General features: G+C 36.1%; 40 protein-coding genes and 2 tRNA genes (1 of these 42 cut by a window edge). 27 read left to right on the top strand and 15 right to left on the bottom strand.

Going from position 1 to position 50,057, the window contains the following annotated elements:
- The 12 genes from M2372_RS20005 to M2372_RS19950 all read left to right on the top strand — a co-directional run.
- Positions 1-12,501 (top strand): non-ribosomal peptide synthetase (locus M2372_RS20005; RefSeq protein ID WP_259081178.1); only part of this gene is annotated, 12,501 nt, incomplete at its 5' end.
- Positions 12,502-12,561: 60 nt separating this feature from the next.
- A complete protein-coding gene (locus M2372_RS20000; RefSeq protein ID WP_123320272.1) occupies positions 12,562-13,284 on the top strand; it encodes a thioesterase II family protein in 723 nt (240 codons plus the stop codon).
- A gap of 32 nt (positions 13,285-13,316) precedes the next feature.
- Positions 13,317-14,540 carry a TCR/Tet family MFS transporter gene (locus M2372_RS19995; RefSeq protein ID WP_123320273.1) on the top strand — a complete coding sequence of 408 codons (1,224 nt, stop codon included), beginning with the start codon at positions 13,317-13,319 and terminating at the stop codon, positions 14,538-14,540.
- A 238-nt stretch (positions 14,541-14,778) separates the two neighbouring features.
- Positions 14,779-15,681 carry a GyrI-like domain-containing protein gene (locus M2372_RS19990; RefSeq protein WP_148060789.1) on the top strand — a complete coding sequence of 301 codons (903 nt, stop codon included), beginning with the start codon at positions 14,779-14,781 and terminating at the stop codon, positions 15,679-15,681.
- A gap of 194 nt (positions 15,682-15,875) precedes the next feature.
- The gene (locus M2372_RS19985) at positions 15,876-18,122 is read left to right on the top strand and encodes a TonB-dependent receptor (protein WP_123320275.1); all 2,247 of its coding nucleotides are present in this window, start codon (positions 15,876-15,878) and stop codon (positions 18,120-18,122) included.
- 47 nt (positions 18,123-18,169) lie between these two features.
- Positions 18,170-18,829: a hypothetical protein gene (locus M2372_RS19980; RefSeq protein WP_123320276.1), complete on the top strand. Its 660-nt coding sequence runs from the start codon at positions 18,170-18,172 to the stop codon at positions 18,827-18,829.
- Positions 18,830-19,129: 300 nt separating this feature from the next.
- The gene (locus tag M2372_RS19975; protein ID WP_115968599.1) at positions 19,130-20,461 is read left to right on the top strand and encodes a 2TM domain-containing protein; all 1,332 of its coding nucleotides are present in this window, start codon (positions 19,130-19,132) and stop codon (positions 20,459-20,461) included.
- A complete protein-coding gene (locus tag M2372_RS19970) occupies positions 20,448-20,756 on the top strand; it encodes a 2TM domain-containing protein (RefSeq protein WP_123320277.1) in 309 nt (102 codons plus the stop codon). Before M2372_RS19975 ends, M2372_RS19970 begins: the two co-directional genes overlap by 14 nt.
- 96 nt (positions 20,757-20,852) lie before the next feature.
- Positions 20,853-21,422 carry an isoprenylcysteine carboxylmethyltransferase family protein gene (locus M2372_RS19965; RefSeq protein ID WP_123320278.1) on the top strand — a complete coding sequence of 190 codons (570 nt, stop codon included), beginning with the start codon at positions 20,853-20,855 and terminating at the stop codon, positions 21,420-21,422.
- A 132-nt stretch (positions 21,423-21,554) separates the two neighbouring features.
- Positions 21,555-21,845: a 2TM domain-containing protein gene (locus tag M2372_RS19960; protein ID WP_115968593.1), complete on the top strand. Its 291-nt coding sequence runs from the start codon at positions 21,555-21,557 to the stop codon at positions 21,843-21,845.
- A 23-nt stretch (positions 21,846-21,868) separates the two neighbouring features.
- Positions 21,869-22,141 (top strand): 2TM domain-containing protein, encoded by a 273-nt coding sequence (locus M2372_RS19955; protein ID WP_123320279.1) that lies wholly within the window; start codon positions 21,869-21,871, stop codon positions 22,139-22,141.
- A gap of 60 nt (positions 22,142-22,201) precedes the next feature.
- On the top strand, positions 22,202-22,945 hold the full coding sequence (locus M2372_RS19950; protein WP_123320280.1) for a LytTR family DNA-binding domain-containing protein: 744 nt from the start codon (positions 22,202-22,204) through the stop codon (positions 22,943-22,945).
- 70 nt (positions 22,946-23,015) lie between these two features.
- Here the strand turns inward: M2372_RS19950 and M2372_RS19945 are convergent, their stop codons facing one another.
- The 3 genes from M2372_RS19945 to M2372_RS19935 form a co-directional block, all read right to left on the bottom strand.
- Positions 23,016-24,242, bottom strand: coding sequence for a DUF6051 family protein (locus tag M2372_RS19945; RefSeq protein WP_123320281.1), 1,227 nt, complete (start codon positions 24,240-24,242; stop codon positions 23,016-23,018).
- A gap of 159 nt (positions 24,243-24,401) precedes the next feature.
- Complete coding sequence (locus M2372_RS19940) at positions 24,402-24,605, bottom strand: hypothetical protein (protein ID WP_123320609.1); 204 nt, start codon at positions 24,603-24,605, stop codon at positions 24,402-24,404.
- Positions 24,606-24,716: 111 nt separating this feature from the next.
- Entirely contained in the window at positions 24,717-25,613 is an 897-nt protein-coding gene (locus M2372_RS19935) for a hypothetical protein (protein WP_123320282.1), read from the bottom strand.
- A 114-nt stretch (positions 25,614-25,727) separates the two neighbouring features.
- On the opposite strand from M2372_RS19935, the gene M2372_RS19930 reads away from it, so the two are divergent.
- Both M2372_RS19930 and M2372_RS19925 read left to right on the top strand, forming a co-directional pair.
- Entirely contained in the window at positions 25,728-26,456 is a 729-nt protein-coding gene (locus M2372_RS19930; RefSeq protein ID WP_123320283.1) for a hypothetical protein, read from the top strand.
- A 30-nt stretch (positions 26,457-26,486) separates the two neighbouring features.
- A complete protein-coding gene (locus M2372_RS19925; protein ID WP_123320284.1) occupies positions 26,487-26,840 on the top strand; it encodes a hypothetical protein in 354 nt (117 codons plus the stop codon).
- A gap of 79 nt (positions 26,841-26,919) precedes the next feature.
- Here M2372_RS19925 and mnmA read toward each other — a convergent pair whose 3' ends face one another.
- Positions 26,920-28,107: a tRNA 2-thiouridine(34) synthase MnmA gene (gene mnmA, locus M2372_RS19920; protein WP_123320285.1), complete on the bottom strand. Its 1,188-nt coding sequence runs from the start codon at positions 28,105-28,107 to the stop codon at positions 26,920-26,922.
- Positions 28,108-28,318: 211 nt separating this feature from the next.
- Between mnmA and M2372_RS19915 the strand changes: the two genes are divergently transcribed.
- Together M2372_RS19915 and M2372_RS19910 are read left to right on the top strand one after the other, a co-directional pair.
- Positions 28,319-28,846: a hypothetical protein gene (locus M2372_RS19915; RefSeq protein ID WP_115968578.1), complete on the top strand. Its 528-nt coding sequence runs from the start codon at positions 28,319-28,321 to the stop codon at positions 28,844-28,846.
- 333 nt (positions 28,847-29,179) lie between these two features.
- Positions 29,180-30,364 (top strand): hypothetical protein, encoded by a 1,185-nt coding sequence (locus M2372_RS19910; RefSeq protein WP_185018868.1) that lies wholly within the window; start codon positions 29,180-29,182, stop codon positions 30,362-30,364.
- 597 nt (positions 30,365-30,961) lie between these two features.
- On the opposite strand, the gene M2372_RS19905 is transcribed toward M2372_RS19910, so the two are convergent.
- Complete coding sequence (locus tag M2372_RS19905; protein ID WP_123320610.1) at positions 30,962-33,502, bottom strand: ATP-dependent Clp protease ATP-binding subunit; 2,541 nt, start codon at positions 33,500-33,502, stop codon at positions 30,962-30,964.
- 152 nt (positions 33,503-33,654) lie between these two features.
- On the opposite strand from M2372_RS19905, the gene M2372_RS19900 reads away from it, so the two are divergent.
- From M2372_RS19900 to M2372_RS19880, 5 genes are all read left to right on the top strand, one after another.
- The gene (locus M2372_RS19900; protein WP_115968571.1) at positions 33,655-33,879 is read left to right on the top strand and encodes a uroporphyrinogen decarboxylase; all 225 of its coding nucleotides are present in this window, start codon (positions 33,655-33,657) and stop codon (positions 33,877-33,879) included.
- A complete protein-coding gene (locus M2372_RS19895) occupies positions 33,879-34,988 on the top strand; it encodes a glycosyltransferase (RefSeq protein WP_115968570.1) in 1,110 nt (369 codons plus the stop codon). The genes M2372_RS19900 and M2372_RS19895 overlap by 1 nt, the downstream gene beginning before the upstream one ends.
- 104 nt (positions 34,989-35,092) lie before the next feature.
- Positions 35,093-35,512: a SufE family protein gene (locus M2372_RS19890; RefSeq protein WP_115968567.1), complete on the top strand. Its 420-nt coding sequence runs from the start codon at positions 35,093-35,095 to the stop codon at positions 35,510-35,512.
- A 2-nt stretch (positions 35,513-35,514) separates the two neighbouring features.
- A complete protein-coding gene (locus tag M2372_RS19885; protein ID WP_228455750.1) occupies positions 35,515-36,480 on the top strand; it encodes a glycosyltransferase family 9 protein in 966 nt (321 codons plus the stop codon).
- A 1-nt stretch (position 36,481) separates the two neighbouring features.
- Complete coding sequence (locus M2372_RS19880; RefSeq protein WP_228455751.1) at positions 36,482-37,384, top strand: glycosyltransferase; 903 nt, start codon at positions 36,482-36,484, stop codon at positions 37,382-37,384.
- A 170-nt stretch (positions 37,385-37,554) separates the two neighbouring features.
- On the opposite strand, the gene M2372_RS19875 is transcribed toward M2372_RS19880, so the two are convergent.
- The 7 genes from M2372_RS19875 to M2372_RS19845 all read right to left on the bottom strand — a co-directional run bounded on the left by M2372_RS19875 (position 37,555) and on the right by M2372_RS19845 (position 43,218).
- A complete protein-coding gene (locus tag M2372_RS19875; protein ID WP_148060790.1) occupies positions 37,555-39,486 on the bottom strand; it encodes a hypothetical protein in 1,932 nt (643 codons plus the stop codon).
- Positions 39,476-40,123: a hypothetical protein gene (locus M2372_RS19870; protein WP_123320288.1), complete on the bottom strand. Its 648-nt coding sequence runs from the start codon at positions 40,121-40,123 to the stop codon at positions 39,476-39,478. Before M2372_RS19870 ends, M2372_RS19875 begins: the two co-directional genes overlap by 11 nt.
- 157 nt (positions 40,124-40,280) lie before the next feature.
- Positions 40,281-40,778: a DUF3871 family protein gene (locus tag M2372_RS19865; RefSeq protein ID WP_123320289.1), complete on the bottom strand. Its 498-nt coding sequence runs from the start codon at positions 40,776-40,778 to the stop codon at positions 40,281-40,283.
- 28 nt (positions 40,779-40,806) lie between these two features.
- The gene (locus M2372_RS19860) at positions 40,807-41,445 is read right to left on the bottom strand and encodes a phage integrase SAM-like domain-containing protein (protein WP_123320290.1); all 639 of its coding nucleotides are present in this window, start codon (positions 41,443-41,445) and stop codon (positions 40,807-40,809) included.
- A 295-nt stretch (positions 41,446-41,740) separates the two neighbouring features.
- Positions 41,741-41,815 (bottom strand) — tRNA-Val (locus M2372_RS19855).
- A 34-nt stretch (positions 41,816-41,849) separates the two neighbouring features.
- Positions 41,850-41,924 (bottom strand) — tRNA-Val (locus M2372_RS19850).
- Positions 41,925-41,973: 49 nt separating this feature from the next.
- Positions 41,974-43,218 carry a folylpolyglutamate synthase/dihydrofolate synthase family protein gene (locus tag M2372_RS19845; RefSeq protein WP_123320291.1) on the bottom strand — a complete coding sequence of 415 codons (1,245 nt, stop codon included), beginning with the start codon at positions 43,216-43,218 and terminating at the stop codon, positions 41,974-41,976.
- Between the two features lie 182 nt (positions 43,219-43,400).
- Between M2372_RS19845 and M2372_RS19840 the strand changes: the two genes are divergently transcribed.
- From M2372_RS19840 to M2372_RS19820, 5 genes are read left to right on the top strand one after another with little or no spacing between them, the layout of a single operon-like run.
- On the top strand, positions 43,401-44,741 hold the full coding sequence (locus M2372_RS19840; RefSeq protein WP_115968562.1) for a TolC family protein: 1,341 nt from the start codon (positions 43,401-43,403) through the stop codon (positions 44,739-44,741).
- 1 nt (position 44,742) lies between these two features.
- Complete coding sequence (locus M2372_RS19835; RefSeq protein ID WP_115968560.1) at positions 44,743-45,333, top strand: SprT-like domain-containing protein; 591 nt, start codon at positions 44,743-44,745, stop codon at positions 45,331-45,333.
- Between the two features lie 2 nt (positions 45,334-45,335).
- Entirely contained in the window at positions 45,336-46,418 is a 1,083-nt protein-coding gene (locus tag M2372_RS19830) for a mannose-1-phosphate guanylyltransferase (RefSeq protein WP_228438461.1), read from the top strand.
- 32 nt (positions 46,419-46,450) lie between these two features.
- The gene (locus tag M2372_RS19825; RefSeq protein ID WP_123320292.1) at positions 46,451-47,116 is read left to right on the top strand and encodes a hypothetical protein; all 666 of its coding nucleotides are present in this window, start codon (positions 46,451-46,453) and stop codon (positions 47,114-47,116) included.
- Entirely contained in the window at positions 47,085-47,618 is a 534-nt protein-coding gene (locus M2372_RS19820) for a GNAT family N-acetyltransferase (protein ID WP_115968553.1), read from the top strand. The genes M2372_RS19825 and M2372_RS19820 overlap by 32 nt, the downstream gene beginning before the upstream one ends.
- Before the next feature lie 71 nt (positions 47,619-47,689).
- Here M2372_RS19820 and bcp read toward each other — a convergent pair whose 3' ends face one another.
- Positions 47,690-48,139: a thioredoxin-dependent thiol peroxidase gene (gene bcp, locus M2372_RS19815; protein WP_123320293.1), complete on the bottom strand. Its 450-nt coding sequence runs from the start codon at positions 48,137-48,139 to the stop codon at positions 47,690-47,692.
- Positions 48,140-48,172: 33 nt separating this feature from the next.
- Between bcp and nth the strand changes: the two genes are divergently transcribed.
- Positions 48,173-48,793 carry an endonuclease III gene (nth, locus tag M2372_RS19810; protein ID WP_115968549.1) on the top strand — a complete coding sequence of 207 codons (621 nt, stop codon included), beginning with the start codon at positions 48,173-48,175 and terminating at the stop codon, positions 48,791-48,793.
- Positions 48,794-48,882: 89 nt separating this feature from the next.
- On the opposite strand, the gene M2372_RS19805 is transcribed toward nth, so the two are convergent.
- The gene (locus M2372_RS19805; protein WP_185018870.1) at positions 48,883-49,329 is read right to left on the bottom strand and encodes a DinB family protein; all 447 of its coding nucleotides are present in this window, start codon (positions 49,327-49,329) and stop codon (positions 48,883-48,885) included.
- 61 nt (positions 49,330-49,390) lie between these two features.
- Positions 49,391-50,057, bottom strand: partial view of a DUF885 family protein gene (locus M2372_RS19800; RefSeq protein ID WP_115968548.1) — the 3' end only. Its footprint extends 1,130 nt past the window's final position; only the last 667 of its 1,797 coding nucleotides appear in the window; the start codon falls outside the window, past its right edge; the stop codon is at positions 49,391-49,393.

The raw sequence follows: 50,057 nt of genomic DNA, 5'->3' as shown, positions 1-50,057 counted from the left end.
ACAGAAACTACGGTATGTGCTACATTACATCATTATAACGAAGATGAAAATCCGGTGAATATCGGAGGTCCAATTGGAAATATGACGGCTTATGTCTTGGATAATCACCACCGAATAGTTCCTGTAGGCGCTATAGGAGAGCTTTATGTAGGCGGAGCCGGAATTGCCAGAGGCTATCTGAACAGATTGGATCTTACCGAAGAACGTTTCATTACGAATCCTTTCCAGACAGAAGATCAGAAATCAAAAAGAGAGAACGGACGTTTATACAAAACCGGAGACTTAGTACGCTGGTTATCCAATGGAGAACTTGAATACATCGGAAGAAATGACTTCCAGGTTAAAATCCGTGGGTATAGGATCGAATTGGGAGAGATTGAGAATCAGCTATTGGGTTATCCTGGAATCAGTCAGGTTGCAGTTTTAGCCAAAGAAAATACTTCAGGCTTAAAATACCTTGCAGGCTATTATGTTTCTGAAAATGAGATAGATTCATCTTTACTGTCAGAATATCTGTCAGAATCATTACCAGAATATATGGTTCCATCAGTATTTGTTCACTTACTCTCTTTACCCCTTACAATCAATGGTAAATTGGATAAGAAAGCATTACCTGAGCCAGAATTTACAGGCAGTAAAAACTATATTGCACCGGAGACAGATCTTGAAAAACAGCTTGTTGCAGTATATGGTGAAGTATTAGGAATTAATGCTGAAACGATCAGTATTCATGATGATTTCTTCCGATTAGGAGGAAACAGTATCATGGCCGTTAAACTAATCAGCAAAATCAGACAGGAGCTGGATCTGCAGGTCAATGTAGGCATGGTGTTTAATCATAAAACTGTGGCCTCTCTTTCCTATGCTTTAGCTCATGAAAATCATAACGAAAATGGAATAAACATAGTTCCTGTTAAGGTAAATTCCCCTGAAGAGCAACGATTGTCCTTTGCCCAGGAAAGACTTTGGTTTATAGAATCCTATGAAGGCGGAAGCAGTGCCTATAACATTCCTATTATTACAAGATTAGATGACAGTATTCAGCTGAATCTTTTTGAGGAATCTTTGAAAACGGTAATAATGCGTCATGATATACTTCGGTCAATGATTCATACTACTGAGAACGGAATAGGATATCAATTAGTTACAGACCTTGTTCCTGAGATTAAAATTTCAGAAGTAAATAACGAATCAGAATTGGAGCATGCTGTCAACAGATGTGTGAATAAAGTTTTCAGCCTGGATGAAGAAACTCCTGTAGAGATTAATATTTTCAAACTTGCAGGGCATGCCTATCTGTCTATTGTTGTTCATCACATTGCTTTTGATGGCTGGTCTATAGATGTTTTCTTAAAAGAAGTAGCTTCCATTTACTATAGTCTTTCTGATGGAAAAGAACCGGAACTTCCTCCGGTAAAAGTTCAGTATAAAGACTTTGCATTATGGCAGCGTGAGTATCTTTCAGGAGATCGTCTTGAAAATCAGATTGGATATTGGAAAAATAAACTGGATGATTTCCAGAACCTGGAATTGCCTTCAGATTTCAAAAGACCATCTCAAATATCCTACGAAGGAGAAAATCTTTATTTCAACCTGAATACAGAGCAGGGAGAAAAACTTAGAGCCCTTTCCCAAAAGTTAGGCGTAAGTCTGTACAGTGTAATGCTGGGAGGTTATTATCTGATGCTGTCTGCTTATTCCGGACAGGACGATATTGTGGTGGGAAGCGCGATAGCGAACCGTCACCATGCGGGCCTTGAGGAGATCATCGGTTTCTTTGTCAATACCTTGGCTTTAAGAGAAAAAGTAGATCCGGCACAGAATATCAGTGATTTCATTCTTCAGGTATCAAAATCAGTCAATGAAGCTCAGTCTCATCAGGATCTTCCATTTGAAAAACTGGTGGATGAGCTTGGCGTGGAGCAGGATACTTCAAGACACCCTGTTTTCCAGGTAATGTTTGGACTTCAAAGTATTGATGGAGACGTTAAAGCCAATAAGGAAGAAGCATTATTCCATCCTTTTACCGGAGAAGTAGATTATAAGGCTGCTAAATTTGATCTTACCACAATGATTGACGATGACGGAGAAAATATCCGGATCATGTTCAATTATGCGAAAGCTTTATTTAAAGAAGAAACCATTATCCGAATGGCAGGTTCTTATCAGCTTCTTTTAGATCAGATGATAGACACCAATCCGGATCAGACACCAATCCGTAATCTTTCACTCATATCAGAAGAAGAAACACAGCAGATCATCACAGAATGGAATGCCACGCAGGAAGACTATTCATCAGAAATGACCATTCATCAGTTATTTGAATATCAGGCAGAAAAAAATCCTGATACAATAGCTTTGGTATACAATGATGTTAAACTTTCATATCGTGAACTGAATGAAAGATCCAACCGTTTGGCTAATCATCTGATCCATCAATACCAGATTCAGCCTGATGATCTGGTACCATTATGCCTTGAAAGATCCGAAAATATGCTGATTGCAATTCTTGCCGTATTAAAGGCAGGAGCAGCTTATGTACCAATGGACCCATCCTATCCTGCAGACAGAATAGGTCACATCCTGGAAGATACCCAGGCAAAATTGGTCATTGCACAGGAAAGTACCATCGATAAATTACAGAATATAAACCTCATTTCACTTGATGAAGTTACCCTTAAAGCAACACTTGAAACAGAAGTAACTAATAACCCTGTTACAGAAGTTTATTCAGGGAATCTGGCTTACGTGATCTATACCAGTGGAACCACGGGACTTCCTAAAGGAGTAATGATCGAGCATAAAGGAGTAATAAACCTCATCAGATCAATGATAAAGGCTCACCAGCTTGACGAATATCAGGAAGTAGGATGCTATTCCAATTATGTATTTGATGCCTTTGTGTATGAAGCATTCCCAGTATTATGCAACGGAAATTCCCTATGGCTATACAACAATGAGCTTAGAACTTCAGTGAATGAGCTTAATGATTATATTAAAACCAATGCCATAGAAGTTTCCTTTATTCCACCAGTTTTGTTGAGAGAAATTGTGGAAAATGGAACAGGTTTAAAACTGATCTTCGCAGGAGGAGAAAGTTTCCCGGCATTGGATAAAAATATTGAAAATATTACCCTTGTCAACGAATACGGGCCAACAGAAGGAACGGTATGTGTTACACTGCACGATTACAAAGAAGATAAAAACCCGTTGAATATTGGGGGAGCGATTGCCAATACAACTTTATATGTTCTTGATGCTCAATATCGCCCTGTTCCTGTAGGAGCTGTAGGTGAATTGTTTATCGGAGGGGCAGGTATTGCCAGAGGTTATCTGAACAGGCCTGAGCTTACTGAAGAGCGTTTTATGGTAAATCCGTTCCAGACCTCGGAGCAGAAAGAAAAAGATGAAAACAGTCGTTTATACAGAACCGGAGATTTAGTTCGCTGGTTACCAAACGGAGAACTGGAATACAGAGGAAGAAACGACTTCCAGGTGAAGATTCGTGGTCATAGAATTGAGTTGGGAGAGATAGAAAATACCCTGCTTCAATTGGAAGGCATTCGTCAGACGGCTGTTTTGGCAAGAGAAAATAAATCAGGAGTAAAGTATCTGGCAGCTTACTATGTTTCAGATTCAGCTATGGATGCTGATCAGCTTTCAGAATATGCATCAGAATCTCTTCCGGAATATATGGTTCCAGGTGCTTTTGTTCACTTAGCTGAACTTCCGCTTACCATTAATGGAAAGCTGGACAGAAGAGCATTACCTGAACCTGAATTTACAGGTGGTAAAGACTATGTAGCCGCTGAAACAGAACTTCAGTCACAGCTTTGCCAAATCTATGGAGATGTTCTGGGACTTGATCCTGATACCATCAGTATTCATGATGATTTCTTCAGATTAGGAGGAGACAGTATTATCAGTATTCAGCTGGTAGGAAAGATCCGCCAGCAGCTAGAAGTAAGAATAAGTGTAAAAGAAGTCTTTACTGCCCGAACGGTAGCCTCACTGTCTCAGCTTATAGAAGATAAAAAACATGGAAGTGAAGCCAATATTCTTACCGAGCAGGGAATTCTTACAGGAGAAGTTCCGCTTCTGCCGGTACAGGAATGGTTCTTTGAGCAAAAAGAATCCGGTTACCTTACAGCATTCAATCACTGGAACCAGGCATTCATCATTAATGTTCCGAAGCTTGACAAAAACCTATTTGAACAGGCTATAGACTTATTACTGACGAAACATGATGCCTTCAGATTGGGATATACAGGTCATACTCAGGAATATAAATCAGGAGAAAATGCTCCTGAAATCAATTATCTTGACGCGTCTGATCTGAAACCGGAAGAACTGGCTGATATATTCACAGACTGGCAGTCCCATTTTGATATTGAAAACGGTTCACTATATCAGATTGGATATGTTGATGGTTATCAGGATGGAAGTGCAAGAATATTTTTTGCATTCCACCACCTTATTATCGATGCCGTAAGCTGGAGAATCCTTACCGAAGACCTGAAGAATATCTATCAAACCCTTGAAAAAGGAGAAAATTATCAGGTTCAGAAAGGAAGCAGCTACCGTCAGTGGGTAGAAGCCATCAGAAGCTATAAAAAAGAAACTCCGGAATCCAGAGATCAAGAAACCACGTATTGGAATCATATTGCTGATATTGTTGAAGAAAGTAATTCAACATTATCTAAACTCATTACAGGAGAATACCAGCATGGTCACCTTCAATTGGATAAAGAATCCACAGGAACTCTGATTCGTGGAATACATCATGTATACCATACTCAGATCAATGATTTGTTGCTTTCAGCTTTAGCACAGGCTCTTACAAAGGTTACGGGGGATAAGTGTCATGCTATTCTGTTGGAAGGTCATGGACGTGAAGAAGTATTCAGCCAGTTAGATATCACTGAAACGATGGGATGGTTCACCACCATGTATCCGGTACAGCTGGAATCAGGAAAATCATCAAAAGACACCGTTATCCTGACCAAAGAATCTTTGAGAAGCATCCCGAATAATGGAATCGGTTATGGTAGCCTGGTAGGCTATACAAACCGTGGATTACCGAAGATCAGTTTCAATTACTTAGGCCAGCTTGACAAAGAAGATGTATCAGGTGAGAAAACATGGTTCATTGCAGCCGAAGATACCGGAGCAGGAGTTGGAGCTTCCAACCGTGACAGTCATTTCGTAAGTATCAATGGTGCAGTTGTCGACGGTCAGCTTCGCTTCGGAATTTCAGGATACCTTTCAGCTGAAAACATTACCCTTTTATCCGAAAGCTTCAAACAGAATCTGGAATCCATTATTAAGAACCTTTCAGAAGAGAACAGAAGCTACCTTACGGGATCAGATGTAGATCATGTGGTGGAAAAGACTCAGCTTTCAGCGATTCAGGAAAAAGGAGAAATAGAAGGAGTATATCTTGCCAACAGCTTACAGGAAGGATTTGTCTATCATGCCCTGAACCAGGGAGAAACAGATGACGCCTACAGAGTACAGCTGATGTGGGAGTATCGTGCTAAAATAAATACAGAGAAATTAAAAAATTCATGGAAATTAACCCAGGCACAATATCCAACCCTTCGTGTCAGATTTGACTGGAATGGAGAAATCGTACAGGTAATAGACAAAAAAGGAGAATTAGACTGGAGATATCAGGATATCAGTGCTCTGTCTGAAGAAGAGCAGGAAAAATTGATCAAAGAAATCACTCATAACGATCGTTTTGAAGGATATGACCTGACCAAAGGAAATCTGTTCAGAGTCTATCTTTTCAAACGAAATGAAGAATATTACAGTTGCCTGTTCAGTAACCATCATGCTATACTGGATGGATGGAGTATGCCTGTGATGATGAATAGCGTTCATGAGGCATATCTGAGCCAAGTGAATAATGAAGAATATGTGCTGTCAATAGACCAGGCATATGCCGCGAGTCAAAAATATTTACAGGTCAACAAAAAAGCTGGCCGTAGCTTCTGGGATCAGTATATGACTCTTCTTGAAGATCAGGAAGATCTGAAAAGCCTTGTAAAAGAAGATCAAAGACAGATAGATTTAGGAACTTATCGTCATATCAGAGATCATCAGAAAGTAACAATGTTGATAAACGGAGACAGATATCACCATTTGAAAGACTTTACGAAAGCTCATGGGCTAACAGTAAATGCTGTATTGCAATATTTATGGCACAGCCAGTTAAAACTGTATAGCGGATTGCAGACAACAGTAGTAGGAACTACTGTTTCCGGAAGAAGCTTACCTGTGGATGGTATAGAATCCTCAGCCGGATTGTATATCAATACCTTACCGTTAATTGTTAATCATGAAGACAGTCGTGTCATAGATCGTATCATGGAAATTCAAAACAGGATCAGTGATCTGAATACCCATAGTGACATCAACCTTGCAGAGCTTCACCATGACGGACGTCGTATCTTCAGCAGCTTATTTGTGTATGAAAATTATCCTGTTCCAAAAGGAGAAGGAAGCAATGAACTTGGTTTTATATTCAAAGATTCGGTGGAAAAACTGGATTACCCTCTAGGAATAATGGCTTCAGAACAGGGAGAAAGTGTATTGCTTAAACTGAACTATGAAGGCGCTCTTTTTGAAAACAAAACCATGAAGCAGCTGATGGATGGGATGGAAATTATTCTGAATCAGATTCTTGATAATCCTGAAATGACATCCGATGCCCTTTCTTATATTTCAGAGAGCCAATGGGAGCAGATGCTTACCTGGAATGATACCCAATTGAGCTATCCGTCAGATAAAACAATTCACAGCCTATTTGAAGATCAGGTGTTGAAAACTCCCGATAATATAGCTCTGGTCTATGAAGACGTAAAACTTTCATATCATGAATTGAATGAACGCTCAAACCGCCTGGCCAATTACCTGATCAAAGTTTATGACATTCAGCCGGATGATTTAATCCCTTTATGCCTGGAACGCTCAGAGAATATGCTGATTGGAGTTCTTGCCGTATTGAAGGCCGGAGCAGCGTATGTTCCAATGGATACTTCTTATCCGGCAGAAAGAATAGAATATATCCTGTCAGATACCAAGGCCAAAATTATGCTGGCTCAGGAAAGTACAGCAGAGAAATTACAGGGTATGAATGTAGATGTTATTTCCTTAGATAATACCTCATTCAAGCAAATCATTGAAAAAGAAAATGCATCCAATCCGGTTACAGCTATTAAGCCGGACAATCTTGCCTATGTCATCTACACCAGTGGAACCACGGGACATCCAAAAGGTGTAATGGTAGAACATACAAGTGTAGTGAACCGTATTGTCTGGATGAATGATACCTATCCTTTGGTACCAACAGATAATATCCTGCAGAAAACGCCTTATACATTTGATGTTTCCGTTTGGGAATTATTCTGGGCTCATTTTTATGGGGCATGTATCGTATTTGCACGTCCGGAAGGACATAAAGATCCAGAATACTTAGCTGAAGTTATTCAAAAGACCGATGTGACCATTTTACACTTTGTACCTTCTATGTTAAGTGCCTTTGAGGAAACATTAGACACTAAAGAAGAGTTGCAGGCTATGGTAAAAAGCTTAAGATACATTTTCTGTAGTGGAGAAGCTCTACCATTAAAACAGGTACAGGATGCACGAAGATTAATGAGCCATGCTGAGATTCATAACCTTTACGGGCCAACGGAAGCTACCGTGGATGTTCTGTATTATGACTGTAATGATCCCGCTATTCAGAACGTATTGATTGGGCAGCCGATTGCCAATACAGCAGTATATGTGCTGGACAAATTCTTACATCCGGTTCCTATCGGAGGCGTGGGAGAACTGTACATTGGCGGTGTAGGAGTTGCCAGAGGATATCTGAACAGACCGGAGCTGACGGAAGAACGCTTCATTGCAAATCCATTCCATACAGATAAAGAAAAAGACGAAGAATATAACGGGACCTTATATAAAACAGGAGATTTAGTAAGATGGGTGTCCGGTGGAAACATAGAATATCTGGGTAGAAATGACTTCCAGGTGAAAGTGCGTGGTTTCCGTATCGAACTTGGGGAAATTGAAAATGCTCTGGTAAAATATTCCGATATCCGCCAGGTAGCAGTATTGGCCAAAGAAAATAATGCAGGTGTAAAATATCTCGTAGCCTACTATGTTTCTGATAACGAGTTAAATGATGAACAATTGACTGAATTCCTGTCTGCAACATTACCGGAATATATGGTACCAAACATTTTTGTTCATCTGAAAGCATTACCTGTTACCCTTAATGGAAAACTGGACAGAAAACAGTTACCGGAACCGGAATTAAAAGGAAGTCATGAATATACAGCGCCAGAGAATGAATTGCAGGAAAAACTATGTAAGGTTTATGGTGAAGTATTAGGAATTGAAGCTGAAACGATCAGCATTAATGACGACTTCTTCAGACTAGGCGGAAATAGTATTATGGCAATAAAACTGATCAGTAAGATCAGGCTGGTACTGGAAATGCAGGCTAACGTCGCAATGATATTCAATCATAAAACTGTGGCTTCTTTATCGGCGGCGTTAATGGAAAATATTCAGGAAGATCAGATCACTATTCTTCCTTCACAAGTAGATTCGTTGGAAGATCAACGATTATCTTTTGCCCAGGAAAGACTTTGGTTTATAGAATCCTATGAAGGCGGAAGCAGTGCGTATAACATTCCGATGACGGTTACTTTGAGCAGAAAAACTGATATTCCGGCTTTACATAGAGCTTTAGAAACTGTAATCCAACGTCACGAAGTACTTCGTACATTCATTCTGACTACAGAAAATGGGGTTGGTTATCAGGTGGTAACTGACCTTCTTCCGGAAATCAGAACTATAGAAGCAGGAAACAGAGAAGAACTGGAGGAGCTTGTAAACAGAAGCGCTCATAAGGTATTCCGTCTGGAAGAAGAGATTCCTGTTGCAGTCAATATTTTCAAGTTAGATAATATCAGCTACCTGTCAGTAGTCATTCATCACATTGCTTTTGATGGATGGTCTACCGATATATTCCTGAAAGAAGTGGCTGAAGCTTATCATGCCATTGCCGGAGGAAAACAGCCGGAGCTTCCTGAATTAAATATTCAATACAAGGATTTTGCATTATGGCAGCGAAACTATCTTACAGGAGAACGTCTAGATAACCAGATTAACTATTGGAAAACAAAACTGGATGACTATCAGAGTTTAGATCTTCCGGTAGATTTCCACAGACCGGCTGAGATTTCTTATGATGGAGATACTGCTAGATTTAATATCCCTGAAGCAATGGCGCTTGGATTGAAAGACATTTCTAGAAATCTTGGAGTAAGCTTGTACAATGTCATGTTAAGTGGTTATTATCTAACTCTTTCTACTTATTCAGGACAGGAAGATATTATAGTAGGAAGCCCAATCGCTAACCGTCACTATGCTGGTCTTGAAGACCTTATTGGGTTCTTTGTGAATACATTAGCATTGAGAGAAAAAATTGATCCTCAACAAAATATAAAGGATTTCATTCTGCAGGTGTCAAAATCAGTCACAGAAGCTCAGGCTCATCAGGATCTTCCATTTGAGAAACTGGTGGAAGAACTGGGAGTGGAACAAGATACTTCAAGACATCCGGTGTTCCAGGTGATGTTTGGCCTTCAGACCAGTAATGCTGGAGGTGTTGCAGCTCAGGAAGAGGAGGTTATTTTCCAGCCTTTTGATGGTGACGTAGATTATCAGGCAGCGAAATTTGATCTGACAACAATGATTAACGAAAGTCCTGAAGGAATTCAGATGTCTTTCAACTATGCTACCTCTTTATTTAAAAAAGAGACAATAACCCGTATAGCAAACACTTATCAACACCTGTTGGGCCAGATTGTACAGATTGAAAAATCCAATACAGATCATCTGAAAATAGGAGAGTTATCTCTTCTTTCAGAAACAGAGAACAGACAGATTACAGAGATATGGAATGATAACAGAAAAGCATATCAGGATAAAGCTACAATTCATCAACAATTTGAATATCAGGCTGCCAAAACACCTGATGATATGGCATTGGTATATCAGGATGTTAAACTATCTTACAATGAACTGAACGAAAGAGCAAATCAGTTGTCAAATTATCTCATCAAAGAATACAAGCTTCAGCCTGATGATCTTGTTCCATTATGTCTTGAACGTTCAGAAGATATGCTAGTAGCAATTCTTGCGATATTAAAGGCCGGAGCAGCTTATGTTCCGATGGATCCTTCTTATCCTGCAGATAGAATCAGTCATATTTTAAAAGATACGGGAGCTGAGGTGATTCTTATTCATGAAGAAGTAAAAGACAAATTCAGTGAGGTTTCCTTAGAGGTGAATCTGGTTTTATTGAATGATAAAGCATTAATTGAAGAACTGTCAACAGCAGAGACTCATAATCCTGTTTCCCGTGTAAAGTCAGACAATTTAGCGTATGTGATCTACACCAGTGGAACCACAGGACTTCCTAAAGGAGTAATGATTGAACATAAAGGGGTTATCAATCTGATCGATGCAATGACTGAAGTTCATCAGCTTGAAAAATACAAAAATGTAGGAGTCTATTCCAATTATGTATTTGATGCCTTTGTGTATGAAGTATTCCCGTCTTTATGCAACGGAAATACCCTTTGGTTGTACAGTAATGAGCTTAGAACTTCAGTGAATGAGCTTAATGACTATATTAAAACCAATACCATAGAAGTTTCCTTTATTCCACCAGTCCTGTTGAGGGAAGTTGTGGATAACGGAACAAGTTTACAGTTGATCCATGCAGGAGGAGAAAGTTTCCCGGCGTTGAATAAAAACATCGAAAATATTACCCTTATCAATGAATACGGACCAACAGAAGGAACAGTGTGTGCTACGCTTCATGATTACAAAGAAGATCAAAACCCATTGAATATTGGTAAAGCAATTGCCAATACAACCCTATATGTTCTTGATGCTCAATATCGCCCTGTTCCTGATGGAGCCGTAGGAGAGCTGTACATTGGAGGAGCGGGTGTTGCCAGAGGGTATCTGAACAGACCGGAACTTACTGAAGAACGCTTTATGGTTAATCCATTCCAGACAGCTGATCAGAAAGGAAAAGATGAAAACAGCCGTTTATACAGAACCGGAGATTTAGTACGCAGGCTGGCTAATGGAGAATTGGAGTACATGGGAAGAAACGACTTCCAGGTGAAGATCCGAGGACATAGAATTGAGTTGGGAGAAATTGAAAATACCCTGCTTCAATATCCGGGCATTCGTCAGGCAGCCGTTCTGGTGAAAGAAGACAAAGGAAATATGAAATATCTTGTGGGATATTATGTTTCCAATCCGGTAATTGACCCTCTCCAGCTGTCAGAATTCTTATTGAAATCACTTCCGGAATATATGATTCCTAATGTTTTTGTTCATTTAACAGCTTTACCGTTGACGATTAATGGTAAACTGGACAGAAGACAGCTTCCAGAACCTGAATTTACAGGCGTATCAGAATATGCAGCTCCGGAAAATGAGCTTCAAAGACAGATTGCAGTAATTTATGGAGAAGTATTAGGTCTTGATGCTGAATCTATCAGTATTCATGATGATTTCTTCAGAGTAGGTGGAAACAGCATTATGGCGATAAAACTGATTAGCAGAATACAGCTGGTATTGGATGTAAAAGTGAAGATTGTAGATGTTTTCAAAGAAAGAACCATCAGTAAGCTGGCGGCTCTTATTACAAAATTCGGTAAAGAATACAGAACAGTATCCATCCTGAATGCAGTCAATAACAATCCGAATATATTCTTTATCCATCCAGGAAACGGAGGAAGTGAAGTATATCAGTCCCTCGCAGAACAACTGAAAACCAGCTATGACTGCTATGGCGTGGATTCTTATAACCTCTATCATGAAGAAAAGATTGATAACCTGAATAAACTGGCAGGATATTACCTGGATCACATCATTCAGATACAGGAAGAGACCCAGCAGGAAGAATATATTTTACTGGGATGGTCTCTGGGTGGAACCATTGCGCTGGAAATAGCTTCTCAACTGGAAAAACGAGGATGCAAGAAGATTAAAGTCTATCTGCTGGATACCATTTTCTATGCCTCAGATCAAAAATTAGTCAACTTCCTTTCATTCCCTTCCGATGAAGAATTGAGCAGCAAATTGGAAGTTCCTGTAGATCACAGCCATTTTATTGCTACAAAAAGCTTTATGTCGGCAGAGTTTACCATTGCAAGAGAACACATTTCTAATAGCCTTGGTTTTACAAAAGTGGTCTTATTAAAAGCAATGTTGGGCGGAGAAGGATTTGACGAATCATTTAATAATTATATGATGAATTGTACCTATAACAATGTAGACTCAGTCATAGAAAATCAGGAACTGTTATCAGTATATCCTGTGGAAGCTGCACACCAGTTTATGTTAGAAAAAGAAGAACAGATCATCGATATCATTAATAAAACAGTTGGAAAATAAAACAGGATGGGAGATCATTTTCTCCCATGCTTTTATGTAGAACTATAAAAGGAAACCCCCATGAACAGAACAAAATCATCAAAACCACAGATATTTTTATTGCACTATGCCGGCGGAGACAGGAATTCCTTCCGTCCTTTAATAGAAGGGCTGCAATCCCATTTTCAGGTAGAAACTCCGGAACTTCCGGGAAGAGGTGACCGGATGGCAGAGCCTCCTTTAAAAAATAAACAGGAAGCCATTGCTGATGTATTGGAACAGATACAACGGGTAAGACAGAAAGATGTTCCGTATTTGATCTATGGCCACAGTATGGGAGCGATATTGGGGCTGGAAATTTGTCATGCGATGGAAAAAGAGAGTGATGGTCCCGTACATTTTGTTGCTACAGGGTATCCGGGCCCCGGAATAAAAAATACACCTCCTATTGCAGACCTTCCCAAAACCGAATTCTTTGCAGAAGTAAGAAAACTGGGTGGGATTTCCGATGAGGTAATGCAATATGAGGAATTATTAGACTTTTTTGAGCCCGTATTGAGAAGTGATTTTGGACTTTTGGAGAACAAAAGCAATCAGATTCCCGATATAAAAATACAGACACCCATTTATGCCATAATGGGGAAAAGTGAAAAATATGCACTGAATATAAGAAACTGGGCCAACTACACGGAAGCAGAATGTGAATGCCAGATTGTTAACGGAAACCATTTCTTTATCAATCAGAATTTCAACTATCTGTCGCAGGTCATTAAAAATCTTATGAATACTGCAACAGCTAAATGATAAAATATCATACTCACCCATAAAGCAAATCTATGCCTGGAAAAAAAGAACACGCGCTAACCTTTATCTATATCACAGTACTGATTGATATTATTGGAATAGGAATTATCGGGCCGGTATTGCCTACCCTGATTACAAAACTGTCCAACGCAGACAACATAAGTATTACGGCTCAGTATATCGGCTGGTTTATATCCGTATATGCTTTAATGCAGTTTTTGTTTGCACCGGTTTTAGGAGGGCTAAGCGATAGATATGGACGCAGACCCGTACTTTTATGCTCATTATTAGGACTTGGAATTGATTATCTCATTCTTGCGCTGGCACCTGATATTGCATGGCTGTTTGTAGGAAGGGTCATCAATGGAATTATGGGCTCCAGTATGACAACAGCAGCAGCGTACATCTCAGACGTCAGTACCCCTGAAAAAAGAGGACAATATTTTGGAATCATGAGTGCCGTTGCTGGGGTAGGAATGATTATTGGGCCACTTATTGGTGGAGTTCTCGGACAATATGGAGAAAGAATCCCCTTTTATGCTGCCGCCGGATTAAGCTTACTTAATCTTGTTTATGGCTTTTTTGTGCTCCCGGAATCATTATCAGAAAGCAATCGCCGCCCGTTTTCCTGGAAAACCGCCAACCCGATTGGAGTCATGAAAAGCCTGGATAAGAAAATACTGGCCCCTGCATTTATCATTGCCTTTATTTTGATTGCTTTAGCAGGACATTCTGTACAAAGTTCCTGGAGTGTATATGTGATGGATAAATTTAATTGGAAAGAAGATATGATAGGCTATTCAATGGGGTTTTTGGGGCTGCTGATGGTGATCTTTCAGGGTGGTTTGATTGGGCTGTTTATCAATAAATTAGGGCAGAGGAAATCTGTCATTATTTTCCTGGCGTTCTTTTGTCTGAGTATGCTGTTATTCGGGATTGCTAATAAAGGCTGGATGATGTTTGTTGTCATAGCGATTTATGCCCTCGGAGGAATGGCATCCCCAATACTTCAGGCCATGATTTCCTCAAAAGTTCCGGATAATAAACAGGGATTATTACAGGGCGGACTTACCAGTGTTCTCAGCTTAACCTCTATTTTCGGGCCATTGCTGATGACATGGATATTTGCTTATTTTACCTCTCCCCGGTCACCCGTTTCTTACAGCGGTGCACCTTTTATTTTTGGAGCTATTTTAGCCGTAATTGGTAGCTTTTGTATATACATAGCTATGAAAAAAGACAAGGAATTGAAGTAAAAAATCAAGCAAATGAAAGATAATCAGTTGTTTATTCTATGAAAGAACACTTTGATGATCCATTCGTTTCATCAAATCAACGGAGTTGATTTCATCTTTGCCTCCTAAAGTCTAAAGTCTACGGAATCAAAATAAAAACTTTGCGTCTAAAAAAATTATAGAGTACCATTATTTAGCAATAATAGACAATAGAAATGCACTTAAGATCAATACCTTTGTGATTCTACATCTTTTTATTTTGGAAGAATATAAAAAACGGATTGTAAAAATTATACAATATATTGATGCAAATCTTGACGCTGACCTCTCTCTTGAAAAAATTGCAGAGATCAGTGCCTATTCTCCGTTTCATTTTCACAGAATATTCAAGCTGATAACAGGAGAGACTCTTCAGAATTTTATTATCAGAAAAAAAATAGAAAAAAGCGCTTTTTTTCTGGCAGTAAAGAAAGAGATGGAAATTAAGGAAATCTATCTTGATCTTGGATTTTCCAATCACTCTGTTTTCAGCAAAACCTTTAAAAAATACTACGGATTGCCACCATCCGAATTTCGCAGAACAGCTCCCAAAGCATTTCACAAGATTTTACAAACACAAAGCAAGAACGGACAAATTGATACGGTTTTCAGCGAATACATTTGCACTATTGAAAACCTGTTAAATTGGACAGCAATGAATTTAAAAATTGAAGTAAAAGAAATGCCGGAAATGAATCTGGCAGCAGTAATGAGCCTTGGAATTGCGAATGTAGAACATTCTTATAATGTGCTGATAGACTGGGCAAAGAAGAAACATCTGTTTACACGGGAAGAGGTGAAAATGATCTCTGTGTATCATGACAGCTTTAAAGTAACCCCTCCCGATAAGGTCAGGATTCATGCCTGTATGCTTTTGGATGAAAAGTCAGAAGAACCAACAGGGGAAGTTTTTTCAGAAACTATAGAAGCTGGAAAATTTATTGTAGGAAGCGGTGAGGTTACCCTTAACGATTTTGAACAATGCTGGGTATCATTGTTTTTATGGATGAATGAACATAACTATTCTACAAGAAGAACTTTTCCGTTTGAGATCTATCATTCCAACTTTAAAGAACATCCGGAGGGAAAAATGATCGTGGACTTCTGTATCCCCATTCAGTAGTTAATACTGAATGTTTTAAACCGGAAGTAATGAAGATAATGGATATTAGTTATTATGACCAAAAGTAACTTCCAGCCTCCTTTCTTCCAGCGCCCAGCATTTTTTACCATTCAGTAACTAAAGAATGCCTTTCAGTAATATTTTTTTTACAGAAGGGCATTTGTCATAGTATTTTTGATCCAGAAATAATAACCATGAAAACACAAGGACATAAAATATTCTTCCTGATAGCTCTCACAACCTTTGCCCTGGGATATTCCCAGATAAAGATATCAGGAAAGGTAACCTATAAAAATAAAGGAATAAGTGAAGTAAATATTACCTTAAAAGATACTTATGACGGAGCAACCACAGACGCGCAGGGCAATTTCTCCTTCGAAACTTCAGAAAAAGGAAGCCATAAAATAACTTTTACCCATCCTAAATATGAAGACATTGAAAAAGAGATTGGTATTGAAAATCAGGATATAATAATTAATGCAGATCTTAAAGAGCAAATCAGTGAAATAGATGCCGTAGTGGTTTCTGCAGGTTCTATAGAAGCCAGTGACAGAAAGAGAGCAACGGCCTTGCTTAGTCCTCTTGATATTTATACCACTGCCGGGGCAGACGGACAGATAACATCGGCTTTAACCTATCTCCCTGGTGTGCAGAAAGTAGGAGAGTCTGAAGGTCTTTTCATCAGAGGAGGAACAGCTTCTGAATCCAAAATTTTTATGGATGGAAGTCTTATTAATAATTACTTTTCGAACTCTGTTCCTGGAATTGCAGGAAGAGATCAGTTCAATACTTCTCTTTTTAAAGGAAATATTTTTTCAAGTGGTGGATATTCAGCGTTGTACGGTCAGGCTCTTTCAGGAGCTTTAATGTTGGAAAGTGTTGATCTGCCGGATCAAAGTTCTTATAACTTCGGGGTTTCTCCTATTTTTCTGAGCGGTGGATTTCAAAAACTGGGAGAACAAAAAAATTATTCATACGGTGCCTCTCTGGGCTATTCTCTTCTGAGTCTTATGCAGAATGTTTTCCATTTTAATACAGACTTTATTGATGCTCCACAGGGGCTGAACGGAGATGTTAATTTTAGATTCAAAACAAAATCAGGTGGTTTTTTTAAATATTACGGAATGTTTAACTCCAATAAAATGGGTGTAAAAACAGAAAGTCTGGAACCGGAATATGAGTTTGGGCTTGTGAGGTTAAAAGGTAAAACGATGTATCATAATCTCTCTTTCAGACAAAAATTCGGAAAATATCTTCTGAATGTAGGAGGTTCTTACTCTTATAACCAGTCAGATCTTAATTTTTCTACAGAGACCAATGAGATAGAAGATAATCACACAAAATTGCTGACTGATGGAAATTATGTGAATTTTAAAACGGTTCTTGAAAGAAAAATCAACAGAATCAGTGCTGTAAGAGGTGGTTTTGAACTGAATAATACTAATGAAAACCTGAACTTTGAAACTGTTCAGAAAAATTATAAGGATTTGATTTCCTCTGCATTCATAGAAACGGACCTGGGATTTAGCAATGCACTGTCTGCAAAGATCGGAGTAAGAGCAGAAAACTCATCTTATTTGGGTAAAAGTAATATAGCTCCCCGTTTTGCACTGGCATACCGACTTTCCGATAAATGGACTACCAATATAGCTTATGGAATCTTCTACCAGAATCCGGAAAGCAAGTATATCAATGGGCCGGCAGCTCTTGATTTTCAGAAATCACAGCATTATATTTTCCAGCTTTTGAGAAGCTCAGAAGGAAGAAGCCTGCGTTTTGAAGCTTTTTACAAAGAGTATGATCAGCTTATTAAAACCTATAGTATTCTGCCTGGAAAACAACAGAACCAACAGATTCAGACCGCTCTGAATAATGATGGATACGGATATGCAAAAGGCCTGGAATTGTTTTGGAGAGACAATAAAAAGACATTCAAAAATATAGATTACTGGGTAACGTATTCCTTTTTAGATTCAAAAAGAGATTTTATCAATTATCCCGTAAGTCTGAAACCCGGTTTTGCCGCAGAACATACACTTTCGGCAGTGGTGAAAAGATTCATTCCGGAATGGAAACTGGGCGTAAATTTATCCTATACCTATGCTAAAGGCCGCCCATACTATGATATTGCTACAGAGCTTAAAAATGGAGAAGCCGTTAACTATACAAGAAATGAAGGCAGGCTTAAAGATTACAATGCTTTGAATATTAGCTTTAATTATGTTCCCAGTATCGGAAAAAAAGATGCAAAATCATTTACTGTCTTTGTTTTGAGTATTTCAAACGTTCTTGGATCTAAAAATGTATACGGATACAATTTTTCAACCAACGGATCAAGAAGTTCAGCAGTAGTTCCTCCAGTAAATACTTTTGTCTTTGTAGGGGCCTTTTTCAGTTTTGGAGTCGATAAAACAGAAGATGCCATCAATAATAACTTATAAAAACATAACTTCGAATAAATAATTAACCAACTTTAAAATTTGATATCATGAAAAAATACCTTTTAAGTTTTGCTTTAGTTTTAATGAGCTTAACTGCTTTTGCACAGACAGATTATGAAAAAGTAATGGCTGAAAAAATTGCAAAAATAGAAACCTGTAAAACCCCTGAAGATTTTCAGACACTGTCTAATGATTTCCAAAGAATAGGAAGTAAAGAAAGTTCGCAGTGGTTACCTCCATATTATGCTGCATTTTCTCAAATCCAAAAAGGAAGAGTGATGATGAGAAACGGCAATACTCAGGATCTGGATGGGGTGGCAGCACAGGCTGAAAAATATCTTGGTACCGCACAAAGTCTTGCCGGAGCAGATAATGCCGAGATTCACCTGTTGAAAAAGATGGCTTATTCTTTAAGAATGATGGTTAATCCGCAGCAACGTTTCATGACAGATGGAGCAAGAGCTTCAGAAGAACTCAGCAGAGCCGAAAAATTAGATCCTTCAAATCCGAGAATTACCCTTATTAAAGCTGAAGATATCTATTTTACACCCGAGCAGTACGGAGGAAGCAAAAGCAAAGGGGTAGAAATGTTTAAAGAAGCAATCACAAAATTTAATGCATATAAGTCTAAAACGTCTCTGGATCCGAATTGGGGAAGAGGAGAAGCAGAATACTTTATGAGTTTACCAACAGAAAATAAAAAATAATCTAATAGAGACTCCCAATAAGTCAAAAAATAAGACTTTGTAGTCTAATTATGAAAAAAGCACCCTACCGCAAAGGTGCTTTTTTAATGTTTTTATACAAAAGAAAGGGTTATTTTCATTAAAATATTTGTTTTTCAATGAATAATTTATTGGGTAATATTTTTTGATTATTGAATTGTTAATTTGCCATCCGGGACACTCTATTGAGATATACCATTCAGGGATAAAAATGAACCCTTCGGTAAGAAATAGTTTTTGGTACCTATAATAAAAGCTAATTTTGAATCAAGAAAACGAATCATGAAGCGTAAAGATATTATAACAATGTTTTGGATCTCATTCATCGTCTCTATGTTTTTCTTTTTTGCCTTTACAGGAGAGAAAAATCTGGAAAACTTTGGACTTACTATTCTCATCTCATTATTGTATACCGTTGTGTTGGGAGGAGGAAATGGATTTTTGAATAATTTTCTCAACAAAAGATTTCCCTGGTCTGATGAAACCTCCAAAAGAGCAGTAATAAGTATTGTTTCCGTTATTGTTGTTAATATTATATTAGTCTATTTCTGTAATTATATTAATTTTATATTGATTCAGAAAGGAGCAACTACAGAAGAGTATTTTTCAGGGAAATATAATCTTGCCAATTGGTTTACCATCAATATAGCATTGCTTATTTCGGCCTTTCTTCATGCGAAAAGCTTTATGCAGGAACTGAAGAAGACTTCCAGAAAAGAAGTGGTGGAGCAGAAATTGATCGCAAAATCAGCCAATGCACAGTTTGAAAGTTTAAAAAACCAGCTGGATCCTCATTTCCTTTTTAATTCTTTAAATGTTCTGAGCTCTCTGATTGATGAAAATCCTCATCAGGCACAGAAGTTTACAGCTTCAATGTCAAAGATTTACCGGTATGTACTTGAACAGAAAGATAAAGAGCTGGTTACAGTGGAGGATGAAATAGAATTTGCCAAAACCTATTGTGATCTTTTAAAAACAAGATTCGAAGACAGTGTTGATTTTATTTTTGATGTTAAAAAAGAAGACTTCCGGAAATATGTAGTGCCTTTGTCACTGCAGCTATTGTTGGAAAACTGTATCAAACACAATTTTGCCACCTCTTCAAAGCCATTGATCATCAGAGTTTTTTCAGAAAATGATATCCTTTGCATTGAGAATAATTTACAGGTAAGGGAGCAGATCAAAGAAAGTTCCGGAATAGGATTGGCTAATATTGTGCAACGTTATTCTCTGCTTACTAAAAGGAATGTTTTCATAGAAAAGGCAGAAGATTATTTTAAAGTAAAACTTCCGATGTTGGCCAGTAAACCCAATATTGTCAGTGAACAGCCGGATAATGATCTTAAAGCTTATAAAAAAGCACAGAAGAGAATGAAAGAGATCAAAGATTTTTATATCAACCTGATTTCTTACTGTATTGTGATTCCCTTTTTGATCTTTATTAATTTTTTTACCAAAAGCACATTCCATTGGTTTTGGTTTCCGGTATTTGGCTGGGGAATTGGGGTAGCCACTCATGCATTTCAGGTGTTTGGAGTTGGAGAATCCTGGCAGGAAAAGAAGATTCGTGAAATTATGAATAATCAAAAAAATAATAACGATGGAAACATTTGACGAAAATGATATTCAATATCAGAAAGCTAAAAGATATGTTGAGAAATTAAGAGGCTTTTATGCCCATCTGTTTGTCTATATTGCCGTGAATGCAATGATTGTTTTTTACAATTATAACCAGCTGAAACCCGGAGAAAGCTATTTTCAGTTCAAAAATTTCTTTACGTTTACTTTCTGGGGAATCGGACTTGTAACCCACGCAGCAGTCGTTTTTTTATCAAAAAACAGCTATCTGCATACCTGGGAAGAGAAAAAGATCCGTCAGCTGATGAAAAAAGAGAAAAGAGATCTGTAAGATCAGCAAACCTACAGAATAACCAAACTGTCAGATTGCTGAAATAACAGATGATTTTCGTTCATATTTTGAATAAACCTTCTAATATCAATCGAAATGACTGCTTTACACACCCTATATGTAATTTCCATGGTTGCATGGTTTTTAAGCGAGTTTTTTTATAAAAACATGCTGAAATCCGGTAAAGACGATAAAAAAGACAAAGATAAATCTACCCTTAATATTCTTTGGCTGGCCATTCCTTTTTCAATTGCCGCAGCCGTAATGATTTCCAATTTATCAACACTGCCGATAGCTCATGGAAACTGGATCATGTATGTAGGAGAGACCTTCATTCTTATCGGTATTATTTTCAGGTTTATTATTATCAGATCTTTAGGGAGATATTTTACCGTAGATGTTACCATTAAAGAAGATCACAAAATAAAAAAAGAAGGGTTTTATAAATACCTGAGACATCCCTCTTATGCATTTTCTCTACTGACGTCCCTTGGATTGGGGCTCTATCTTAATAACTGGATGTCCCTGGTTTTTGCTTTTATACCTCCGTTTTTAGCCTTTGCTTACAGAATTAAAATTGAAGAACAGGCTCTTGTAGAACAGTTCGGGGGGGAATACATTACCTACAGAAAGAATACGAAGAAATTGATTCCATTTATTTTCTAAAGTTTAAAAAGTTCTTTTTTACCATTCAGGAAGCTTAATCTACCGTTCGGTAATATAAAATTGATTTGAGGCTCTTTTCCGACATACATTTGAATCAAGAAAAAGACAAATCAACCTTTAAAAAAAACAATTATGGAAACTTTTAATAAAGAAACAACTGCTTACGAAAGAGCATCAAAAAGAGTAAAAGAACTTAAAGAATTTTACGGGAATATTACTTCTTACTGTATTGTGATTTCCTTTTTAGCTTTTCTAAATCTTATAACATCTCCGGGATATTTATGGTTTTTATGGCCCATGCTTGGATGGGGAATCGGAATTGCATTTCACGCTGTAAATGTATTTGGAATCGGCAAAAGCTGGGAAGAAAAGAAAATAAAAGAGCTGATGGCTGAAGAGAAAGGAAAAATTAAAACATTATAATACCATAAAAAAAACAATAGATCATGAATTATAATACAGCATACAACAGAGTTCAGCAATTGAAAAAGTTTTATAAAAACCTGATGTGGTTTGGCATTATATCCCTAATTATTCTAGGAGACGATTGGTTTAATGATGAACTGCGTTACCAGATATTTGGCGGGCATTTATTTTTAGGGATCTGGGCATTGATTCTGATAATGAAAGCCACTTCATTATTTATTTTTAATGGTGAATGGGAAAAGGAAATTATAGAAAAAGAAGTGGGGAAAAATAAAAAAACAATAGATCTTTAAACCTGACTATTTTTTATCTAATTTTATTTGCCAAATTTTAAGAATAAAACTATCAACTTAATGATCAAAACCGTTATTATCGAAGATGAAAAACCTGCTTCAAGGAAATTAGAAAGAATGTTGAGTCATTTCTCTGATATTGAGGTGGTTGCTAAAATAGAATCAGTAGAAGAGGGGGTAGCCTGGTTTTCTGAAAACGAGCACCCACAGCTGATCTTTTCAGATATTGTTCTTGGAGACGGATTGTCATTCGATATCTTTGAAAAAGTACCTACCAAAGGCTTTATTATTTACACGACAGCATTTGATCAGTATACTTTAAAAGCTTTTAAATTAAACAGTATCGATTATCTGCTGAAACCAATTCTTGAAGAAGATCTTTCAGGAGCTGTAGAGAAGTTTAAATCATTCATCCCCTCCAATAATGACATTGGATCCCAGGATATCAAGCAACTGATCAGAAAAGAAAAATCTGTTCTTTCAAGGGTTTTAGTGAAAATTGGTTATAACCTGAAAATTGTCCAGACCCATGAAATAAGTTGTTTTTTCAGTGAAAATAAGATCGTTTATCTTCAGACTGAAGACCGTTCTTATCCATCAGATTTTACCCTGGATGAACTCGAAGATATTCTGGATGAGAAAAAGTTTTTTCGGGTTAACAGGCAGTTTATCATCAATTCTGATTATATCAGAAATATCCATACCTCACCCTATTATAAAGTAGACCTTGAATTTCAGCCTCAGGAAGAAATTACCATAAGCCGGGACCGTGTCAAAGACTTTAAAGACTGGCTTGTAAGCTAACTCTAAAAAACTTAACCATGGAACTTATATTATTTCTTTTCAAGCTCTTTCTCTCCATTTTCTAGCATGATTATCGGGTATAAAAATCACTGGCAGATTTTGTGAACTGATGAAAAGCCGCTGTTATTTCAGTCTTATGCTTGTGAGTCAGCGGAAAAGGAACCATATGGGAATACTCAAATGGGAAATCCTTAATTTCAACCTCCACATTGATATTTCTGTAGCCTCCCTGTAGTGTATTTAAGGCTTCCATAGGTGGAGCAACGCTATCTTTTTCCAATACATAAGCCTTTATCTGGGATTGGATCTCATGAATTCTTTCCTCTCTTTCCCTTTGAAAATAATTGTAACGGAGCATCTTTTTAAACCAGCTTTCCTGCGGGTGGAGATCATCATCCTGATAATGCTTAAGCCTGTGATCAAACTTAAAATCAGAGCTTAGCAATTCTGTAAATACAGCCTGCATTTTAATCGTAGCCTGAGAATCCATGATGTATTTCGAAATCGGAAACATCCGGTCAATAGTCATGCCCCCACAAAAACAAAAAACTCTGGATTGAGTGAAAAAGCTATATGGATCAGTCATTTTAATGATCATAGAGAGGAAAGAGCCTATGGAATATCCAAAAAGATCAAGGCTTGCATTCTGCGCAATGCTCTTGATTTTATCAGCTTTAATATCTTTTACTACTTCGATGATATCAGAATAAGTCTGCAGTCCTGACCAGAAAATCCTCTGGGGATGCGCTTCCAATCTGGAACTTGTTGCAGCATTTACATATGAAAAATGAGTGTTTTCAGGATATTTTTCCTTTCTGAACTTTACAATCTCTGTCATCTGATGACGGTCACTCCAGATCGCCTCCGCCCGGTCCATGTGAAAGGCAATAGGAAAAAGCATGACTGCTTTACGGGTCTTCTGAGCCAATTCATAAGCCCATGGGAGGTACTTATCCCATTTCTTTTCATTAAGCCCATGGAAAAAGATGATACAGCCGTCAGCTGTTTCTATATCAGCCCTTTTAAGAATATGATACTCAAATTTTTTATTGCATTCAATATCAAAATCTTTAATGTCTATCGAAGGTTGATCATATACCGGATAGGCATTTTCATTAATTTTCAGGGGCTGATGATGGGTAGGGCAATCCTGATTATCCGAGCCATGAAGCAGGTCCGAAGCTCTGGATTCAAAAGAAATAGATTCAATAGTAACGTTTAAGTCTCCGATTTCCACCACCTCTTTTCCGGAATCAAAATGATTTTTCAAAACTTCATACAATTCATAATATTCCATAGCAAGATGATTGAAGGTTCATATTTAGAACTATGAAATTATGTAATTATTATGGTAAAGGATTGATATATAAAGGATAAATGTATTCCAGGCATAAGATCCGTACAATAAACCCGAAACGGCTCTGCTTCGGGTAGATCTGGTGAATAGATCGTAACTTTATTCTTTTTTCTTTTCATCAGCAATGGTTCCATATTGCTGAACCATGACAGAAGTAAGTGCTGCAAGGATCAGACAGATAAAAAGATCAGATTTTTCCGGATGATAGATGGCCTGGTAAATATTATAGCCTAACAGCATAGACACAACAAAGATCAGAACGGTGTTGGCTGATGCATACTGATTGTGGGTAGTAGTTTTCATAATGATTTTTTTATTGTTATTTACCGGGTAAGTATGACAATTCAAAAAACGTTACAGAAAAATTAAAAAAATAAAAATCTTCATTCTCATATCCCGAAACCCATACCTCTTCTACCTGTAATCAATTCTGTTAGAGTCAGTATCCTCAAGTTGTTTAAGAATAGAGTCCGGAATTTCATCACTGTCGATGGGGAAGCTGATGGAATCGGAAATAAAATTTTTCCGGTCTGCTTTCCGGAAGATTTCAAACAAGGCAATAGGCTCCTGGTTAAAACTTATGCAGGTGCTGATGAAATGGAGCTCGTGAAGCTTATAGTCTGGGTTTTTAAGCTTTTCTTTGCTGTCTTTTATCCTTGAAATAAAATGCCTTTGTCGGATAAAAGTATTGCTGTTCATAATGATAAAAACATAATCGGAGTAAGCGGTAACCTTTCCGAAATATTTGTGATGATCTCCACCGCTCCTTTCTATAAAATATTCTCCTGTAGTTTCAGACTTGTAAATTTCCATCGCTGAACGCCAGATCCGGTCTTCTTTGGCCTGTGTAGGATTTTCCGGAAGATTTCTGTTATAAGAATACCAGCAGCCTGCCAAACGTTCTAGCAGAGCTGTATTCAGATTCACTTTATCCATATCAATTTTAAGGTCATTGAAATTGAAAAGCTCCGTATTGGAGTTGATGAAATCAATATAATTTGAATAGCCTAAAGCTTTCACAATCTGGCTTAATTTGGCAAGATTAGGCCGGCTTAAGAGTGCATTTTCATTCTGATTGAATTTCTTCAGCTTGTTAATTATCAGGTGTTCATAGAGATAATTGGTTCCCAAAAGGTCAGGATTCTTCTTTATTTCCTTTTCTGAATGCTCCTGAATGATAAGGTCATTAAGTTCAGCACAGATATAAGACCATTCGGTTTTGGTCACATCTTCCCAATGGTTTTTCTTTAAAAAATGCTGACTCAAGAAATTCATCAGCTTCTCAAGATGCAGAATATCTTCCTTTTTCATACTTTGATTTTGTAAGACTAATTTAAGATTTTTATCAAACCAAATAAGATTTTTGAAAGATTTTTATATTTTAAAATCCATTGATATTTGAGTAGAAAAACAAAAGAAAAAACAATGGAAACAAGAATGATTTTAAAAGATGAGTCCCTTTGGACTAGGATTCAAGGATTTTCACTGGATGCTTCCGATGCTGATTTTCCTTTTTCGAAAAAGCTGGCAAAAGAAGAGAACTGGAGCCTGGATTTTACCAGAAAAGCTATCGAAGAGTACAAAAAATTTGTCTACCTCTGCTGTATCCTTCCCAAAGGGGCTTCCCCAAGTGAAATCGTAGATAAAGTCTGGCATATGCATTTGATCTACACTCAGAATTATTGGGAAGAGTTTTGCCCGGATATTTTAAAAAGACCCTTACATCATCATCCTTCAAAAGGAGGTTTTAATGAAAAAAAGAAGCATCATCATTGGTTTTCAATGACTTTGAAAAATTATAAAGATGTCTTCCAGTCTGATGCTCCTCAGGATATTTGGTTCAATGGGGATGCGATTGAAAATAAAAAAGGTAAGTCACGAATGTGGAAATGGATTCCGTTCCTGATGGTAATCTTAACGCTGAGTTCCTGCCTTGGAGAGGTGATAACTACTATTGGTTCTATCTTCCTTTCCTTCGTAGGAATTGTCTTTTTGGGAGGTGTTATATCTGCTATAACAAGTACTAAAGATAAAAAAGATGGCAATTCTGACTTAAATAGTAATGGAGGCAGCTGCAGCGGAGGCAGCAGTTGTAGTGGAGGAAGTAGCTGTGGCGGTGGTTGCGGTGGAGGCTGCGGTGGTTGTGGCGGTTAAAAAATGAATAATTTAAAATAGTAATGAATTATGAAAAAGCTAATCATCCATTCTGTCCCGGTTGTAATAAGTGGTCTATGGCTTGTTACTGAATGTAAAACATTCAATCCGATTACCCTAAAAGGGCCTGATTTTTTAAAATTCTACCTGATCCTGGTTCTTGGATTCTATCTCTCCGTTTTTATTCTGAAATTATTTGCAGAAAGAGCTTCACAGATTACATTTTATTTTCTAATACTAATTGGCGGTTTGGGAATTGTCAAACTGATCCGGGGAATTATATTAGGAAAACCTGTTGGATTCTTAATTATGATCTTGATTGTGGAACTGATTGTAATACTTTTGTTAACAACGTTTCCACCCAAAGATGAGTTCAGAAAATAATTCCAAAAACAAACCCGAAACAGAAAATGCTTCGGGCTTGATGATATCATTAAGTATTGATGTTAATATAATCTGGCTGCTAAGAAATTACACCACTTCCAATCAGCTCTTCATCAATATACCATGAAGCGAACTGTCCTTCAGCGATGGCAGATTGCGGATCTTCAAATTCAACATAAAAATCATTTTCAAACTGGTAAAGATTTGCTTTCTGCAAAGACTGTCTGTATCTGAATCTGGCCATTACTTCCATAGATTCCCCACTTTGAAGTCTCATATCCTCACGTACCCAATGAAGTTCAGACTTGTCTATTTTTAATGCTTTTTTGTATAGTCCTGGGAAATGGCTTCCTTCTCCTACGAAAATAATATTGTTTTCCATGTCTCTGGAAACAATGAAACAGCTTTCTTTATGGCCGCCAATTCCTAATCCTCTACTTTGTCCGATCGTGAAAAATTGAGCACCCTGATGTTTCCCAATAACTTTTCCGTCAGCTTTTTTATAATTGATCTTTCTGGATAAGAAGCTAAGTTCTTCTTCCTTGGTTGAAAACTCAGGAGCTACTTCAGCAAATAAAGGGGAATCTTTGAAAATTTCTACGATTTCTCCCTCGTTTGGCTTCAGTTGCTGTTGCAGAAACTGAGGTAAGCTAACCTTTCCAATAAAACATAATCCCTGGGAATCCTTTTTATCAGCCGTTACCAACCCGATTTCTTTTGCAATTTCTCTAACCTGAGGTTTGGTAAGTTCACCGATGGGGAATAAAGCTTTTGACAATTGATCCTGGCTTAGCTGGCAAAGGAAATAGGACTGATCCTTATTATTATCCTTTCCTGCCAAAAGATGGAAGATTTCTTTTCCATTCTCATCAATAGTAGAATCTACTCTTGCATAATGCCCTGTAGCTACCTTATCAGCGCCTAAAGACATGGCTGTCTTCATAAAAACATCAAATTTGACTTCTCTGTTACATAAAACATCAGGATTCGGAGTTCTTCCTTTCTGATATTCATCGAACATATAATCAACGATACGTTCCTTATAAAGTTCACTCATATCAATTACCTGGAAAGGAATTCCAAGTTTTTGAGCCACCATAAGGGCGTCATTGCTGTCCTCAATCCATGGACATTCATCTTCTAATGTTACCGAAGCATCATTCCAGTTTCTCATAAACAAAGCCACTACTTCATGACCTTGCTGTTGTAGCAAATGTGCTGTAACACTTGAATCTACACCTCCGGAGAGGCCTACTACTACTTTCATTGTATTTCAATTTTACGAAACTCTTAACGGGAGTTCTTAGTTTGACGCGGCAAAAATACAACTAAATAAATTCGTAAAAAAACCATAATTTTAAACATTGATAAAAACGATGTTAATATAAAAACACCATTAATAACGTTTTTTGAATGGTGAGCACAGACAAAAATGTGTTTACTTATACCTTACCTTAGAACAAAATAAAATATTTAATATGAAAAAGTTTATTATTTCCATGATGCTGATCGTTTCGGGATCTGCATTTTCCCAGGTTTCAATAGGTGCTCCGGTGCAGGAAAGCAATAAATGGACCTTTGGTGGAGGGATAGGTCTTGGATTCGGAAGTAACAGTTCATTTTATCTGCAGGCGTCTCCAAGAGTAGGATACCGCCTTACCGAAGATCTTGAAGCTGGAGCTGTGGGAAGTGTTTCCTGGCAGACCTCAGATTATTATAGATCCACGATGTTTGGAATAGGACCCTTCGCTAATTATTATATTGCACGTTCGTTTTATTTAAGTGCAAACTTCCAGCATTACTTCATCAATTATAAAGATAAATATTACGATTATAAATACAACCGGGAAGAAAATGCATTATATCTTGGTGGCGGATATATGCAGAGAATCGGGAATAATTCTTTTATGCAGATTGGGTTGATGTACAACGTCCTTTGGAAAGAAAATTCAAGCGTATTTTCAAATGGTTTGGTCCCGAATATCGGATTTGTGGTGGGACTTTAAATAAAATTAAAAAAAGTAATGATATCAGAATAAGAACTCCGTTTTTTCGGAGTTTTTTTATGGATTAATGAAAAATAAAAAGAGTGTTTTTTGTTTCTGATTTCGAATATTATTCATTTTTCTGATCTCATGTTCACATTTTAGAAGCATAAAAGTTGAGTGAAATCAAGGTTTTTTTCGTTTTAAAGGGAAATATTGCAAAAAAAATTAAAATGCAATTGATTAAATTTCAATAATGTAAGTGCTTATTAATTCACAAAGTGGTTAATTATTTTAAAAAACACTTTGTGAACGCCCTATTTTTGCTAGTTTTACCCGATTTTTAAAAAAAATATGAAGAAAACTAAAAACCTATTTTACCTCCTATTATTAGTAGTAGGAGTAACCTCTTGTAAACAAGAAGAATTACTTGAAAGGGGAGATCAGCAAAAAGAATTCAGTCTTTTTCGATATGAAAACGAGAAACAGTCCAAAAGTTCTCAGGGAAGCTCATCGCTAGGGAGAGCTTATGCTTTAGATTTCCTGCAGGCCTTTTACTCTTATGATTTATTACATAGCACAAATTATACAGGATTAAATGTCAAAGTTCCGGTTGGGGAGTCATATGTTAATTTCAGATTACATTCACAAGTAATTAAAGATGAAAAGGGAGATATCTTTATGTATTTTCCAACCATCAAGAATGAAAAAATTGATGAAATTTATTATGCCAGCATTAATAAACAAAATACACTATTAGGACTTTACAAATTAAAAAATACATCAAAAGGATATAGTGATATCGTTAAAGCTTTTGAAAATGCATATAAGCCTGCAGGAAATATGGTTTCTAAAAATGGTGGAGTTACTGACGTTGGAGAAGTTGTAATTACTGGCCCTTCAAACTCTTCAGATGATATGGGGATACTAACTCCGGGACAGTGCGAAATGTATGGCCAATGTAATAATGGCGGAGGCGGAAGCGGTGGCTCCAGTGGCGGCGGCGGTGGAGGCGGCGGAGGCGGTACTCCTGTACTTCCACCACCACCACCACCAACTGTTGCTATTTCAGACTTAGAGAATTACTTAAGCTGTTTAAATATCACTCAATCAGCTGATTTAACGGTTTATGCTGAGGAAATGTATGGCGGTCATGGAGTAGGGCATGCATTCATTTCAATAAAGCAAGGGAATAATGTGATGACTTATGGGTTTTATCCCAAATATGGATTCCCATCAAATGCATATGGAACAGGAGTATTCGGGGATGATGGCGGACATATTTATACGCATTCATGGAATGTAGGAACCATTTCTCCTACCCAATTACAACAGATTATTGCCGCTTCTAAAGCGTATTCTGCAAGTATTTATGATGTAGGTTTTAACAACTGTGCTGATTTTGCCCTGACTATGTTAGAGTATGCAGGAGTAAATACGAATGCTGCCGGAATTGATACTCCTAATACTGTAGCAAGGTTAATTGGCGGAACTGCTAAGCCAGGAACAGCTCCTTCCTCTAAGAAAACATGTAAATAAACCTCTATGAAAGGGCTTAAGATAATTTCTGTTATTTCTTTTTTACTGATTGGAGGAATTCAATTGCATGCAACAGTAAACCTGATTATGTTGCTGTTGTATATATATACATTGATACAGAATATTTTCTCGCCACCTCCGGTTTTGGACTCATCTTGGGAAAGCCTGTTGATTATTCCGATTATAGGAACAATCATTATATTTTTGTCATGCAAAAGATATACAGACAGATTTCTCTTATTAACATGTAGTGTAGGTTTGTTATTGACTCTAATTTTATTATCGGGAATCACTGATCCGGATAATTATACGAGAATCACATTTGGTTTTATTATTCCTTTTTTAGGGTTTATAATAAGCTCGTTGCTATTAATAGTTAAAATCTTCAAAACAAAAGAGGAAAGCTCTTTATAGAATACATTACAGGATAAGCTATATTTAAGAAGTCTTTCACTTATGTGGAGGACTTCTTTTTTAGATATAGCCGAATACTTTCGGTTTTTAAAAGCATGATTTTCCAGAGCTTAATTTAATCTGTTAAAAGCAAAAAGCACCAGGAAGTTCCCGGTGCTTTTCTATTGAAATTAAATTAATTATTTACGATTGAGAAGATTTTTCAGCAGCTGATGGCTTCTTAGGTTTAGAAGTTTTTCCTTCCAATCCGTCTTTCGCTTCATTCAGATCAAGAACTACAGTTTCACCCTCGTTCAATTGTTTGTTTACAAGCATTTCTGCCAATAAATCCTCAATATACTTCTGGATCGCTCTCTTCAGTGGTCTTGCTCCAAAGTCTTTATCCCATCCTTTTTCTGAAATAAAGTTTTTCGCTTCTTCTGTTAATTCCACTTTATAACCTAATTTTTCAAGTCTGCCATAAAGCTTGTTCAGTTCAATATCAATGATTTTCTTGATATCATCCTGTACCAGAGAGTTGAAGATCACAATGTCGTCAATTCTGTTTAGGAATTCAGGAGCAAATGCTTTTTTAAGGGCATTTTCAATGGTGCTTCTTGCTCTGGAGTCTGAAGTCGTTTTTTTAGCTGAAGTACCAAATCCTACACCATCTCCGAAATCTTTAAGATCTCTTGTTCCGATATTGGATGTAAGGATGATAATCGTATTTCTAAAGTCGATTTTTCTACCTAAGCTATCTGTAACGTGTCCTTCATCAAGAATTTGTAACAGGATATTGAAGACATCCGGGTGAGCTTTTTCAATCTCATCCAAAAGAACCACAGCATAAGGTTTTCTTCTTACCGCTTCAGTCAACTGGCCACCTTCTTCATATCCAACATATCCAGGAGGCGCTCCAACCAATCTTGAAACCGCAAATTTCTCCATGTATTCACTCATGTCAATTCGGATAAGAGATTCATCGGATTCAAAAAGTTCTCTGGCCATTACCTTAGCCAACTCGGTTTTACCAACCCCGGTTGTACCCAGGAAGATAAATGTACCGATAGGACGGTTAGGATCCTTAAGACCAGCTCTGTTTCTTTGAATAGCCTTCACAACTTTCTTCACAGCTTCTTCCTGGCCGATAACTTTTCCATTCAGTTTCTCATCCATCTGAGCCAATTTATCAAGCTCATTTTTACCAACCTTCGTTACAGGAACACCGCTCATCATAGAAACCACTTCCGCTACATTTTCTTCGCTCACGGTTTCTTTTTTCTCTTTTACATCTTTATCCCATTTTTCCTGAGCAGCATTCAGCTCCATCTGAAGACGTTCCTCTTCATCTTTAAGCTTTCTGGCTTCAAGATAATCCTGTGCTTTTACTGCTTTCTGTTTCAGTTCCTTGATATCTTCAATTTTCTTTTCAAAATCAATGATCTCGGTAGGAACTTTCATGTTCTTGATGTAAACTCTTGAACCTGCTTCGTCCATAGCATCAATAGCTTTGTCCGGTAAGAAACGGTCTGTAATATATCTTGATGTCAGATTGACACACGCATTAATAGCTTCAGGAGTATAAACTACATTGTGATGTTCTTCATACTTATCCTTGATCTGGTTCAGAATCTGAATAGTTTCTTCAATAGAAGTAGGTTCCACCATTACTTTCTGGAATCTTCTTTCTAAAGCGCCGTCTTTTTCAATATACTGACGGTATTCATCAAGAGTAGTAGCCCCGATGCATTGAATTTCACCTCGTGCCAGTGCCGGTTTAAACATATTGGAAGCATCTAAACTTCCTGTAGAACTTCCTGCACCTACAATAGTGTGAAGCTCATCAATGAATAAGATGACATCTCTGTTTTTCTCCAGCTCGGTCATGATGGCCTTCATTCTTTCTTCAAACTGACCACGGTATTTAGTTCCGGCTACTAAACTTGCCAAATCTAAAGTGATGACACGCTTTCCGTAAAGAACTCTTGACACTTTTTTCTGTTGAATTCTTAAAGCTAAACCTTCTGCAATCGCAGATTTACCAACTCCCGGCTCCCCAATAAGAAGTGGGTTGTTTTTCTTTCTACGGGATAAGATCTGAGACACTCTCTCAATTTCTTTTTCACGACCAATTACAGGGTCCAGTTTTCCATCTCTGGCCAAAGACGTTAAGTCTCTACCAAAGTTGTCCAAAGTAGGGGTCTTGCTTTTTGCTGAGCCTAAATTTCCTGTAGGCTTTCTCATTTGCTCGAATTCCTCTCTTTCATCATCGTCATCATAAGCACTCATCTGTGGTGACTGCCCGGAATTTTTAAGCATAGTCTGGTACTCTCTTGAAACACCTTCATAGTCGATGTCATAAGCTCCCAAAATATTTGAAGTAGGATCCTCATATTTATATAGAATACCTAAAAGCAAGTGAACGGTATTAATTTCATTGCTTTTGTATTGACGGCATTCTAACTCCGCACGTTTAATGGCATGATCTGCCATTTTGGTGAAAGAAATATTGGTAACCTCCTCAGAAATAGGATTAAGACTTGCTGTATTTAGAGTTTCAATTTTTCTTCTGATTTGTGTTAAATCCGCATTGAGGTTTTGAAGGATTTCTTTAGCAGAGTTTTCCGTTTTTATAATACCTAAAAGTAGATGTTCTGTATTAAGAAATTCACTTTTCAGCCTTTTAGCTTCGCTTTTGCTTTGTTTGAACACCTGGCTCAAACCTTGTGAAAACTTATAATCCATAATATATCTCATTAGAACAAAGGCAACATTACCTTTTATTCATTATCTAAATTACAAATATTTTACCAAAAATCAATTAATGACTTTATGGCAGTAAAAAATTTTATTATCTTCTTGAAAATGATTAAGTTTGTTATCCTTAAATATTCCTCATGAATCCCGAAATTACCACTTACGTCGGATACTCGGCCTCAGTTTTTATCGTGCTGAGTTTCATACTGAAAGATGTAAGAAAAATCAGAGTCGTTAACATGATCGGTTGTTTCTGCTTTGTCATTTATGGCTTCTTTAGCGGACCATTATGGCCGGTTATTATTCCTAACGGACTTATTTGCTTTATTCAGATCTATCATTTATTGCTTGGAAAGAAAGCGTAATGCAGAAAAAAATACTCACATCTGCCTTCAGTAATTTGTATACGGATCAGCGTATTGAAAAGGTATGCCAGACTTTATATCAGAATGGTTACAAGATTGAGCTGATAGGGAATGACTGGAATGGAGCTGAAGAAATGCTGCGTCCTTATCCATTTTCAAGGATCCATTTAGCTTCAAAAAGCCTGAAAACGGCTTATTTTGAATTTAACTGGAAACTGTACCATGAGCTCAGAAAAAAAGCAGATCAGAATACAATTCTTCATGCCAACGATATTGATGCGTTGTACCCCAATTATCTTATTGCTAAAAAGCTAAACATTCCATTAGTTTTTGACAGTCATGAAATTTTTTCAGAAATGCCTGCTGTTCAAGGCAAAATGTCACAAAAATTGTGGCGCTATATAGAAAAAACTGTCATTCCTGAACTGTCATGGATGATTACAGCGAGTGGAAGTTATGGAAAATGGTTTGAGAAAAAGTATGGTATACATCCTGTGGTGGTTCAGAATGCGCCCAAAAGTATAGACTTTACTATTGATATTCCCGAAAATAATCCTAAAATACTTTTATATCAGGGTGCTATCAATCCTTTCAGGGGAATTGATAAAGTAATCCTTGCTATGCATCATATAGATAATGTATTGTTGAAAATCGCAGGAGATGGTCCTAGAAAAAAAGAATATGAGGATCTGGTAATCAGGGAAAAACTTCAGAATAAAGTTCAGTTTCTGGGAAAATTAAAGCCGGAAGACTTAAGAAAAGTGACTGTAACTGCAGATTGTGGAATGAGCATTGAAGAAAATGGAGGTGACAGCTATCTCTATTCATTGCCTAATAAGGTGCTGGACTGTATTCAGGCTTGTGTTCCTTTAATTCTGTCAAATCTTCCTGAATTGCAGAATATTAAAAATCAGTTTGATGTAGGGGAGATTATCCAGGATCATCAGCCGGAAAATATTGCAGTTGCAGTGAAAAAGGTCTTAGATAGAGGGAGAGAGAACTATCTTGAAGAGCTCGAAAAAGCCTCAAAAGCACTTTGTTGGGAAAATGAAGAAATAAAGCTGTTGCAGGTTTTTCAGAAAGCATCTAATTCGTTAGGCTTTAAGTAATAGACTATATTCATGATGTGAAAAATATCTGAAGCCAGTCTGCACTTTACTGCTTTAGGTCTAAAGCATAATTTACTATCTTTGCACAAAGAAATTTTTTTAAAATGACCATTAAAGAAAAACAGCAGGAAATAATCGACGAGTTTGCGTTTCTTGAAGATTGGGAGCAGAAATATGAGTACATCATAGACCTTGGAAAAGAACTGAAGGGGCTTTCGGAAGACAAGAAAACAGATGATAATCTGATCAAAGGCTGTCAAAGTAAAGTTTGGATAGATGCTGAATTTAAGGATGGTAAGCTTTTCTTTAATGCAGATTCAGACGGAATTTTACCAAAAGGAATTGTTTCTCTTCTGGTAAGTATTTACAGTGGACATTCTACCCAGGAAATCCTGGATTCTGACTTTGAATTTATCTCAGAGATCGGGTTACAGGAGTTTCTTTCGCCATCCAGAGCAAATGGTCTGATGGCTATGACAAAACAGATCAAATTTTACGCAGTAGCTTATCAGCTGAAATCATAATCGTGACCAGAATTTTAGCATATCGTTTTTCTGCGTTTGGAGATGTTGCCATGACGGTTCCTGTTTTTAAGGAATTTTTAGAGCAAAATCCCGATGTGGAGATTATCATGGTTTCCAGGAAGAACTTTGAAGCTTTGTTTGCAGGTATTCCTAATGTTATATTCAAAGGAATTAATGTAGATGATTATAAAGGATTCTTTGGACTGAGTAAACTTGGGAATGAATTGATCAAAGAATTCAAACCTGATTATATTGCCAATCTTCATGATGTGATCCGAACTAAAATTTTGGACAGAATCTATAGAAGAAAAGGATTAAAAGTTTTTAAAATAGACAAGGGAAAGGAGGAGAAAGAAAACCTTACGGATGTCTGGAACCTGGATAAAGTTCAGTTGAAAAAAACAGTTGAACGTTATGCAGACGTTTTCCGTGAAATGGGTTTTAAATTAGAGCTTTCTCACAAATTAAGACCTGGTTCAGAACATAAATCGGGAATTGGTTTTGCTCCTTTCGCTCAGCATAAAGGAAAAATGCTTCCGCTGGAAAAATCATTTGAACTGGCCAGGATTTTGGCTCAGAAACATACTGTATACTTTTTTGGAGGCGGTAAAAAAGAGACAGAAACCCTTGAATCCTGGGAGAGCAAGATTCCTAATACAAAAAGTCTTTCCGGAAAATTAAGCCTTACCGAAGAGCTTCAGAAAATCGCTGAACTGGAAGTAATGATTTCTATGGATTCTGCGAATATGCATCTGGCAAGTCTTGTGGGAACCAGATGTGTTTCTATATGGTGTGCCACGCATCCATATGCCGGTTTTTTAGGCTTCGGGCAGAGCGAAGAAGATGTGGTACAGGTAAAAGATCTTTCGTGCAGACCATGTTCGGTTTTTGGAGATAAAGAATGTTACAGAGGAGACTGGGCTTGTATTGAAGAGTTCAGCATTCAAAAAGTCGTTGAGAAAATCTGACATGATGAAGCTTTCAATCTGTATCCCTGTCTATAATTTTGATGTCCGTGAATTGGTTTTTGATTTAGAAAAAGAAATTAACAGCCAGGAAATTGATGCTGAAATTATATTGATAGATGATGCTTCGAAGGAAGAGTTTAAGCAGACGAACAGAGAGCTTCAGAATATTATTCATCAATTTATTTTTCTTGAAAAAAATATCGGACGCTCCAGAATCCGCAATCTTTTTCTGGATTATTCTAAAGGAGAATATCTTTTATTTCTGGATTGCGATGGAAAAATCGTAGGAAAGAATTTCTTAAAAAATTATATACAGTTTATACAGGAATATCCGGATACTGAAATTATTTATGGAGGGCGGAAAGTTCTGGGTTCTGCATCCGATTCGGATCATTATTTAAGATGGAAATTTGCTGTTGAGAGGGAAAATCTTTCAGTAGAATTGCGTAGAAAAAATCCATATTTAAGCTTTCAGACCAATAATTTTGTAATTCAGAAAGAGGTATTGAGAAAAGTAGGCTTTAATCCCGAATTTCAAAAGTACGGCTATGAAGATCTTCTTTTTGCAATGGATTTAAAAGCTGAACACATCAAAATAAACCATATTGATAATCCGATTCTTAATAATGATTTGGAAAACAATATAATTTATCTGGATAAAGTAGAAGAGTCTGTGGAAAGCTTGTCTCATATGCTTAAAGATAAAACCCTGAATTCAAAATTAGCAGAAGTAAAACTTGTTAAGATGTATAATAAGCTTAAAAATACACCTTTTAAGGCTGTTTTAGAGTCATTGTTCACAATAGGAGAAGGAAACATAAAAAGAAGGCTTTCTAAAGGAGATGTGAACCTCCGCTATCTGGATATATATAAGCTTGGACTTCTTTTCAGGAAAATGAAATAAAATATGGAATCAGGCTCAAAAGTTGGGAGGTAATATTGTCTGTATGTATGAAATTTAATTTGACACAAAGTTTTTAGCACCTTATCTTATAGTCTTAAGGAAGTAAAGAACGAAGTAAATACATATGTACGAATCTTCTTTAACAAAAAGTATACTCTCAAAATCAATAATTAAAAGGAAATTAATGATTTATAAAGAACAATAACTACTAGTGGTACAATGATAACTAATGAAATTATTAGCCACCAAAATTTCCACCCTGAAATTAATGACTTAGGATCTGAAAATAAAAGTTTAATTGATATTATAAAATAAAACAACACTGATCCTATTACAATTATGGATGGAATTATTTGATTACTAGAAAAATCAGAGGCATTTGCAATACTATTTCCTGAACTTAATATGAAGGTTATAAAACCTGCATATAGTCCAATAATTGTAATGATATTATATTGATGTTCCTTAACTTCTTTTTTAAATTCTTGTTTGAAAGCATCTCTAATACTTTTGGGAACAATATAAAATCTAATTTTCTCAGCATAATCATCTAATCTAGATTTAATATCTTCACATTTATCCAATAATCTCTCATAATCACTAGGTAAAATATACTGGCTATCTGAAAAAATAAAAGAATTAGTATCAAAACATTTTTCTATCTCAATATAATAGGGCATCAAGTTATATCTTTTAGCAGTTTGAATTTTAGATTTTAAATTCTTTAGAGTAATACTTGCACTAGATAATATTTTATCTATGAGATTTTCAAAGTCATCATCATCATTATTTATCTTATCTTTACTTTTTTCTATCTTATCAAGGATAAAAAATAAATTTTCAAGATGATTTTTATACAGCATAAAATTATCCAACTGCCTATTTTCAAACCTTATAGTGATATTAAAATTATTTTCAATATTATCAAAGGTTTTGTTTAAGTCATTGAAAGAAAGATTGTCTTGATCATTCAAAGAATAAATTAAGTAGTGTATTTGTAAAATATACTCACAATTATTTATGAGATTTAAAGCAGTTTTGTAAACAATTGAGTTTGAGTTTTTTAAATATTGGTTAAATGGCAATTCTGCACTAATTTTATCATCAATAATTTTTCTCAATCTATGAAGTGTCTCAACAAAACTTTTTTTGTCATCATAGCTTATTCTTTTGTCTTCTAATTCTGTTTGTTTTAAATATTTTTTTACTCTCTTGGTAAAAAAATGAATATTATTGACATTTACATTCTTCTTCTCAAAAGAGTTATTTGTTTTAAAAATATTATTGATTTCATTAAAACTAACAACTTCTTCACTAAAATAGTGACTTTCAATTGTTTTTAAAATTGTTTTACCTGAGTCATCATAAGATAATTCTTGTTTAATATCATCAAAGGAAGAATCATTAAAAATTTGAAAACTTTCAGGATTATTGTTGTTTTTTTGCTTTCTTCTATATAATTTATAAAGAAGTAGTGAACACTTAAATTTTAACATTTTAAGAATTTCATCATAATCCATTAGAAGCTTCTCCTTAATGGCAAAACTAAGATCATGATGAATTCTACTAAGTTGTCCTAGTGTTTCATTATCAGCTATATAGCCTTCATCAAAAACAGCCAGCTTAACACCTACACTAAAGATCCAGAAAAAGTTATACTCATCTTGTTTTCTTGGGTAGATGTTTCTATTCATTTCAATATTAAAAATTATATCACCATATTTCTCATTACATCTATTTGTTATATGTTGATTTATAAATAAATATTGATTATAGGCATGATCAAAATTATACCTCTCATCTTTATCAAGAGTATAGTTTAGATTATCAATCTCTTCTAAAATTTTGTTAGCTGCATTTAATAGTCTGTTGCAATTAAAGAGATAATATTCACCTTTGGCTATTGAAAAAAAAAGATTTTGATAAGCTGTTCTCCATTTTGTTTTAATTTCAATTTCAATTATTAAAAGATTTGGAGTGCTAGTTTGATTATTTGGAGTACTAGTTTGATTATATTGTGCAATTAATGATTTTATAGTATTTAAAGACTGTAGAGTCTTTTTCAATAAAACCTTTGACTCTATAGAATGTCTATTTTGCATATGAATCATTTAATTCAAAAGTCTCCTCTATATTATCATTATATGAAGTGAAGTAAATTGACTGAGAAGCAACAATATTAAATAATTGAACAATTAATTTATTATCATCTATATTTCTACTCATGATGAAATTTTGGATAACCTCAAAAGCTGAATTTTGAGTAGTAAGTTTTGCTAAGGTTGTAGAGGTCAAAACAGCAAAATCATTATATCTTCTAGCAATAAAAAACTGTATACTGTAGTTAATGTTATACACTAATTTAGAATCCAAGTTAAAATTATCTTGTGATGATAAATCATTATTATTAAGAATTAAATTACCATCATTATTGAATTCCAATTCTAAATTGGTTTCATTATAAAACAAAAACTCATCTTCCAAGTGTCCAATAACAACTTTTTCAATGTTTTTTGAAATTATTGGAAAAAAAGAATTTTCAAATATTCCCTCTAACAGGAAGAAGTTCTTTTTACCATTTGCTATAGTTATAATATAGGGAAGCATCAAACATTTTAATAAACTAAAATTATTGTGTTTATTAAAATATGTAACATCATTCTCTGGCATTGAGTTATATTTATTAAACTCTTTAGCAACCTGAAGAATTATATATTTGATAGCATTTATTTTATCCATTTCTAAAAATAAGTTTGCAAAGGTATTAATATTTTATTAAACTGTTTTTTATACACAACCAAAATTATGCAATTTTATTACAGAAAAGATAATAAAAAAAATTAAATATAATAGAAAAAAACTATCCCTTATTGAAAAACAATTTGGGATAGTCTAATTAACTCAAAAACGAATGATAATCAGAATTACCATTGAGTGCTTCCTGAATACTTTTTGAAAACTCAAAAGCATTCAAATTTCTGTCAAGGAAAGTATCTATATAACTACTCTTGTTAACTTGTGTGAAAAGATTATAAACATCCCATAGGTTTATCCTTCCATCATCTTCTCTACAGAAATGCTTATCCTCATAGTAATCCTTAGCCATAGTGTTGATATGGCTATCATTAAAATTAAGTAGAGGGATATTCTGCTTTTTTGCTTTAGGTATATGTTGATATAACCTGCTTTTCCCTATAAGCTGGGCAAATTGATGTTCTGAAAGGTAATCCTGTGTAAATTCTTTCATCTCCATAAGGTGTAGCTCTGCATTATAGTTCTGCATAGTTTCTACTGCTTTATTGTATAAGTCATTAGCATTAGAAGTTCTTATATCTTCAAGGAACCCATCTGTAGATACACAAAGGTTACAACATACTTTATTCTGAAATCCAATAAAGAACTTGAACTTTTCTAAAGATTTCTTACTGTAGAGTAGAAAAGGGGCCTTTGGGTAAGTAGTCTAATGCTCCAGATAGCTTTACAATCTGCCTGAACCTTTGTAAGGTCTTGTAGATTGTATTCTGTTTAAATCTCTTTTCAGCTTTTAAGTAAAGCTCTAGCTCTGTAATAAATGCCATAGTCATATCTTTCAGAGGATAATCAGATTTCTTGTACTGATGCTTTATGAAAGACTTTACATGAGTCTGTATTTGATAAAAATTAGCCACTGATACTTTAGTGGTAGAGATGCCAATCAGCTTTTCCTGTTTAGAGATATGTAAATAAAACATTTCATTAATGGGCTTATCTAGTTTAACATTCTCTCCTTTGAATTGTCTGTAGATATCATCTACATCAAACTCTTTTTCTTGAACTTGTAGGAATAAAAAAGCCTGATTAATATCTTGTTTAATCAGGCTTAGTTGAGTATTAATTTGTGTGTTTCCCTTGTTAGTAGGGTGTGCTTTTTGTTTTGAAGCATTCCAATATTCTGGGTTTATAAATATACCTGTTGAGAAAGGTTTTCTTTGGCTGTCTAAAGTGATTCTACATTCAATAGGACAAAGCCCTTTTGTATTAGCTTTGTTTCTTCTGAATAAAAAGAGTATTGATAATTTCATAATATTAATGAGGGTTTTAGTGGGTAACCTAAGTCTAATTTGTTTTGTGAGTCCTTAGATAAGAATCTTGCTCTTCTTTAACCTAAATTTTAGGACTAAAATGAAGATAAAAAGTCAAAAAAAGAAATGGGTAACCTAGAGAAAAATTTGGGTAACCTAAAAAGATGCCTTAAAAGTTTTAAAATAGATTGGAAAGTACAATTCTATGGAATAATCAAAGAGATTAAAAATCTATGTAAACTATTATGAATAGGGTGAAAAATAAAAATCTCTCAATTTCTTGAGAGATTTTTTGTGGGCCCTGAGGGATTCGAACCCCCGACCCTCTGGGTGTAAACCAGATGCTCTGAACCAACTGAGCTAAGAGCCCGAATTTTTTTTTAAAGGTTTCGTTTCCTTTTTTGTGGGTCCTGAGGGATTCGAACCCCCGACCCTCTGGGTGTAAACCAGATGCTCTGAACCAACTGAGCTAAGAACCCTCTAGACTTTGTTATTGTTTCCTCGTTTAGAGTGGTGCAAATATACAATTTATTCTTTAAACTCCAAATTTTTTTCTAAAAAATCTCCCACAACAAAGTTACTTCCACCAATAAAAATCATTTCTTCATTTGTACATCGTTCTTTTGCAGATAGATATGCTTCCTGTACGGAATTAAAAATTTTATAAAAAATTTTGGCCTCCTGAAGCAGGTTTTCATAATCTTTGGGGTGTCTTCCCCTGTTGATGGATGGTTTGGCAAAATAAAACTCAGAATTTTCAGGAAGTAAACCCATCACTTCATCTATGTTTTTATCATTAACGAACCCCAAAATGATATGCTTGTGTCTGTCAATTGAATTTAATTGTGAAAAAACATACTCCAGACCTGCCTGATTATGTCCCGTATCACAAATCGTAAGCGGTTCCTTTGAGAACTCAAACCAACGGCCAATAAATCCTGTATTTTGATGAACGTTCAATAAACCTGTTTCCAGATTCTGATCTGTAATAGTAATGTGCAGCTTTTTTAACTCTTCAACAATAGCGAGAACCACCCGAACATTCTTTTGCTGATAATTTCCTTTCAAATCAGAGGAGAGATCAGTATGAAGCAGGGTAGCGTCTATAAAAGGAGCATGTTCCTTCAGTGCTTTTTCTTTGATGATTGCTTTTACAGTTTCACTGTCATCTCCTGAAATGACAGGGATGTTCTGTTTAATGATCCCAGCTTTCTCACTGGCAATTTCCTCAATAGTATTTCCTAATATATTCTGATGGTCAAGCTGAACATTTGTGATAGCAGAAACCAAAGGCTTAATAATATTGGTAGAATCCAGCCTTCCGCCTAATCCAACCTCAATAATGGCAAAATCTACCTGCTGCTGATAAAAATATTCAAAAGCCATGATCGTAGTAAATTCAAAAAATGACGGAAGGATTTCTTCAGGAATATTTTTAAGTTTTTGGATAAAATCAAAGACAAACTCCTTGCTGCAGTTTTTACCATTTACTTTAATACGCTCTGTAAAATCAATAAGATGAGGAGAATTGTACAGACCTACTTTATAACCGGCTTCCTGAAGTACAGATGCCAGCATATTGCTTGAGGATCCCTTTCCATTAGTTCCGCCAATGTGAATGCATTTTATTTTTTCCTGAGGGTTTCCAAAGTATGTACACAGTTTGGTAATATTGTCAAGCCCTGGTTTATAAGCCTTTTGTCCATCTATCTGGTAGTTGGGCATTTGTATGAAAAGCCAATCAATAGCCTCCTGATATTGTTCATTTGTCATGATACAAAATTCTCAAAAGTTTTATGAAAATGAAACTATTTTTTTCAATCTGTAACTTTTTTATATTTACTTCGTCTAATAGGGAAAAATCTTAATATGAAATCGCAGTGATTTGTAAGTGCAAATACTGATGAAAATGACGCGATTGCATATGACCATTAAAAACAAATAAACATTTATATATGAAAAAAGTTTGGATTATCGTTTTTGGATTAGGTTGTCTGAGTGTGAACGCTCAGAAGAAATGGTCCTTAAAAGAATGTGTAAGCTATGCAGTGGAGCATAATCTTCAGGTTATCCAAAATCAATATAACAAACAAACTCAGGATGCCAGTCTTAAAATTGCTAAAAAAGGATATTTACCTTCTGTTTCTGCAAGTGTGGGGAATACGGTCAGCTTTGGACAAACCTCTTTCGGAACGGGGAGTTTAAGAAATGACAGATTCAGTAACAATGTAAATATTGGAGCTGATATCCTGGTATATAACAATGGCAGACTGGAGAAAACGGTTAGAAAGACTGAATTTGATTTGCAGGCAAGCCTGTACGATGTGGAAACGATTAAAAATGATATCTCATTGCAGATCGCACAGCAATATTTAACAACATTACTGAATAAAGAAATTGTAAAAATATCTGAGAGTGCTGTTGAGAATGCTAAAAAACAATACGACAGAGCAAAAATAACAACAGCTGTAGGGACAACAGCGCAAACTGTTTTAGCAGAAGCGGAAGCAGCATTAGCAAGAGAAAAGCAAAATTTGAAAACGGCAGAGGTTAACGTGGGACGAAGCTTATTTGCAATGGTTCAGCTTTTACAGCTGTCTGATTATAAAGGATTTGATGTGGAAGATGTTGCGGTTTCAGATCAGCTGTCTCCCGAACTTAAATCTGTAGATGAAGTTTTATCTATTGCCTATGAATCCCAGCCTCAGATTAAAGCAGCAGAAAGCAGAATAAATTCTGCGGAAGCTCAGACTGAGGTTTCAAAAACAGCTTATTGGCCTACCATAACAGCAAGTGCAGGAGTAGGAACTTTCTATAATAACCTTTTAAATACCGATAATATTGGTAACGCGCTTGTTTACATTAAGGAAAAAGGTTTATTCAAGCAGTATAATGATAACTTTGGACAGCAGGCCAGTCTTTCTGTAAATATTCCTATTTTTAATAAAGGAATTACAAAATTGCAGGTAGAGCAGTCCAGAATCAACGAAAGTATTGCTAAAAATACATTGGAACAGCAGAAGCAGACGGTAAGACAGAATGTGCAGAAAGCACAGTTTGATGCTGATGCCAACTATGAGTCGTATATGGCAGCAGTAGAGGCAGAAAAAAGCTCAAAACTAGCCCTTGATTTTGCAGATAAAAGTTATGCAGCCGGAAAAACAACCATCTATGACGTTAATGTAGCAAGAAATAATTATGCAAATGCACAGGGATCAGTAGCACAGGCGAAATATAATTATCTTTTCAGTCTTAAATTATTGAATTTCTATGCGGGAATTCCACTAAGTTTATAAAATGTCTATCCAATCGTTAGAAAAATATTTACCACAAAATACACTTAAATATTTAAGAATTTGGTTTTCAGATTATTATATTCATATAAAAGTCACAAGAAACAGGAATTCTAAACTGGGAGATTACAGAAAGCTCCCGGATAATTCTCATGAAATTACGGTAAACTCTACGCTTACTCCACAGCTTTTTTTCTTTGTGCTTACTCACGAGCTGGCCCATCTGATCGCTTTCGAAAAATATGGTAGAAGAATCTCTCCGCATGGCAATGAATGGAAAGAAACTTTTAGAAATATGCTGGTTGAAAGTCTTGAAATTTATGATGAAGAGTTGAAGCCTATTATCATAAAATTTTCAAAATCACCAAAGGCTAATTTTATGGCTAGCCCTGATCTGGTAAGATATTTTCATACTGAAAAACAGGATGATAGCCTCCATTTTATCGAGCAACTTCAAAAAGGTGAATTTTTTATATATCGCAACGAAAAGTATTTATTAGAAGGTCTGATTAAAAAAAACTATCTTTGTAAGAACCTGGCTACTGGAAGAAAGTATTCTTTCAAGCCTTTAGCGAGGGTAGAAAAATGTAGCTAAGAATGTTAAAATCAGATAGATACTGTGTGATAATGGCGGGAGGAATCGGTAGTAGATTCTGGCCGATGAGCACGCAGAAATTTCCAAAACAGTTTCAGGATATTTTAGGAACAGGGCGTACCATGATTCAGCAAACTTATGACAGAATCAGTAAAGTAATTCCTAAAGAACATATATTCGTAATTACGAATAAAGAATATGTGACACTTTCCCATCAACAGCTTCCGGAAATTCCGGAAGAAAATATTGTGGGTGAACCTCTGATGAAAAATACAGCGGCATGTAATCTGTACATGGCGAATAAAATTGCTGAAATAAATCCGAATGCTACCATGATCGTTCTTCCTGCAGATCATCTGATTCTGAAAGAAGAGGTATTTCTGGAAAAAGTATTGTTGGCATTTGACCTGGCTTCCAAACATGATTATCTGGTAACATTGGGAATAACACCTACAAGACCTGATACAGGATATGGGTATATTCAGTTTGTAGAAAAGAAAAATTCAGAATATTTCAAAGTAAAAACATTTACAGAAAAGCCAATTCTTGAGATTGCCCAAAGCTTTTTAGATAGCGGAGATTTTCTTTGGAATGCAGGAATCTTTATCTGGAATATCAAAAGCATTCATCATGCATTCGAGATGTATCTTCCCGAGATGACGCAGCATTTTATGGCGTGCGAATATAACTCAGAGAAGGAAAACAGCTGTATAGAAACCATTTATCCAAAGGTGCAGAAAATTTCCATTGATAACGGAATTTTAGAAAAAGCGAAAAACGTATATGTTATTCCATCAGACTTAGGGTGGAGTGATCTTGGAACATGGACGTCTGTCTATGAAAATACGGACAAAGACAAGGATGGAAATGCAGTGAAACTGAAGCATTTGCTTTCTTACAACTCAAAAGGAAATATTATCCGTTTAAAAAACAATAACAAGGCAGTCATAATTGATGGTCTTGAAAATTATATTGTAGTAGATACTGATAAGGCACTTCTTATTTGTCCCAGAGACAACGACCAGCTGATCAAAGATTATGTACTGGATCTGAAAAGTTTTAAGAAAGGAGACAAATTTATGTAGTATTTGGTATCTTTTATGCTTATTTTTAGGCTATGATTAAATGTACACTCCGATTCACGACTTTAGTACTTTTACTTTTTACAGTTCTGGGAAATGCCCAGGAAAAGAAAAAGTTTTCAAGTATCCCCAATATATTACAGAGAATAGAGCCTGACGATAAGGTAGACTCCTGGGTTCTGGTATACAACAGCTATGGAAAAGGGGAGGAGATCAAAGTTTCCGGAGGGAAGATAAATTATACACCTCAGTTTTCCGGATTTAATATGTTTCCTAGTGAAGACAGTTTTTATTATATAGCCTATTCTTCAGGTGGAAAAATTAATTATATACTTGATACTGAAGCTTTAAAAGTTTTTGTAGGAAAAATTGATAATGTTCAGGAGGCTGCGATAATACTGGCTGCCGATGGCTATATGGTAGACGAGGAGTTCAAGGATCTTGCAGGGAATTATCATGAAGATCAGAAGAATTATTATCTGGACCTTGGAAAATTAACATCAAAGGAGTGTCCATATCAGAAAACACATTATACATTAACGGTAAGTAAGACTACCGGGCTTGTATCGAACGTGAAAGATAATGGAACCTATATTGAGCTTTACAATAAAAAATGTGCTAATAACCCAAGACTTTTAAAAGTCGAGAAAAAAGAAGAACCAAAGACCGATGAGCCTAAAAAAACATCCAAACGCAGATAATACTTATGAAACAGAGCGTTTAATACTTCGCCCTATGTCTGCTGAAGACAGAGATTTTATTTTTGAGCTGTATAACAGACCAAAATTTATCCAGCATATCGGCAACCGAAATGTGAATACTGCTGAAGACGCTGAAAAATATATTCTGAACAGATTTGCTCCACAGATTGAGAGACTTGGATATGGAAACTATCTTTTAATAACTAAAGATAATAATGAAAAAGTTGGAGCTGTGGGAATTTTTGAAAGAGAAGGGCTTGATGTGGTAGATATTGGCTATTCTTTATTGGAAGAGTTTGAAGGAAAAGGCTATGCTTTCGAAGCAGCCCAAAAGGTAAAATCTATTGGAATGGATGAGTTTGGATTGTCAAAAATATCTGCAATTATTTCAAAAGATAATCTTTCCTCACAAAAGCTGATCGAAAAATTAGGATTGAAGTTTATGAAATATGTTACCCTTCCTGGAGAAACGGAAGAGTTGAATTATTACGAAACAGAATAAAAATCAAACGTTACACCATAAAAAATCCACAAAATTCTTTGTGGATTTTTTCTTTTTATCAGGGCCGAAAACTATCCTTCTAAAATTTGTTCGGCAGCAGTTTTGGAGGTTACTTTTTCAATAACCCTTGTACAAACTCCATTTTCATCAAAAATAAACGTGGTTCTTACAATTCCCATATAAGTTTTACCAAACGTCTTTTTCTCCTGCCAAACCCCGAATTTTTCAATAATATCATGGGTTTCATCGGCAATAAGATCATAAGGGAATGCGAATTTGCTGTGAAAGTTTTTCTGCTTCTTTACAGAGTCTCCACTTACTCCCAATAGCTGGAATCCTGCCTGTTCAAGCTTGGAATAATTATCACTCAGATTACACGCTTCAACAGTACATGTTGGAGTACTCGCCTGAGGATAAAAGAAAACAACTAGCTTTTTCCCGATTAATTTTGGTGAAGATACAGTTTCTCCATCCTGGTTTATTCCTTCAAATTGAGGTAATTTATCTCCAACTTTCAGCATAATGATTTAATTTTGTTCAAATTTAAGGGTAAAATGACAAAAAAGCAAAGAGCAGAACTCGTTCAGATAGAACTGGATAAATTATATCCTACAACACCTATTCCTTTGGATCATACCGATCCTTATACTTTAATGGTTGCTGTTGCCCTTTCTGCACAGACAACGGATAAAAAAGTAAATGAAGTTACCCCAAACCTTTTTGAGGTTGCCGGAACACCACAGAGAATGGCGAAGCTGGAAGAATTTCAGATCAAGGAATTGATTAAAGAAATAGGATTATCCAATACCAAAGCCAAAAATTTAAAGAGAATGGCTGAACTTTTACTTGAAAGACATGATGGTATTGTTCCACAGACTTATGAAGAATTAGAGGCTCTTCCGGGTGTAGGACATAAAACGGCATCAGTAGTGATGAGCCAGGGTTTTGGATTTCCTGCTTTTCCTGTAGATACACACATTCATCGCCTGATGACACAGTGGAAACTTACTTCCGGTAAAAATGTGGTGGAAACAGAGAAGGATGCCAAGAAATTATTCCCGGAAGAAGTATGGAATAAGCTTCATCTTCAGATCATTTTCTATGGAAGAGAATATTCTCCGGCAAGAGGAAAAGGAGAGAAAGATTTTATTACCAAAATGATGTTTGAAAAGTAAAAATCCTGATTTTGTACAAAATAAAATTCCCCTTTTTTGAAGGGGAGGATTTTTGCTTAGCAAAAAGACAGGGTCGTTTATAATAATGATTAAATATCCAATAATCTTCTATGGTAATTAATCTGTCCTAAATGATAATCCAAATGGGTAATAAGATGAATCAGAAAGTAACCAGTTGTCATCGTATCTTCAAAAACAACAAGTGGATATTCCTTTTCCATTTCAGTTTCCGGAAGCTGGCTTAAAACAGAGTCTATCATGGTCGTCATTGCTTCAATTTTTTCAATCAGTTCTGCTCTGGGAATATCTTTTAAAGAAAATTCAAGGTCACGATGCCTTACGTAACCTGTATTTCCCAGCTGTGTACCTATAAAATGATTAAGATTTCCTATTAAATGAAGGCATAGATTTCCTGCGGAATTGGAAATGTTTTTGTCAATCTTCCAGAGGTTCTCTTCGTTTTGATAAGCTTCTATTTCGGATTTTAATTTGTGCAGGTCTCTTTGATAAAGAGAGCGCAAAGGTGCTATGATCATGGTGGTTGGTTTTAAAATTAAAAAATGGGACCGTTTAAAAAAGTCCCATTTGTATTTTATATTACTTCTGTTTTTTAGCCCAAAGCTCCATCTTTCTGTTCAAAACATCCAATGGAAGACATCCCTGACTTAATACTTCATCATGGAAGCTCGCCAGGTTAAATTTGTTGCCGAGCTCTTTCTGATATTTTTCTCTCAGTTCACGGATTCTTAAAGACCCTATTTTATACCCTAAAGCCTGTCCCGGCATAGCCATATATCTTTCTACTTCAGCTACTGCTGCTCCTTCATCATAAGATATATTGCTCAGGAAGTATTTAATAGCTTCCTCTCTGCTCATTTTTCCGGTGTGTAAACCTGTGTCTATCACTAGTCTTACTGCTCTCAGCATCTGATCGCTTAAATATCCCATTTTCTGGTAAGGATTAGTATATAAGCCAAATTCAGGACCTAAGGTCTCACAATAGTGTGCCCATCCTTCGCCATAGGCTCCAAACCACCCGAATCTCATGAACTTCGGAAGTTTTGTATTCTCCTGTTGTAAAGAAATCTGATAATGGTGCCCTGGAATCGCTTCATGTAGGAATAAGGATTCCATTCCTGAAGTTACATTGAATTTGGTAGGATCGGGAAGCGGAACATAGAAAATTCCTGCTCTTTTTCCATCAGGAGTTCCCGGAATATATTCAGCACTTGCACTGGCTTCTCTGAATTTTTCTGTCTGTCTG

Origin of the sequence: Chryseobacterium sp. BIGb0232 (assembly GCF_024810195.1) — a bacterium.
Taxonomy (GTDB): Bacteria; Bacteroidota; Bacteroidia; order Flavobacteriales; family Weeksellaceae; genus Chryseobacterium; species Chryseobacterium pennae.
The sequence above is the reverse complement of the archived record's forward strand: the minus strand, read 5'-3'. Positions and strand labels throughout refer to the sequence as shown.

Excerpts from the sequence above, each read along its gene's own strand:
- mnmA (WP_123320285.1), bottom strand. The coding sequence starts at position 28,107 with ATGAAAGTAGTAGTAGGCCTCTCCGGAGGTGTAGATTCAAGTGTTACA.
- M2372_RS19960 (WP_115968593.1), top strand. The coding sequence starts at position 21,555 with ATGGAAACTTTTAATAAAGAAACAACTGCTTACGAAAGAGCATCAAAA.
- M2372_RS19925 (WP_123320284.1), top strand. The coding sequence starts at position 26,487 with ATGAAAAAGCTAATCATCCATTCTGTCCCGGTTGTAATAAGTGGTCTA.
- M2372_RS19840 (WP_115968562.1), top strand. The coding sequence starts at position 43,401 with ATGAAAAAAGTTTGGATTATCGTTTTTGGATTAGGTTGTCTGAGTGTG.
- M2372_RS19860 (WP_123320290.1), bottom strand. The coding sequence starts at position 41,445 with ATGAAATTATCAATACTCTTTTTATTCAGAAGAAACAAAGCTAATACA.
- M2372_RS19950 (WP_123320280.1), top strand. The coding sequence starts at position 22,202 with ATGATCAAAACCGTTATTATCGAAGATGAAAAACCTGCTTCAAGGAAA.
- M2372_RS19995 (WP_123320273.1), top strand. The coding sequence starts at position 13,317 with ATGCCTGGAAAAAAAGAACACGCGCTAACCTTTATCTATATCACAGTA.
- M2372_RS19900 (WP_115968571.1), top strand. The coding sequence starts at position 33,655 with ATGAATCCCGAAATTACCACTTACGTCGGATACTCGGCCTCAGTTTTT.
- M2372_RS19845 (WP_123320291.1), bottom strand. The coding sequence starts at position 43,218 with ATGACAAATGAACAATATCAGGAGGCTATTGATTGGCTTTTCATACAA.
- M2372_RS19935 (WP_123320282.1), bottom strand. The coding sequence starts at position 25,613 with ATGAAAAAGGAAGATATTCTGCATCTTGAGAAGCTGATGAATTTCTTG.
- M2372_RS19975 (WP_115968599.1), top strand. The coding sequence starts at position 19,130 with ATGAAGCGTAAAGATATTATAACAATGTTTTGGATCTCATTCATCGTC.
- M2372_RS19945 (WP_123320281.1), bottom strand. The coding sequence starts at position 24,242 with ATGGAATATTATGAATTGTATGAAGTTTTGAAAAATCATTTTGATTCC.
- M2372_RS19930 (WP_123320283.1), top strand. The coding sequence starts at position 25,728 with ATGGAAACAAGAATGATTTTAAAAGATGAGTCCCTTTGGACTAGGATT.
- M2372_RS19905 (WP_123320610.1), bottom strand. The coding sequence starts at position 33,502 with ATGGATTATAAGTTTTCACAAGGTTTGAGCCAGGTGTTCAAACAAAGC.
- M2372_RS19870 (WP_123320288.1), bottom strand. The coding sequence starts at position 40,123 with ATGGATAAAATAAATGCTATCAAATATATAATTCTTCAGGTTGCTAAA.
- M2372_RS19980 (WP_123320276.1), top strand. The coding sequence starts at position 18,170 with ATGAAAAAATACCTTTTAAGTTTTGCTTTAGTTTTAATGAGCTTAACT.
- M2372_RS19940 (WP_123320609.1), bottom strand. The coding sequence starts at position 24,605 with ATGAAAACTACTACCCACAATCAGTATGCATCAGCCAACACCGTTCTG.
- M2372_RS19825 (WP_123320292.1), top strand. The coding sequence starts at position 46,451 with ATGATTAAATGTACACTCCGATTCACGACTTTAGTACTTTTACTTTTT.
- M2372_RS19915 (WP_115968578.1), top strand. The coding sequence starts at position 28,319 with ATGAAAAAGTTTATTATTTCCATGATGCTGATCGTTTCGGGATCTGCA.
- M2372_RS19985 (WP_123320275.1), top strand. The coding sequence starts at position 15,876 with ATGAAAACACAAGGACATAAAATATTCTTCCTGATAGCTCTCACAACC.
- M2372_RS19890 (WP_115968567.1), top strand. The coding sequence starts at position 35,093 with ATGACCATTAAAGAAAAACAGCAGGAAATAATCGACGAGTTTGCGTTT.
- M2372_RS19895 (WP_115968570.1), top strand. The coding sequence starts at position 33,879 with ATGCAGAAAAAAATACTCACATCTGCCTTCAGTAATTTGTATACGGAT.
- M2372_RS19805 (WP_185018870.1), bottom strand. The coding sequence starts at position 49,329 with ATGATCATAGCACCTTTGCGCTCTCTTTATCAAAGAGACCTGCACAAA.
- M2372_RS19880 (WP_228455751.1), top strand. The coding sequence starts at position 36,482 with ATGATGAAGCTTTCAATCTGTATCCCTGTCTATAATTTTGATGTCCGT.
- M2372_RS19820 (WP_115968553.1), top strand. The coding sequence starts at position 47,085 with ATGAGCCTAAAAAAACATCCAAACGCAGATAATACTTATGAAACAGAG.
- bcp (WP_123320293.1), bottom strand. The coding sequence starts at position 48,139 with ATGCTGAAAGTTGGAGATAAATTACCTCAATTTGAAGGAATAAACCAG.
- nth (WP_115968549.1), top strand. The coding sequence starts at position 48,173 with ATGACAAAAAAGCAAAGAGCAGAACTCGTTCAGATAGAACTGGATAAA.
- M2372_RS19835 (WP_115968560.1), top strand. The coding sequence starts at position 44,743 with ATGTCTATCCAATCGTTAGAAAAATATTTACCACAAAATACACTTAAA.
- M2372_RS19910 (WP_185018868.1), top strand. The coding sequence starts at position 29,180 with ATGAAGAAAACTAAAAACCTATTTTACCTCCTATTATTAGTAGTAGGA.
- M2372_RS19970 (WP_123320277.1), top strand. The coding sequence starts at position 20,448 with ATGGAAACATTTGACGAAAATGATATTCAATATCAGAAAGCTAAAAGA.
- M2372_RS20000 (WP_123320272.1), top strand. The coding sequence starts at position 12,562 with ATGAACAGAACAAAATCATCAAAACCACAGATATTTTTATTGCACTAT.
- M2372_RS19965 (WP_123320278.1), top strand. The coding sequence starts at position 20,853 with ATGACTGCTTTACACACCCTATATGTAATTTCCATGGTTGCATGGTTT.
- M2372_RS19875 (WP_148060790.1), bottom strand. The coding sequence starts at position 39,486 with ATGCAAAATAGACATTCTATAGAGTCAAAGGTTTTATTGAAAAAGACT.
- M2372_RS19830 (WP_228438461.1), top strand. The coding sequence starts at position 45,336 with ATGTTAAAATCAGATAGATACTGTGTGATAATGGCGGGAGGAATCGGT.
- M2372_RS19955 (WP_123320279.1), top strand. The coding sequence starts at position 21,869 with ATGAATTATAATACAGCATACAACAGAGTTCAGCAATTGAAAAAGTTT.